Annotated in this window: 56 protein-coding genes (1 of these 56 cut by a window edge); 27 read left to right on the forward strand and 29 right to left on the reverse strand. The window is 74.7% G+C overall.

Annotated features, from left to right (window positions below; genetic code table 11):
• Positions 1-224: 224 nt before the first annotated feature.
• Positions 225-554 (reverse strand): biopolymer transporter Tol, encoded by a 330-nt coding sequence (locus GMA12_RS12335; protein ID WP_156269815.1) that lies wholly within the window; start codon positions 552-554, stop codon positions 225-227.
• A 63-nt stretch (positions 555-617) separates the two neighbouring features.
• Between GMA12_RS12335 and GMA12_RS12340 the strand changes: the two genes are divergently transcribed.
• Complete coding sequence (locus tag GMA12_RS12340; RefSeq protein ID WP_156269816.1) at positions 618-1,847, forward strand: molybdopterin molybdotransferase MoeA; 1,230 nt, start codon at positions 618-620, stop codon at positions 1,845-1,847.
• Between the two features lie 82 nt (positions 1,848-1,929).
• Entirely contained in the window at positions 1,930-2,370 is a 441-nt protein-coding gene (locus tag GMA12_RS12345) for a hypothetical protein (RefSeq protein ID WP_370831457.1), read from the forward strand.
• A gap of 4 nt (positions 2,371-2,374) precedes the next feature.
• Here the strand turns inward: GMA12_RS12345 and GMA12_RS12350 are convergent, their stop codons facing one another.
• Both GMA12_RS12350 and GMA12_RS12355 read right to left on the reverse strand, forming a co-directional pair.
• Positions 2,375-3,241 carry an alpha/beta fold hydrolase gene (locus tag GMA12_RS12350; protein WP_156269817.1) on the reverse strand — a complete coding sequence of 289 codons (867 nt, stop codon included), beginning with the start codon at positions 3,239-3,241 and terminating at the stop codon, positions 2,375-2,377.
• Entirely contained in the window at positions 3,234-3,701 is a 468-nt protein-coding gene (locus GMA12_RS12355; RefSeq protein ID WP_156269818.1) for a pyridoxamine 5'-phosphate oxidase family protein, read from the reverse strand. Before GMA12_RS12355 ends, GMA12_RS12350 begins: the two co-directional genes overlap by 8 nt.
• 156 nt (positions 3,702-3,857) lie before the next feature.
• Here GMA12_RS12355 and moaC point away from each other — a divergent pair, with 156 nt between their 5' ends.
• The 5 genes from moaC to GMA12_RS12380 all read left to right on the forward strand — a co-directional run bounded on the left by moaC (position 3,858) and on the right by GMA12_RS12380 (position 7,177).
• The gene (moaC, locus tag GMA12_RS12360; RefSeq protein ID WP_156269819.1) at positions 3,858-4,355 is read left to right on the forward strand and encodes a cyclic pyranopterin monophosphate synthase MoaC; all 498 of its coding nucleotides are present in this window, start codon (positions 3,858-3,860) and stop codon (positions 4,353-4,355) included.
• The gene (locus GMA12_RS12365; RefSeq protein ID WP_370831462.1) at positions 4,352-4,960 is read left to right on the forward strand and encodes a MogA/MoaB family molybdenum cofactor biosynthesis protein; all 609 of its coding nucleotides are present in this window, start codon (positions 4,352-4,354) and stop codon (positions 4,958-4,960) included. Before moaC ends, GMA12_RS12365 begins: the two co-directional genes overlap by 4 nt.
• On the forward strand, positions 4,957-5,409 hold the full coding sequence (locus tag GMA12_RS12370) for a molybdenum cofactor biosynthesis protein MoaE (RefSeq protein ID WP_156269820.1): 453 nt from the start codon (positions 4,957-4,959) through the stop codon (positions 5,407-5,409). Before GMA12_RS12365 ends, GMA12_RS12370 begins: the two co-directional genes overlap by 4 nt.
• Positions 5,410-5,414: 5 nt before the next feature.
• On the forward strand, positions 5,415-6,605 hold the full coding sequence (moeB, locus tag GMA12_RS12375; protein WP_162459789.1) for a molybdopterin-synthase adenylyltransferase MoeB: 1,191 nt from the start codon (positions 5,415-5,417) through the stop codon (positions 6,603-6,605).
• Between the two features lie 113 nt (positions 6,606-6,718).
• A complete protein-coding gene (locus tag GMA12_RS12380) occupies positions 6,719-7,177 on the forward strand; it encodes an SRPBCC family protein (protein WP_156269821.1) in 459 nt (152 codons plus the stop codon).
• A gap of 58 nt (positions 7,178-7,235) precedes the next feature.
• Here GMA12_RS12380 and GMA12_RS12385 read toward each other — a convergent pair whose 3' ends face one another.
• Both GMA12_RS12385 and GMA12_RS12390 read right to left on the reverse strand, forming a co-directional pair.
• Entirely contained in the window at positions 7,236-7,688 is a 453-nt protein-coding gene (locus tag GMA12_RS12385; protein WP_156269822.1) for a VOC family protein, read from the reverse strand.
• Positions 7,670-8,116 carry a VOC family protein gene (locus tag GMA12_RS12390; protein ID WP_162459790.1) on the reverse strand — a complete coding sequence of 149 codons (447 nt, stop codon included), beginning with the start codon at positions 8,114-8,116 and terminating at the stop codon, positions 7,670-7,672. The genes GMA12_RS12385 and GMA12_RS12390 overlap by 19 nt, the downstream gene beginning before the upstream one ends.
• A 184-nt stretch (positions 8,117-8,300) precedes the next feature.
• Here GMA12_RS12390 and GMA12_RS12395 point away from each other — a divergent pair, with 184 nt between their 5' ends.
• Complete coding sequence (locus GMA12_RS12395; protein WP_156269824.1) at positions 8,301-9,230, forward strand: NADP-dependent oxidoreductase; 930 nt, start codon at positions 8,301-8,303, stop codon at positions 9,228-9,230.
• 82 nt (positions 9,231-9,312) lie between these two features.
• On the opposite strand, the gene GMA12_RS12400 is transcribed toward GMA12_RS12395, so the two are convergent.
• A complete protein-coding gene (locus GMA12_RS12400) occupies positions 9,313-9,984 on the reverse strand; it encodes a hypothetical protein (protein WP_370831468.1) in 672 nt (223 codons plus the stop codon).
• A gap of 181 nt (positions 9,985-10,165) precedes the next feature.
• Between GMA12_RS12400 and GMA12_RS12405 the strand changes: the two genes are divergently transcribed.
• From GMA12_RS12405 to GMA12_RS12415, 3 genes are all read left to right on the forward strand, one after another.
• Complete coding sequence (locus GMA12_RS12405; RefSeq protein WP_156269826.1) at positions 10,166-10,963, forward strand: SDR family oxidoreductase; 798 nt, start codon at positions 10,166-10,168, stop codon at positions 10,961-10,963.
• 277 nt (positions 10,964-11,240) lie between these two features.
• On the forward strand, positions 11,241-12,527 hold the full coding sequence (locus GMA12_RS12410) for a glycosyltransferase 87 family protein (protein WP_156269827.1): 1,287 nt from the start codon (positions 11,241-11,243) through the stop codon (positions 12,525-12,527).
• Positions 12,520-13,743 (forward strand): MFS transporter, encoded by a 1,224-nt coding sequence (locus GMA12_RS12415; protein ID WP_162459791.1) that lies wholly within the window; start codon positions 12,520-12,522, stop codon positions 13,741-13,743. The genes GMA12_RS12410 and GMA12_RS12415 overlap by 8 nt, the downstream gene beginning before the upstream one ends.
• A 25-nt stretch (positions 13,744-13,768) precedes the next feature.
• Here the strand turns inward: GMA12_RS12415 and GMA12_RS12420 are convergent, their stop codons facing one another.
• The 5 genes from GMA12_RS12420 to GMA12_RS12440 form a co-directional block, all read right to left on the reverse strand.
• Positions 13,769-14,521: a PIG-L deacetylase family protein gene (locus tag GMA12_RS12420; RefSeq protein WP_156269828.1), complete on the reverse strand. Its 753-nt coding sequence runs from the start codon at positions 14,519-14,521 to the stop codon at positions 13,769-13,771.
• 59 nt (positions 14,522-14,580) lie between these two features.
• A complete protein-coding gene (locus GMA12_RS12425) occupies positions 14,581-15,198 on the reverse strand; it encodes a signal peptidase I (protein ID WP_156269829.1) in 618 nt (205 codons plus the stop codon).
• The gene (locus GMA12_RS12430; RefSeq protein WP_156269830.1) at positions 15,195-16,160 is read right to left on the reverse strand and encodes a hypothetical protein; all 966 of its coding nucleotides are present in this window, start codon (positions 16,158-16,160) and stop codon (positions 15,195-15,197) included. Before GMA12_RS12430 ends, GMA12_RS12425 begins: the two co-directional genes overlap by 4 nt.
• A 14-nt stretch (positions 16,161-16,174) precedes the next feature.
• Positions 16,175-16,771, reverse strand: coding sequence for a hypothetical protein (locus GMA12_RS12435; RefSeq protein ID WP_156269831.1), 597 nt, complete (start codon positions 16,769-16,771; stop codon positions 16,175-16,177).
• An 87-nt stretch (positions 16,772-16,858) separates the two neighbouring features.
• Positions 16,859-17,446, reverse strand: coding sequence for an alternate-type signal peptide domain-containing protein (locus tag GMA12_RS12440; RefSeq protein ID WP_162459792.1), 588 nt, complete (start codon positions 17,444-17,446; stop codon positions 16,859-16,861).
• A gap of 386 nt (positions 17,447-17,832) precedes the next feature.
• On the opposite strand from GMA12_RS12440, the gene fdhD reads away from it, so the two are divergent.
• From fdhD to GMA12_RS12460, 4 genes are all read left to right on the forward strand, one after another.
• Positions 17,833-18,705: a formate dehydrogenase accessory sulfurtransferase FdhD gene (gene fdhD / locus GMA12_RS12445; protein WP_156269833.1), complete on the forward strand. Its 873-nt coding sequence runs from the start codon at positions 17,833-17,835 to the stop codon at positions 18,703-18,705.
• A 41-nt stretch (positions 18,706-18,746) separates the two neighbouring features.
• Positions 18,747-19,481, forward strand: coding sequence for a glutamine amidotransferase (locus GMA12_RS12450; protein WP_156269834.1), 735 nt, complete (start codon positions 18,747-18,749; stop codon positions 19,479-19,481).
• A gap of 64 nt (positions 19,482-19,545) precedes the next feature.
• Positions 19,546-20,643 (forward strand): CPBP family intramembrane glutamic endopeptidase, encoded by a 1,098-nt coding sequence (locus GMA12_RS12455; protein WP_156269835.1) that lies wholly within the window; start codon positions 19,546-19,548, stop codon positions 20,641-20,643.
• Positions 20,644-20,652: 9 nt separating this feature from the next.
• Positions 20,653-21,978 carry a M18 family aminopeptidase gene (locus GMA12_RS12460; protein ID WP_156269836.1) on the forward strand — a complete coding sequence of 442 codons (1,326 nt, stop codon included), beginning with the start codon at positions 20,653-20,655 and terminating at the stop codon, positions 21,976-21,978.
• 124 nt (positions 21,979-22,102) lie between these two features.
• Here the strand turns inward: GMA12_RS12460 and GMA12_RS12465 are convergent, their stop codons facing one another.
• Positions 22,103-23,554 carry a glyceraldehyde-3-phosphate dehydrogenase gene (locus tag GMA12_RS12465; RefSeq protein ID WP_156269837.1) on the reverse strand — a complete coding sequence of 484 codons (1,452 nt, stop codon included), beginning with the start codon at positions 23,552-23,554 and terminating at the stop codon, positions 22,103-22,105.
• A gap of 205 nt (positions 23,555-23,759) precedes the next feature.
• Between GMA12_RS12465 and GMA12_RS12470 the strand changes: the two genes are divergently transcribed.
• The 4 genes from GMA12_RS12470 to GMA12_RS12485 all read left to right on the forward strand — a co-directional run bounded on the left by GMA12_RS12470 (position 23,760) and on the right by GMA12_RS12485 (position 27,619).
• Positions 23,760-24,689: a carbohydrate kinase family protein gene (locus tag GMA12_RS12470; RefSeq protein WP_156269838.1), complete on the forward strand. Its 930-nt coding sequence runs from the start codon at positions 23,760-23,762 to the stop codon at positions 24,687-24,689.
• A 120-nt stretch (positions 24,690-24,809) separates the two neighbouring features.
• Entirely contained in the window at positions 24,810-25,691 is an 882-nt protein-coding gene (locus GMA12_RS12475; protein WP_370831478.1) for an HAD family hydrolase, read from the forward strand.
• A 10-nt stretch (positions 25,692-25,701) separates the two neighbouring features.
• On the forward strand, positions 25,702-26,526 hold the full coding sequence (locus GMA12_RS19570) for a glycerophosphodiester phosphodiesterase family protein (protein ID WP_162459793.1): 825 nt from the start codon (positions 25,702-25,704) through the stop codon (positions 26,524-26,526).
• A 40-nt stretch (positions 26,527-26,566) separates the two neighbouring features.
• Positions 26,567-27,619 carry an enoyl-CoA hydratase/isomerase family protein gene (locus GMA12_RS12485; RefSeq protein WP_156269839.1) on the forward strand — a complete coding sequence of 351 codons (1,053 nt, stop codon included), beginning with the start codon at positions 26,567-26,569 and terminating at the stop codon, positions 27,617-27,619.
• A gap of 19 nt (positions 27,620-27,638) precedes the next feature.
• Here the strand turns inward: GMA12_RS12485 and GMA12_RS12490 are convergent, their stop codons facing one another.
• Positions 27,639-28,193, reverse strand: a complete 555-nt coding sequence (locus GMA12_RS12490; RefSeq protein ID WP_156269840.1) for a hypothetical protein — start codon at positions 28,191-28,193, stop codon at positions 27,639-27,641.
• Between the two features lie 268 nt (positions 28,194-28,461).
• On the opposite strand from GMA12_RS12490, the gene GMA12_RS12495 reads away from it, so the two are divergent.
• The gene (locus GMA12_RS12495) at positions 28,462-29,811 is read left to right on the forward strand and encodes a phosphoribosyltransferase (protein WP_156269841.1); all 1,350 of its coding nucleotides are present in this window, start codon (positions 28,462-28,464) and stop codon (positions 29,809-29,811) included.
• The gene (locus tag GMA12_RS12500; protein WP_162459794.1) at positions 29,808-31,133 is read left to right on the forward strand and encodes an erythromycin esterase family protein; all 1,326 of its coding nucleotides are present in this window, start codon (positions 29,808-29,810) and stop codon (positions 31,131-31,133) included. The genes GMA12_RS12495 and GMA12_RS12500 overlap by 4 nt, the downstream gene beginning before the upstream one ends.
• Before the next feature lie 22 nt (positions 31,134-31,155).
• On the opposite strand, the gene GMA12_RS12505 is transcribed toward GMA12_RS12500, so the two are convergent.
• The 6 genes from GMA12_RS12505 to GMA12_RS12530 all read right to left on the reverse strand — a co-directional run bounded on the left by GMA12_RS12505 (position 31,156) and on the right by GMA12_RS12530 (position 38,313).
• Positions 31,156-31,479, reverse strand: a complete 324-nt coding sequence (locus tag GMA12_RS12505; RefSeq protein ID WP_156269842.1) for a hypothetical protein — start codon at positions 31,477-31,479, stop codon at positions 31,156-31,158.
• Positions 31,480-31,608: 129 nt separating this feature from the next.
• On the reverse strand, positions 31,609-33,513 hold the full coding sequence (locus GMA12_RS12510; protein ID WP_156269843.1) for a heavy metal translocating P-type ATPase: 1,905 nt from the start codon (positions 33,511-33,513) through the stop codon (positions 31,609-31,611).
• Positions 33,510-35,930 (reverse strand): phosphoenolpyruvate synthase, encoded by a 2,421-nt coding sequence (ppsA, locus tag GMA12_RS12515; RefSeq protein WP_162459795.1) that lies wholly within the window; start codon positions 35,928-35,930, stop codon positions 33,510-33,512. The genes GMA12_RS12510 and ppsA overlap by 4 nt, the downstream gene beginning before the upstream one ends.
• Before the next feature lies 1 nt (position 35,931).
• Positions 35,932-36,357, reverse strand: a complete 426-nt coding sequence (locus GMA12_RS12520; protein ID WP_162459796.1) for a four-helix bundle copper-binding protein — start codon at positions 36,355-36,357, stop codon at positions 35,932-35,934.
• A gap of 45 nt (positions 36,358-36,402) precedes the next feature.
• Positions 36,403-36,810 carry a hypothetical protein gene (locus tag GMA12_RS12525; protein WP_156269844.1) on the reverse strand — a complete coding sequence of 136 codons (408 nt, stop codon included), beginning with the start codon at positions 36,808-36,810 and terminating at the stop codon, positions 36,403-36,405.
• Positions 36,811-36,951: 141 nt separating this feature from the next.
• The gene (locus GMA12_RS12530) at positions 36,952-38,313 is read right to left on the reverse strand and encodes a uracil-xanthine permease family protein (RefSeq protein ID WP_156269845.1); all 1,362 of its coding nucleotides are present in this window, start codon (positions 38,311-38,313) and stop codon (positions 36,952-36,954) included.
• Between the two features lie 189 nt (positions 38,314-38,502).
• On the opposite strand from GMA12_RS12530, the gene GMA12_RS12535 reads away from it, so the two are divergent.
• Positions 38,503-39,564: an iron-containing redox enzyme family protein gene (locus GMA12_RS12535; protein WP_156269846.1), complete on the forward strand. Its 1,062-nt coding sequence runs from the start codon at positions 38,503-38,505 to the stop codon at positions 39,562-39,564.
• The gene (locus GMA12_RS19575) at positions 39,561-39,875 is read left to right on the forward strand and encodes a CDGSH iron-sulfur domain-containing protein (RefSeq protein WP_370831493.1); all 315 of its coding nucleotides are present in this window, start codon (positions 39,561-39,563) and stop codon (positions 39,873-39,875) included. The genes GMA12_RS12535 and GMA12_RS19575 overlap by 4 nt, the downstream gene beginning before the upstream one ends.
• A 3-nt stretch (positions 39,876-39,878) precedes the next feature.
• Here the strand turns inward: GMA12_RS19575 and GMA12_RS12545 are convergent, their stop codons facing one another.
• From GMA12_RS12545 to GMA12_RS12565, 5 genes are all read right to left on the reverse strand, one after another.
• Entirely contained in the window at positions 39,879-40,748 is an 870-nt protein-coding gene (locus tag GMA12_RS12545; RefSeq protein ID WP_240898819.1) for an ABC transporter permease, read from the reverse strand.
• Positions 40,745-41,926, reverse strand: a complete 1,182-nt coding sequence (locus tag GMA12_RS12550) for an ABC transporter substrate-binding protein (RefSeq protein ID WP_156269847.1) — start codon at positions 41,924-41,926, stop codon at positions 40,745-40,747. The genes GMA12_RS12545 and GMA12_RS12550 overlap by 4 nt, the downstream gene beginning before the upstream one ends.
• Positions 41,923-42,687: an ABC transporter ATP-binding protein gene (locus GMA12_RS12555; RefSeq protein ID WP_370831496.1), complete on the reverse strand. Its 765-nt coding sequence runs from the start codon at positions 42,685-42,687 to the stop codon at positions 41,923-41,925. Before GMA12_RS12555 ends, GMA12_RS12550 begins: the two co-directional genes overlap by 4 nt.
• Entirely contained in the window at positions 42,663-43,754 is a 1,092-nt protein-coding gene (locus tag GMA12_RS12560) for an acyl-CoA dehydrogenase family protein (protein WP_156269848.1), read from the reverse strand. Before GMA12_RS12560 ends, GMA12_RS12555 begins: the two co-directional genes overlap by 25 nt.
• 122 nt (positions 43,755-43,876) lie before the next feature.
• A complete protein-coding gene (locus tag GMA12_RS12565) occupies positions 43,877-44,425 on the reverse strand; it encodes a DUF4242 domain-containing protein (protein WP_156269849.1) in 549 nt (182 codons plus the stop codon).
• A gap of 223 nt (positions 44,426-44,648) precedes the next feature.
• On the opposite strand from GMA12_RS12565, the gene GMA12_RS12570 reads away from it, so the two are divergent.
• A complete protein-coding gene (locus GMA12_RS12570; protein WP_156269850.1) occupies positions 44,649-45,314 on the forward strand; it encodes a metal-dependent transcriptional regulator in 666 nt (221 codons plus the stop codon).
• Between the two features lie 16 nt (positions 45,315-45,330).
• On the opposite strand, the gene pgm is transcribed toward GMA12_RS12570, so the two are convergent.
• Positions 45,331-46,965, reverse strand: coding sequence for a phosphoglucomutase (alpha-D-glucose-1,6-bisphosphate-dependent) (gene pgm, locus GMA12_RS12575; protein ID WP_156269851.1), 1,635 nt, complete (start codon positions 46,963-46,965; stop codon positions 45,331-45,333).
• 174 nt (positions 46,966-47,139) lie between these two features.
• Here pgm and GMA12_RS12580 point away from each other — a divergent pair, with 174 nt between their 5' ends.
• Positions 47,140-47,334 (forward strand): hypothetical protein, encoded by a 195-nt coding sequence (locus GMA12_RS12580; protein ID WP_156269852.1) that lies wholly within the window; start codon positions 47,140-47,142, stop codon positions 47,332-47,334.
• Here the strand turns inward: GMA12_RS12580 and GMA12_RS12585 are convergent.
• A complete protein-coding gene (locus GMA12_RS12585) occupies positions 47,331-48,920 on the reverse strand; it encodes an amidase (protein ID WP_370831501.1) in 1,590 nt (529 codons plus the stop codon). The genes GMA12_RS12580 and GMA12_RS12585 overlap by 4 nt on opposite strands.
• Before the next feature lie 113 nt (positions 48,921-49,033).
• On the opposite strand from GMA12_RS12585, the gene GMA12_RS12590 reads away from it, so the two are divergent.
• Entirely contained in the window at positions 49,034-49,459 is a 426-nt protein-coding gene (locus GMA12_RS12590; RefSeq protein ID WP_156269853.1) for a hypothetical protein, read from the forward strand.
• A gap of 105 nt (positions 49,460-49,564) precedes the next feature.
• On the opposite strand, the gene gabT is transcribed toward GMA12_RS12590, so the two are convergent.
• The 3 genes from gabT to GMA12_RS12605 all read right to left on the reverse strand — a co-directional run bounded on the left by gabT (position 49,565) and on the right by GMA12_RS12605 (position 54,369).
• Complete coding sequence (gene gabT, locus GMA12_RS12595) at positions 49,565-50,920, reverse strand: 4-aminobutyrate--2-oxoglutarate transaminase (RefSeq protein WP_170301052.1); 1,356 nt, start codon at positions 50,918-50,920, stop codon at positions 49,565-49,567.
• Positions 50,921-51,008: 88 nt separating this feature from the next.
• Positions 51,009-52,547 (reverse strand): NAD-dependent succinate-semialdehyde dehydrogenase, encoded by a 1,539-nt coding sequence (locus GMA12_RS12600; protein ID WP_156269854.1) that lies wholly within the window; start codon positions 52,545-52,547, stop codon positions 51,009-51,011.
• Positions 52,548-52,893: 346 nt separating this feature from the next.
• Complete coding sequence (locus GMA12_RS12605) at positions 52,894-54,369, reverse strand: APC family permease (protein WP_156269855.1); 1,476 nt, start codon at positions 54,367-54,369, stop codon at positions 52,894-52,896.
• A gap of 207 nt (positions 54,370-54,576) precedes the next feature.
• Here GMA12_RS12605 and GMA12_RS12610 point away from each other — a divergent pair, with 207 nt between their 5' ends.
• Positions 54,577-55,252 carry the beginning of an NAD-dependent succinate-semialdehyde dehydrogenase gene (locus GMA12_RS12610; RefSeq protein WP_156269856.1) on the forward strand. The gene runs 743 nt beyond the window's last position, so only the first 676 of its 1,419 coding nucleotides appear in the window; its start codon is at positions 54,577-54,579; the stop codon falls past the right edge of the window.

The following is a 55,252-nucleotide window of genomic DNA, read 5'->3' on the forward strand; positions in this document are numbered from 1 at the left end:
GCCGGGGCGGGACTGGGCGCCGGTCCCGCACTGCGGATCTGCGGGATGCCCAGGGAAACGCTCATGTCACCGCCTCGGTGGTCGCGCCCGGCCCGCACGGTGCTCGGCGTGCCGGGATGGTTCGCCCAGTGTAATCAGTCCCCAGCATGCCGAGAACGGCCCGTGCGCCGGACGGGCCTTCCGCCGGTGGTCCCCGTCGTGTCCGTGCCGGGCCCTGGCCGGGGTCAGGCCGGCTCCGGCGGGGCCTGCTCGTCCAGCCGGGCGAGGGCCTCCGTCCAGCGGGCCTCCCGTTCGGCCGGGCTCTGCTCCCACCAGGGCGTGCCCCGTTCGCCCAGACCGCGCTTCGCCAGTCCGACCCGGTCCCGCGCGGCCCGCAGCCGTTCCTCCGTGCCCTCCCGCCGCGCGGCGCGCACCGCCGCGCGGGCGCGCCCCAGGTGGGAGGTGAGCCGGGCCGCGACGTCGTCGGGCAGCGCGGGGTCCTGCCGCCGCCAGCGCCGCCCGTCCACCACGATCCACCGCCCGTCCGGCGTGTGCTCCACCTCCCGCTGTGCCATGCCACCGATCCTGCCAGGTCCGGCCACCCCGGGTGCTGCGCGGCGGGCCCCTACGCTGGGGGCATGAGCAGGCACGCCCAGCACCCGGTCCGCAGCGTCGACGAGCACCGCCGTGCGGTCACCGAGGCACTGCGCGGAATCCGCCCGCGCGGGGAGACCGTCCCCCTGCGGGAGGCACTGGGCCGGGTCCTGGCCGAGGACCTCGTGGCGCCCCTGAGCCTGCAGCCCTTCGACAACTCGCAGATGGACGGCTTCGCGGTGCGCGCCGCCGACACCCGCCGGGCGCCGGGGGAGGAGGACGCGCGGCTCGTCGTCGTCGCCCCCGTCCCGGCGGGCCACGTCCCGGGGCCCCTGGCGACCGGGGAGGCGGCCCCCGTCATGACCGGTGCGCCGCTGCCGCCCGGGGCGGACGCCGTGGTCCCGGTCGAGGAGACGCTCCCGGGCGGCTTCCCGACTCCCGGGAGCGTGCTCCGCGTCCCGGCCGACCAGCCGGCGGGACGGTTCGTGCGCCGGGCGGGCGAGGACCTGGCCGAGGGTGCGACCGCCCTGTCGGCCGGGCAGCGGCTCACGCCCGCCCGGATCGGCCTCGCCGCCGCCCTCGGGTGCGCCGCGCTGCGCGTGCGGGCCCGGCCCCGGGCCGTGGTCTACACGACGGGGGACGAGGTGGTGGCCCCCGGGGCCGCGCGCGGGCCCGCCCAGATCTTCGACGCCAACGCGGCGATCCTCGGCGCCCAGCTGACGGAGGCGGGCGTGGAGGTGCTCGCCGCCCACCTCGTCCCCGACGACCCCGAGGCCTTCGCCGCGCGGCTGGCCGCTGACGCGGCCCAGGGGCCCGACCTCTTCGTCTCCTCCGGCGGCGTCAGCGAGGGCGCCTACGAGGTCGTCCGCCAGGTGCTGGGGCCCCACGGCGAGTTCGTGCACGTGGCGATGCAGCCGGGCGGGCCACAGGGTCTCGCCCACCGGCACGGGGTGCCCTTCGTGTGCCTGCCCGGCAACCCAGTGAGCACGCTCGTGTCCTTCGAGATGTTCCTGCGGCCGGCCCTGACCGAGACCGTCGGCGCCCCCGTCCCCCGCCCGCTCCGCACGGCGCGGCTCGCGGAGGCCGTCCGCCCGCTGCCCGGCAGGACCCAGGTCCGCCGGGGCGTGTGGGACGGCGCGGAGGTGCGGATGGCGGGCGGGCCCGGCTCCCACCTGCTGGCCGCCGCGGCCCGGGCCAACGCCCTCGTCCTGCTGCCGCCGGGGGACGCGGAGCTGCCGGCGGGCGCTCCCGTGGAGCTGCTCGCGCTCGACTGACGGTGGCGGGAACCGTCCGCCCCGCTGACTAGACTGGCCTGCGCCCCTCGCCCGGACCCCCGGTCCCGGACCGAGGACCGCCGTGACGACCGCTCCGACGGTGACCGCACCCGTGACGACCGCTACAGAACAGGCCCTCATGAAGTTCCTGCCCGCGCCCCTGCTGCTCGCCGCCACCGCCGTGATCCAGGCGCTCGGCCGCTACGAGTACCACCAGAACGCGATCACCGTGGTGGGCCAGATGCTGTTCCCCATCTTCTTCGCCGTCCTGGCGATCTTCCTCGCCCGGCGGGGGACGGAGGGCGCCTTCGGCACCACGCACCTCGTGCTGCTCGTGGCCGGCGCGCTCCTGTTCGTGCTCAGTCTGGTGGGCCGCAACGGCACCGTCCCGCAGCTGTACCCCTCGGTGTGGGTCTACTACACCGCGTTCGCGCTCGTGGCGGTCGAGGCCGCGCTGCGGATCGCCGGGACTCCCCGCCGGGGGCACGGCGCCCCCACGGACGAAGGGCCCGCCCGGCGCTGAGCGGCTACCCGGCGCCGCCGGCCCGCGCGACGACGAGCGCCGCCAGCTGCTCCGGATGGGTCTCGGGCAGCCAGTGCCCGGCGTCCAGCTCCACGAACCGGTACGGGCCGCGCACGTGCTCCGCCGTCAGCTCCGCGGCCCGGCGGCCCAGGGCGGGATCCCGGTTGCCCCACGCGTAGGTGGTCGGGACGTCGACCGGCCCCGTGCGCAGCCGCGACAGCGGCACGGCGCGGTACCAGTCCAGGGCCGCGGTCAGCGCGCCCAGCTGCTGCATCCGGGCGGCGTAGCGGGCGGCCTCCGCGGCGGGCAGGCCGGAGCGGCGCAGCAGGTCCCCGAGCCGCGGGCCCAGCACCGTCTCCGGGAGCCGGGGCAGCTGGAAGGCGGCCACGTAGGCGGAGCGCAGCCCCTGCCCCGAGCGGACCAGGGACCGGGACAGCGCCCGCGGATGGGGCACCGAGGCCACCGTGAGGGACGCCGTCCGCTCCGGCCGGTGCGCCGCCAGGGCCCACGCCACGATCCCGCCCCAGTCGTGACCGAGCACATGCGCCCGCCCCACCCCGGCGGCGTCGAGCACCGCCACGGCGTCCTCGACGAGCAGCTCCAGCCGGTAGGCGCCGCGGCCGCGGGGCCGGGCCCCGGGGGAGTAGCCGCGCTGGTCGGGGGCGAGGGTGCGCAGGCCCGCGGCGTGCAGCGCGGGCGCGAGACGGTCCCAGCTCGTGCGGTCCTGAGGGAAGCCGTGCAGCAGCAGCACCGGGGGGCCGTCGGCGGGCCCCTCGTCGCGGACGTCGAGCAGCAGGCCGGCCGACGGGCACCGGGTGAGCCGCTGGGCCCCGGCCGGCCCGCCGGTCCCGTCGTCGACCCGCTCACTCATCCGGGGCCCGCCGCGCCTCCGACACCGGAGTGCGCCACTCTCCCGGGTCCGCGACCGGGAACCGGCGGCCGGTCACGAGGCCCGGCACGACGCGGACGAAGACGCCCTTCCGGCCCGACTGCCACGGGAACAGTGGCAGGTCCAGGGTGTCCGTCAGCTCCTGGATCTGCTGGATGCGCTCGGCCCGGCCCTTGAGCACCACGCTCCACCCCTGGGCGGAGGGCGCGTCGTACCCGTCGATCTCCACCGCCACCGGGACGTCGGTCAGGGCGGCCGCGAGCTTCGTCCCCTCGGCCGAGCGGAAGACGAGCGTCCCGTGGTCCACCACGAAGTTGATCGGGAAGATGTCCGGGTGGTCCTCCACCCACACGGCGAGGCGGCCGACACCGGCGTCCCGCAGCAGCTCCCAGCAGGTGTGCAACGGCAGATCCTCGACGTGGGTGGCGTGCTCGTCCGTCATCGTGTGCTCCTTCGCAGGTCGGCGGCATCGGCGGCGCGGGAGGGCGTGCGGCCAAGCTAGCACCGCGCCCGGGCCGGAACCAGGCCCGGCCCCGGACGGCACGTGGGCCAGAATAGGAGGACGCACCGACCGGAGATCCGAAGGGACCGCACCGACATGACCGATCAGCAGCAGGGCCTCACGCATGTCCGGGCGGACGGCTCCGCGCACATGGTGGACGTCTCGCACAAGGACGTCACCACCCGCGAGGCCACCGCGACGGCCACGCTGCGCACCCGGCCCGACGTCGTCGAGCAGGTCTTCGCCGCGGACCTCCCCAAGGGCGATGCCCTCCCGGTGGCCCGGATCGCGGGGATCATGGCGGCCAAGCGGACCCCGGAGCTCGTCCCGCTGTGCCACCCCCTGCCGATCAGCAAGGTGGTGGTGGACTTCGAGCGCCTGGCGGACGGGGTGCGGATCACCGCCACCGTGCGCACCCGCGGGGTGACCGGCGTGGAGATGGAGGCGCTGACCGCGGCGTCGGTGGCCGCGCTGACGCTCTACGACATGATCAAGGCCGTGGACAAGCTCGCCGAGATCGACCGGGTCAGGGTGCTCGCCAAGTCCGGCGGGAAGTCGGGGGACTGGTCGCGGGACGGCGGTGACCCCGCGTGAGGAGCGCCGCCGTCATCGTCGCCTCCACCCGCGCGGCCGCCGGGGTCTACCAGGACCGGAGCGGGCGGATCGCCGCGGACTGGTTCGGCTCCCACGGCTTCACCGTGGAGGGCCCGTTCGTGGTGGCCGACGGCGAGGACGTCCGCGCCCAGCTCGAGCGCCTGCTCGTGGCGCGGGCGCCGGAGGACCGGCCCAGTGTCGTGGTGACCAGCGGCGGCACCGGCCTGGCCCCCGACGACCTGACCCCGGAGGTCACCCGCCCCTTCCTCGACCGGGAGCTGCCGGGGATCATGGAGGCACTGTGGGCGGAGGGGCGGAGGACCACGCCCCTGGCGGTGCTCAGCCGCGGGCACGCCGGCGTCAGCGGGCACACCTTCGTCGTCAACCTCCCCGGCTCCACCGGCGGGGTGTGGGACGGGCTGAAGGTGCTCGAGCCCCTGCTGGACCACGTCTGCGACCAGCTCGAGGGCCACCGCGACCGCGGGCACGCCGACCCCGGGACCCGGCACCACGCCTCCGCCCCGCAGGCCCCCGGGCACCAGGCCTCCGATCAGCAGACGCCGCCACCGCAGGACCCCGAGCCGCACGAGGAGAACGACCGATGAGCACTCCCGGACCCATCCAGGCCGACACCGCCGTCGTCGCCGCGTTCGTGACGGACGAGCCGCTGGACCACGGGCAGGCGGTCTCGGCCGTGCAGGACGAGCGCACCGGTGCCGTGGTCTCCTTCAGCGGCGTGATCCGGGACCACGACGGCGGACGCTCCGTCACGAGCCTGGACTACACCTGCCACCCCGGCGCCGACCGGGCGGTCAAGGACGTGGCCCGGGCGGTCGCCGAGGAGTTCCCGGGCACCCGGATCTGGGCGGCCCACCGGATCGGCCACCTGGAGATCGGGGACTCCGCCCTGGAGGCCGCCGTCGGCGCCGCCCACCGCAAACTCGCGTTCGCCGCCTGTGACGCGCTCGTCGACCGGATCAAGGCCGAGGTGCCCATCTGGAAGGAGCAGTCCTTCGCCGACGGCTCCACCGAGTGGGTCGGGCTGGACGCCTGAGCGCCGTGGACCTGCCCCCGCTCGTCGACCCCGCCCCCGAGCTCACCGACGCCGAGCTGCGCCGCTACGCCCGGCACCTCACCGTCCCCGAGATCGGGGAGGAGGGCCAGCGGCGGCTGAAGAACGCCCGGGTGCTGTGCGTGGGCGCGGGCGGACTGGGCTCCCCGGCGCTGCTCTACCTCGCGGCCGCCGGGGTGGGGACCCTCGGGATCGTCGACGACGACGTGGTGGACTCCTCCAACCTCCAGCGCCAGGTGATCCACGGGGAGGCCGCCCTGGGCGCGTCCAAGACGACCTCGGCCGCCGCGCGCATCGCCGACCTGAACCCGCTGGTGCGCGTGGTCGGGCACCGCGAGCGGCTCACCGCGGCGAACGCGCGGAGGATCCTGGCCGGCTACGACCTCGTGCTGGACGGCTCGGACAACTTCGGGACCCGCTACCTCGTCTCGGACGCGTGCGAGCTCGGCGGCGTCCCGCACGTGTGGGGCTCGATCCTGCGCTTCGACGGCCAGTACTCGGTCTTCTGGGGCGCGCACGGGCCGACCTACCGGGACCTCTACCCGGTGCCGCCGGCGCCGGGCACCGTGCCCAACTGCGCCGAGGCCGGGGTGCTCGGTGTCCTGCCGGGTCTGCTGGGCACCGCCATGGCGGTCGAGGCCGTCAAGCTGGTCACCGGGATCGGCACCACCATGCTGGGCCGGGTGGCCACCTACGACGCCCTGTCCGCGCGCTGGTGGGAGATCCCGCTGGCGCCCACGCCGGGACGCCCGCCCGTGCGCACCCTGCAGGACGACACCGGGGCCCCCTCCTGCGCGGCGCCCGCCCCGGCGCGGCCGGCGGGGGAGGAGACGGACGAGGAGCTGCCCACGGTCACGGCGCCGCAGCTCGCGGAGCTGCTCGCCGCCCGGGAGCGCGGCGAGGCGCAGTTCGAGCTCCTCGACGTGCGCGAGCCCTACGAGGCCCGCCTCGCGGCCGTCCCCGGCGCGCGGCTGGTCCCCCTGGCCCGGTTCGAGTCCGGCGAGGCCCTCGCGGAGATCGACCCGGGGCACCGGGTGCTGCTGCACTGCAAGGCCGGGGGGCGCTCGGAGCGGGCGCTGCGGCTGCTGCGGGCGGCCGGGCACGCCGACGCAGCCCACCTGGAGGGCGGGGTGCTGGCCTGGATCGAGCAGGTGGATCCCGCCCAGCGGCCCTACTGACCGTCCGGGGCGCCCCGCCGGCCCGGGTACGCGCGGAGCGGAATCCGCTGGCGGGTCCGCCCCCGCACCTGCATACGGTGGGGTCGTACCGTCCCGACGAAAGGATTTCCCGCATGTCCGAGAACAGCATCTCCGCCAGCCGCCTCATCGACGCCCCCGCCGACGCCATCTTCGACGTCCTCAGCCTCCCCTCCCGGCACCAGCAGATCGACGGCTCCGGCACGGTGGTCTCCGGCGACGACCAGCGCATCCAGCAGGTCGGCCAGGTGTTCGTGATGAACATGAACGGTGAGCACATGGGCGGCGACTACGTCATGGAGAACACCGTCTCGGGCTTCGACGAGAACAAGCTCCTGGCCTGGCGGCCGAAGCCGCAGGGCGCCGAGCTCGAGGGCTGGGAGTGGATCTGGGAGCTCGAGCCGCAGGGCCCCGGCGCCACCCTGGTCACCGAGACCTACTCCTGGGAGCACGCGAGCCCCGAGGCCAAGAAGGCCGTGTCCTTCCCGCTCTTCGAGGAGGGCGCACTGGAGGACTCCCTCGAGCGGCTCGCGGCGGCCGTCTCGGAGAAGTGACCGGCGGCCGCACCCCGCCCGGTCGCTCCGCGGCCGGGCGGGGTGCGGCCGCCGCCGCTCAGGCGTGTCCGGAGCCCTCCAGCGGATACTTCTGCTGCACCGCCGTCCAGTCCCCGGAGCTGGCCAGCGGGTCCATCCACACGATCTCCCAGAGGTGGCCGTCCGGGTCCTGGAAGCTGCGCGAGCGCAGGAAGTCCCGGTCCTGGGGGCGGCCCTCCAGGGCGCCGGCGGCCACCGCACGGTCGACGAGCGCGTCGACCTCCTCCGGGGTCGCGACGGACAGGGAGGTGATGACCGCGGCGCAGCGCCTGGTGTCCGTGATGTCCTTGTCCGCGCGGCCGCGGAACGTCAGGTGGTCGAGGAGCACGACCCACAGGTCCTCGCCGGCCACGACGGTCACGGCGTGTCGGTCCGAGAACCCGGGCTCGGGGGTCCAGCCCAGCGCGGTGTAGAAGCTGCGGGACGCCGCGAGGTCGACCACGGGCAGGTGGATCAGGACGGACGGCGCCACGGCTGCTCACCCGCCCCGCCGGCCCGGGCCGGCACCGGCGCCGGATCCACCCACAGGACCTCCCAGTGGTGCCCGTCCGGGGCCTGGAAGCTGCGCGAGCGCAGGAAACCGTAGTCCATGGTGTCGCCCTCCGTCGCGCCGGCGCGGACGGCCCGCTCGACGACGGCGTCGACCTCCCCGGGAGAGCCCACGTCGATCGCGGTGACGACGGAGGAGTCGGCCGCGGTGCCGGGTGCCTCCGGGCCCACCGGGCGCCGGTGGCGGTCCTCGCTGAGGACCATGACGTGCGCCGCGCCCCGCACCAGCATCGTGGCGCCCTCCGGGACGTTCCGGCTCGGGGGACCCAGCTCCCAGCCGAGACGGGTGTAGAACCGCCTCGCCCGGTCCAGGTCTGCGACGGGAAGGGCGACGAAGTCGGCCGTGATCATGACGTCTCCTCCAGAGTGCGGCAGAGCTCGGCTCCAGGATGGTCCCGAGGTGTGTGCCGCTGCAACCGTGTGACGGGAGATCGGCGCGCATGTCGCAATGGCAACGGCACGGCATCGGCACGGCGTCGGCGCGTCATCGGCGGGACTCCGGAATGGGCGCCGGACCAGCGCCGTTGAAACGGTCATGCTGGTCATCGGAGTCGCGTCGTTCGGAGGGCCGGAGGCCCTCGCCGTCCATGAGGTGCCGGATCCGCACCCGGGCCCCGGCGAGGTGCGGATCCGGGTGCGGGCCGCGGCCGTCAGCCCCACGGACACGATGCTGCGCGCCGGCGGACTGCCGCTGGGCGAGCGGCGCCCGCCGTACGTGCCGGGCATGGACGCGGCCGGGACCGTCGACGAGGTCGGCGAGGGCAGCGCCTGGCGGGTGGGGGACGCCGTGATGGCGATCGCCCTGCCCCGCGGCGAGCACGGGGGAGCCTACGCGGAGCTGCTGGTCGCCCCGGACGACTCGGTCGCCCGGATCCCGGCCAGCACGGACTTCGCCACGGCCTCGACCCTGCCGATGAACGGTCTGACGGCCCTGCAGATCCTTGAGGAGCTCGACCTCCAGCCCGAGCAGACCCTCGCCGTCACCGGGGCCGCCGGCACCCTGGGCAACTACGTGGTGGAGCTGGCCAAGCATCAGGGGCTCACCGTGGTGGCGGACGCCGCGGACCGGGATCTGGAGCTGGTGGAGAGCCTGGGCGCCGACCACGTGGTGGCCCGCGGCGACGACGTGGCGGAGCGGATCCGCGAGTTCTTCCCGGAGGGGGTGGACGCGCTGGTGGACGCCGCCGTGCTGAACGAGAAGGCCGCCCCGGCGGTGCGGGACGGCGGCCGCTTCGCGACCGTCCGGCACTGGGACGGGAACCCGGGCCGCGGCATCACCGTGCACCGGATCAGCGTGCCGCGCGAGTACCGTTCCGGGCACAAGCTGGAGCTCCTGCGCCGCTGGGTGGAGGAGGGAGTGCTGACCCTGCGCGTGGCCGACGTCCTGCCCGCCGCGGAGGCCACCGAGGCCCACCGCCGGCTCGAGGCCGGCGGTGTCCGGGGACGGCTGGTCCTGCGCTTCTGACCGCGGGACCGCGCCACCCGGGACCTGAGCTCCGGTCCCGCAGCGCCCGGTCCCGGAGAGGCCGCTGCTCGGAGGCCGCTGCTCAGAGGCCGGAGCGGTACTGGTGGTCGATCCCGGCCTGGTCGACCCTGCGGTGGAAGCGCATCCCCGCCAGTCCGCCGAGGACCGCGGCGATCAGCGGGATGACCACGGCGAGGACCAGGGCGATGATGCCCCCGGCGGTCAGGGCCCCCTCGTCGATGGGGATGCGCGGGAAGCCGTTGAGGTCGCGCAGGACGTTGAACTGCTCGCCCGCCACGGCGCCCAGGACCGCCAGCACGATCGCGATGACGACGGCCCAGACCCACACGGCCACACCCTGCTTGGCGCCGTCGAACCGCGCCATCCGGCCGGCCACGTAGCCGCCGGCGAAGTAGGCGACGAACAGGATGACGGCCAGGACGATGCCGCTGACGATCCCCACGGTGCCGACGTTCTGCCCGACCTGGTCCGCGATCTCGGCCGGGTCGGTGCTGGTCGCCACGCCGACGCCCGCCCCGATCGCGGTGAGCAGGGCGGTGAGCAGCACGGCGATGCCGGTGGCGGTCATCCAGCCGAAGAACGCGCAGCCGAACTTCACGCCCCCGTACTCCTGCTTCTCCGCGGCGACCACCTCCTGGCGGCGCCCCCGGGGCGTCGTGGCGCCCGCACCGTTCGGGACGCTCCTCCCGGCGCCCTCGGGAACGGACGCTCCTGCCGGTTCCTGGTGCACCACGGCGCTCTCCTCACATCGAACCATCAGCTTGCTGAACAGTTTCCTCCGAACGCCCGGAACCCGCAACCGCCCGCCACGGACCGGGCGGGGACCGGTGCCGCCGCCCGGAACCGGTAGTAGCCTGATGGTTCCGGCAGCACCTCGAGAGCGGCCCGCCGGCGGCGGGCGGAGAGGCACGACCATGGACTTCACCCCTCGCACCGCCATCGTGACCGGCTCGGACTCCGGGATCGGCCGCGCGACGGCCGTCGCCCTGGCAGCGGCCGGGATGGACGTCGGCATCACCTGGCACCAGGACGAGGCCGGTGCCGAGAGCACCGCGGAGGAGGTCCGCTCCTACGACCGCCGCGCCGTGGTCGCCCGGCTGGACACCACGGACCTCGACGGCTGCGGCGGTGTCGTGGACGACCTGGTCGAGCAGCTCGGCGGACTCGACGTGTTCGTGAACAACTCCGGCACGGGGGCGAACGTCCCGTTCCTGGAGACCTCGCTGGGCACCTGGCGCAAGGTCGTGGCCACCGACCTGGACGGCGCGTTCGTCTGCCTCCAGGCGGCCGCCCGGCACATGGTCGCCGCCGGGCGCGGTGGGCGGCTGATCGCCGTGACCAGCGTGCACGAGCACCTGCCGCGGGTCGGCTCCAGTGCCTACGACGCCGCCAAGCACGGGCTGGGCGGGCTCGTGAAGACCATCGCCCTGGAACTGGGGGAGCACGCGATCACGGCGAACGCGGTGGCCCCGGGGGAGATCGCGACCCCCATGACGGGCCAGGAGGACGAGAACCCCCGGCGCACCCACCGTCCCGGCGTTCCGCTGGGCCGGCCCGGGGACGCCCGGGAGATCGCCTCGGTCATCGCCTTCCTCGCCTCCCCGGCCTCCGCCTACGTCACCGGCGCCTCCTGGGTGGTCGACGGCGGCATGGTGCAGATGGGGCCGCAGGCCGGCTCCCACCTGACGAGCGACGACTGGCGCAAGGGCTAGGCCGGCCGGTCCCGGCCCGGGCCCTCGACCCGCCCGATGACGCAGGCCGGGCTGCCACCCTCGCGGAGCCGCGCCCAGGCCGTCCGGGGCCCGCCCCGGACGGCCCGGGCCCCGCGAGCGGCGGGCTTTAGAGTAGGGACCGCCCCGCCCGCCGCACGAGGAGTCCTGCCATGCGCGCCAGCACGACCGGTCCCGACCACCCCAGGATCGTGGCCGCGGTCAGCCGGGAGTCCTCCCGATCGCGGGCCGGCGTCCCGGCCCGGGAGCCGAGGCCCTCGTGACCGTTCCCTCCGCCTCCACTGCCGTGGCGTCCCGCGCCCGGCGCTCCGCGCCGCTGACCGGGCTCGTGTGGCTGCTGCTGGCGGGTGCGCTGGTGCGGTCCGTCTGGCTGGTTTTCGACGGCAGCATCGACCTGGACGTCTACCGGCTCGGCGGCATGGCCGTGGTGGACCGCCACGGGTTCGACGACGAGCTCTACGGGCCGGGCCTGAGCCTGGACGGCGACGGGGGGCTGCCCTTCACCTATCCGCCGTTCGCCGCCCTGCTGTTCGTGCCGCTGGCCTACCTGCCCGAGTGGCTCACCGAGCTCGCCCTCGCGCTGTTCACGATCGGCTTCGCGGCCGGGCTCTCGCGGATCCTCCTGCGCTACGCGACGGACCGCGGGCGGCCGCTGCCGCTGCAGACCCGCCTGGACCCGGCCACGGCGGTGGCGGCGGGCACCGCCGTGCTGCTGTGGTCCGGGCCGTGGATGCGCAACGTCGGGCTGGGGCAGATCAACGCGCTGATCATCGCCCTCGTGCTCTACGACCTCCTGCGCACCCGCGACGACACCCCGCTCGGCCGGGTGCCGCGCGGGTTCTGGATCGGGCTGGCCGCCGGGATCAAGCTGACACCGCTGGCCTTCGGACTGGTGTTCCTGATGCGCGGGCAGCTGCGGCCGCTCCTCGTCATGGGCCTCACCTTCGCCGCGACCGTGCTCGCCGGGTTCCTCCTGCTGCCGCGGGACGCGGTCGTGTTCTGGACCGAGGCCGTGGTCAGTGACGAGCGCGTGGGCAGCCCCGCCTACGTGGACAACACCTCGCTGCAGGGCGTGCTGCTCCACCTCGGCGTTCCCGGCGGCCCCGAGCCCCTGCTGCGCGGGGGGCTGCTCCTCGTGCTGCTGGTCGGCGCCGCCCTGCTGATCCGGGTGCTCGCCACGCGCGGGATGGTGCTCTCGGTGGTGGCTGTCAACGCCCTCGTCATGCTCTACATGTCGCCCGTCACCTGGTCCCACCACCACCTGTGGTGGGGGCTCGTGCTCATCGCGCTGTGGGCGGAGGCCTGGCCCGCGTTCTTCCGGGACGGCCCCCGCCGGCTGGTCGCGGCGCTGGGCGGGGTCGCCCTGGTGGGTCTGTACGTGGGCCCGATCCGCTGGGACGCCTGGCTGCGCCCGCTCGGCGTCTCCGGGCCGGTGATCGACGTGGTGGCCACCCTGCCCTACCTCGCGCTGCTCCTGCTCCTGGCCCTCTGGGTGGTCACCGGGCTCCGGGCCGGGACCCCGGCGGCCGGCGCCGGTCGTGGCTGAGCGTCTCCCGCCGGGGGCGTGGACCGGCTACGACCGCGGCAGCCGGGGCTACCGCCGGGTCCTGCTCGCCCTGCTGTGCGCCGGGGTCGCCACGTTCGCCCAGCTCTACTCGGTGCAGGGCGTGCTGCCGCTCATGGCGGCCGACCTGGGGATCGATGCCGCCCGCGCGTCCCTGGGCGTCTCGGCCGCGACCTTCGGGCTGGCCGTGGGCGTCCTGCCCTGGTCCGTGGTCTCCGACCGCTGGGGGCGGCTGCGGACCATGGTGGTGGCGGTCGTGGCCGCCACGGCCTTCGGGCTCGTGATGCCCTTCGCCCCGACCTTCGAGACCGTGGTGGCGCTGCGCTTCGTGGAGGGCATGGCCCTCGGCGGCATCCCCGCCGTGGCCATGGCCTATCTCGCGGAGGAGCTCGACCGCCGGCACGCGGCCGTCGCGGCCGGCACCTATGTGGCGGGCACGAGCCTGGGCGGGCTGGCCGGGCGCATCATCGCCGCCCCCGTGGGGGACGCGTTCGGCTGGCGGACCGGCACGGTCACCGTGAGCGTGCTCGCCGCGCTCGCCGCCGGGGTGTTCGTCCTGATCGCCCCGCGCCAGCGCGGCTTCGTCCGCCAGACCGTCCGGCTCGCCGGGCCGTCCGGGCTGTTGCGCCGGCTGGGCGCCAACCTGGCGGACCGGGGCCTGCTGGTGCTGTACCTGCAGGGCTTCCTGCTCATGGGCGGGTTCGTGGCGATCTACAACTACCTGGGCTTCCACCTGGGGGAGGAGCCGTTCGGCGTCTCCCAGACCGTGGTGAGCCTCCTGTTCCTGGCCTACCTCTCCGGCACGTGGTCCTCCGGCACGGCCGGGCGGCTCGCGGCCGCCCACGGCCGGAGGGTGGTGCTCGTGAGCAGCGGACTGATCATGCTGGCCGGGCTGCTGGCCACCCTCGTCCCCTCGATCCCCGTGATCGTGGCGGGGCTGCTGCTGTTCACCGCGGGCTTCTTCGCGGCCCACGCGGTGGCCTCGGGCTGGGTGCCGGTGCGCTCGCGCACCGGCAAGGCCCAGGCGTCGTCCCTCTACACGCTCTTCTACTACGGGGGCTCCTCCGTGCTCGGCACGGCCGGCGGGGTCTTCTACACCGCCACCGGCTGGTCCGGGGCGGTCGCGTTCGTGGCGGCGCTCGTCGTCGTCGCCGTCCTGCTCGTGCTGGTGGTGCTCCGGGACCCGGAGCGCACCTGACCCGGTGCCGGGCCGGGGGCAGGCGTCAGTCGTCCGCGCCGCCCCACTGCAGGGGGAACACCTCGAAGGAGCTCGCGAGCGGCACCCCGGCCCGTTCGCCCACGGCCTGCGCGTTGCCGCGCAGGAAGGCGTCCGGGTCGAAGTCGGCCCAGCCCAGCCCGTCCAGGTACGCCTGGTGGGCGCGCAGGGACGCCACGCCGGTGTCGAAGTCGTCCGTGACGTCCACGGCGTGCCGGGCCTCCGGGGAGCCCGCGGCCCACACGGCCAGCACCCCCGGCCACGGCGCCAGCCCGGACTCGACCTGCTCCGGGTAGATCCACCGGTTGCCGGCGTCCCGGGCGGCGTCCAGGGTGGCGCGGCCGACCGCGATGTGGTCGGCCTGGTTGAGGTTCGTGGCGCCGTCCCAGGTGTCGCGGAAGTTGTTGGTGACCACCACGTCCGGCCGGTGCCGGCGGACCACCTCGGCGATCCGGCGGCGCAGCGCCACCCCGTACTCCAGGACCCCGTCCGGCAGGCGCAGGAACTCCACCTCGTGCACGCCCACCACCCGGCAGGACTCCCGCTGCTCGTCCTCCCGCAGCGGGCCCGCCTCCGGCGGGGCCATCCCGTCGATCCCGGCCTCCCCGCTGGTCACCAGGCAGTAGATCACGTCCTTGCCCTGGCCGGTCCACCGGGCCACGGCGGCCGCGGCGCCGAACTCCATGTCGTCCGGGTGGGCGACCACCACGAGCGCGCGGGTCCAGTTCTCGGGCAGGGCGGTGAGCGGCGTCTCGGTCATGGTGCCCATCATGGCCCGCGACGCGGGGACCGGCAACGGCCGCCGGGCCGCCGCGGCGCTCAGCCGGCGGCGGACCCGCCGGACACCACGGACAGCCGCTCCGTCCGGGCGTCCTGCGGCGGCACCGGTGCCGCGGCCCCGGCCGGGCGCCCGCCCCGGTCCCGGACCGCGCCGACGAGCTGCCACAGGGCGTAGCCGAACAGGGCCGCGGCGACCAGCACGACCCCGCCGCGCTTCTGCTCCGCGTCCAGCAGCGTGGCGGCGTGGCCGGCCCAGGGCACGTGGTACTTCACCAGTCCGCGCAGCTGGGTGGCGGTGACCGGCTCCGCGTCCGGGGCGGCGTTGGCGTCGCCCTGGGTCGTGAAGCTGCGTCGGCCCTCGCCGTCCACCGCGACGGCCACGATCCGGTGGGTGACCAGGGTGTCGTCGTCGGGCCGGGGCATGAACGTCACGACGTCCCCGGTGCTCAGCCGCGCGGCGTCGGCCTCGCCCTCGAGGGGCTCGACGACGACCTGGCTGCCGGTCGGGACCGTCGGCTCCATCGAGCCGGAGAGCACCGTCAGCGGCACCCAGCCCAGGACCAGGGGCAGGACGACGACGGCCAGCAGCAGCGCGGACACCGCGGCCAGGAGCACGACGAGCAGCGGGTGGAGAGCCTTGCGGACCATGGCGGTCATGACGGGAGTCCTTCGCAGATGATGTTGCCGCTGTTGCCGGGGGTCTTGATCCTCCACGCGTAGGCGCTGTCCGCGTGGGTGGTGCCTCCGGCGGCGAACACGGCCCGGACGAGCACCTCGTAGTCCTCGCTGGACCGGAGGTCCGGCACTCGCAGCAGATCCGCGGCGCCCAACTGAGCCGTTCGCGCCGCGCCGTCCGGCACGGTCTTCACCCGTATGGGCGTCCCGGTGCTGCCCATGGGCCGTGCCAGGACCTGCCACTCCGTGACTGCCGGGCCGCCGGGCCGGTCGCTCCACGCCCACCGCAGCACCGCCGTGCTGTTGTCCGCCCGGCACTGCGCCGCATCCGCCGGTACCGGGGCGGAGGGTGCGGTCACGGGCGGGAGGTCCACCGTGAACGGCGCCGTCCACGAGCGGGTGGCCGACCAGGTGCCGCCGTCGAGGGAGGAGGCCTCCACCTGGGTGACCACCTGCAGGGGGCGTCCGGCCAGGCGACGCAGGGCGTCCTCGGTGACGCCATCGGTGGACACCGTCAGGCACATTCCGGCGGGCCGGTCCCGCTCCAGGGGCGCCCAGGTGCTCCCCGGGACGACCACCGGGGTGGACCCGCCGGGTGCGGCAGCGGTCCACTGGGCCGATGCCTTCGCGTCGCTGCAGGCCGCGCCGGAGCGGTAGGCGAAGCGCAGGCCCGCCGGCGGTGTCACGGCCGCCCCGGCGTCGAGGAGGGAGACCTGCGCCGGCCGGTACCGGACCCCGAACCCGGAGGTGTTGGTCAGGGTCGCCGAGCTCCCGGCGCCGGCGACGTCGAACCCGATCACCCCCATGGTCAGGGCGGGCACCTCCGCCTGCTCGGCTGCGGACCATCGCGCCCGGGTGCCGCCGTTCGGGGTCGTGAGCACGATGACGGCCAGCAGGAGGAGGACGGCGAGCGCACAGGTCGCGGGGGTGCGGTACTTGCTCATGAGGGCTCCCGGGGTCAGTTCTGGGTGAGGGCGACCGTGAGCGGGCCCGGTGCGAGGGGGGTGCCCTGCGCCGACGGGTCGGCAGGGACGTCGTAGAAGACGGTGATGTCGTAGGCGGCGCCGTCCTGGGCCGCGGTCACGGTCCAGGCGGACGGCCCGGGACCGAAGGGCAGGGGCGCCGTGCCGGGGGCCGGGGCCAGCTCCACGCGCGGGACGACCGCGCTGCCGGGCGACACGCCGGGGTCGACCGTGAGCGTCGCGGTGAGGTTGGAGCCCGCGAGGTCGAGGTGCGCGCGGGTCGTGACGACGACCGTGTCGCCGGGAGCCAGCGACGCAACGGCGTCCGCCGACCCGGTGAGGTCGGTGGTCCCGCGCTGGACGGCGCCGGTCGCCGGGTCGAAGTCGGTGTGCTGGAGGGTCGTCCGCGCCGGCTCGAGCACCAGGTCGAGGGTCCCGGTGCTGACGGCCTGCGTCTCGAGCGGGACGGCGTCGGACCACCGGGCGGCCGTGCCCGTGCCGTTGCCAAGCAGCGTCAGGGCGAGCAGGGAGGCCGCGGTGGCCGCGAAGGCGCGACCGGCGGCCGAGGGGCGGGGACGGACGGGATGTGTCACGGGAGCCTCTGGGGGTGAGACGGAGTCTGTGAGGAGTGGAGCGCCCCGGTGCGGCGGTTCCGCCGCACCGGGGACTGCCGAGATCGGTCAGAGGCTCTGGTCGAGCACCAGGTTGAAGCCCTTCAGGGACTGGGCCGGGACGTTCTGTCCCTGATCGCCCGTGACGCTGTCGGCCTTCCAGGTGAAGGTCGCGGTCACGTTGACCGGCTTGCCGTCGTTGGCCTGGGTGACCTCGTAGACCTTGTCGTTGTTCGTGTCGGGGAGACCGTCGATCTGCAGGGTGTAGTCGACGTACGTCCCGATCACGGACTGGAGATTCGCCGGCAGCTGCAGGGCCAGGGTGGCCTTGAGGTTGTCGCCCTCGGCCTGGATGGTCGGCGAGACCTTGAGCTTGACGGTGTCGCCGGGAACGACCTGGTACGTGTTGATGTCGATGACCTTGCCGTTGCCGTCGGTCCAGGTGACGTCCTGGTCCAGAGCGAGGCTCAGCTCGCCGGTGGCGATCGTGTCGTCGGAGGCGATGGCCTGCGAGTCGGACCACTTGGAGAAGGTGCCGCCGCCGGCGGCGAGGAGGCCGACGGCCACGGCGCCGGCCAGGACGGCCTTGCCGGTGCGGCGGTTCTTGGCGCCCCGCGCGGGGGACTCGGACGGGAGGTGCTGTGCTGCAGAGGACATGGTTCCGCCTTCGTGCGAGAGGTGTGGGAGGAGAGCTGCGCGGGATCGGTGCGCAGCGCGCGGCATCCGGTGCGGGGCCCGGTGGAGCAGGGGGGACGCCGGCCCCGGGATCAGGGAGGCCGGCGTCCCCGGTGCGACGGCCGCGCCCGAGGGCGCGGGTCCGCGGGACCGCCGTGGATCGCCGGGCGGTCCGCCGGTAGCCCTACCGCCGGATCGCCTTGACACGTCAACTCTAGACAAAAGTCTATGAATTCGAACAGATCTTGATTGTCCCCACTTCACCCGACGTTACTGCTGGGTAACGGCGGCGTTCGGGCCGGTCCGGGCCCGGGCCTAGGATGCCGGGGGAGGGCTCCCACCCGGAGGGCCCCGGAGCGGAGGACCCCATGACCCGAGCATCCCAGCGGCGCCGGGTGCACCGGTACACGGCCGAGGGCGACGAGGGCGGCCGCGCGGACACCCTCGCCGGGGAGGAGCCCCTGGAGATCCGGCTCCACGGCAGCTCCTTCACCGTCACCATGCGCACCCCGGGCCACGACTTCGACCTCGTGGCCGGGTTCCTCGTCTCCGAGGGCGTCGTCCGGGCGCCGTCCGAGCTCGTGCAGATGGACTACCGCAGCGGCGTCGACCCCGACGGGCAGCGCACCTACAACGTGGTCGACGTCCGCCTCGCATCGGGGGTCGCCCTGCCGGACACCTCCATGCAGCGGCACGTCTACACGTCGTCGTCGTGCGGGGTCTGCGGCACGGCGTCCATCGAGGCCGTCACCAAGGTCTCCTCGTTCGACCCCGCGGCGGACCCGGTGCGGCTCTCCGTGCCCGGGCTGCTCGCCCTGCCGGACCGGCTGCGCACCGGGCAGAAGCTGTTCGCCACGACCGGCGGCGTCCACGCCGCCGGGCTCTTCCGCTGGCCCGCGGCCTCCGCGGACTCCGCGGAGGCCGGCGGCGGTCCCGCCGAGCCGGAGCTGCTGTGCGTGCGCGAGGACGTCGGACGGCACAACGCCGTGGACAAGGTCGTGGGCTGGGCGCTGCGGGAGGGCCTGCTGCCCCTGCGCGGCACCGTCCTGCAGGTCTCCGGCCGTGCGTCCTTCGAGCTCGTGCAGAAGGCGTCCATGGCCGGCGTGCCCGCGCTCGCGGCCGTCTCGGCGCCCTCCGCCCTCGCGGTCGACCTCGCGGACGAGGTGGGCATCACGCTGCTCGGGTTCAGCCGGGGGACCTCGTTCAACGCCTACGCCCACCGGGAGCGCCTCGTCCCCTGAGCGGGCGGGGGAGCACCCCCGGCGCTGGCTACGATGGGGTCATGAAGCCCTTCCTGCTGCTCGCCACCCGCGCCGAGGACGACGTCGCGGACGAGGAGTACGAGACCATCTGCCGCTTCAGCGGCCTGCAGGAGAGCTCGCTCCACCGGGTCCGCCTGGAGGCCGGGCCGATGCCGCCGATCGACCTCGAGCGCTACTCCGGGGTCGTCATCGGCGGGTCCCCGTTCAACTCCTCCGACCCTCCCGAGCTGAAGTCGGAGACGCAGCGGCGCGCCGAGGCGGAGATGCGGGACCTGCTCGACGAGGTCGTCGCCCGGGACTTCCCCTTCCTGGGCGCCTGCTACGGCGTCGGCACCCTGGGCACCCACCAGGGCGGGATCGTGGACCGCACCCGTGGCGAGGAGATCGGCGTCATCGAGGTGAGCCTCACGGAGGAGGGGCGGCGGGATCCGCTGCTGCGGGAGTTCCCGGACGTCTTCCACGGGTTCGTGGGGCACAAGGAGGGCACGCGCACCCTCGCGCCCTCCGCCGTCCTGCTGGCCACCGGCACGGGGTGCCCCGTCCAGATGTTCCGGATCAAGCAGAACCTCTACGCCACCCAGTTCCACCCCGAGCTCGACGCCCCCGCCCTGCTGAACCGGATCGAGGCGTACAAGGAGCACGGCTACTTCCCGGCCGACGGGGCCGAGGAGGTCAAGGACAGGATCCGCCGGGGCCCGCCCGTGACGGAGCCGGCGAAGCTCCTCGCGGCGTTCGTGGACCGCTACGCGCGCTGAGCCCGGCGCGGCCGCCCCCGGACTGCCGCGTGCCCGCGGGGTGCCGGGCCGATAGCGTAGGGACATGACCATGCGCGCCGCCCCGTGGAGCCCGGGCCACCTCGACGACCACCGCCCGGAGCCCGCACCCCGGGTCCTGCCGTACCACCGCCTGGCCCACGCCGATCCCGAGCACCGGTGGTGGAAGCCCCTCGTGGAGCTGCTGCTCTTCGGCGCGTTCTACCTGGTGCTGACGGTCGTCTTCGGCATCGTGTGGGCGGTCGGCCTGATGGCCGCGCGCGGGGAGGAGGCCCTGGACGACCTCGTCCTCGACGCCACGGCCCTGGACATCATGGACCCGGCGATCTTCTTCATGCTCTTCTTCTCCCTGGTCCTCATGATCCCAGCGCTGCTGGGGGCCCGGGCGATCATGGGCCCCCGCCCGATCGGGCTGCTGCTGTCGGTCACCGGGCGGCTGCGCTGGGGTTACCTGGCCCGCTGCCTGCTCGTGGCGCTGGCGGTCTACGCGCTCGGCCACGCGGCCGCGCTGCTGCTGGAGCTGGCGACGCTCGGCGCCCCGCCCCCGCCCCGGCCGGTCGAGGGCTTCTGGTGGCTGATCGCGATGATCGTGCTCGTGGTGCCGCTGCAGTGCGCGGCCGAGGAGCTCGTCTTCCGCGGCTACCTGCTCCAGACCGTCGGCCGCTGGTTGCGCCGACCCGTCTTCGCCATCCTCCTGCCGGTGCCCCTGTTCACCTTCGGGCACCTCTACGACGCCTGGGGCCTGCTGGCCGTGGCCGTCATGGCGGTCGTCGCCGGGTGGCTGACCTGGCGCACGGGCGGGCTCGAGGCCGCGATCGCGCTGCACGTGGTCAACAACGTGGTGGCGACCCTCTTCGGGGCCTTCGGCCTGGGGGATCCGGACGCCCAGGAGTCCACGGGGCTGGCCCTCGCGCTCTCGGCGGCCATGCAGGTGCTCTTCGCGTGGCTCGCGGTGCGGTCCGCGCGCACGCACGGGGTGGAGGTCACCCGGACCGTGCCTCCGCCGCGCCCGGCCGTGCTCGGTCCCGGGGCGCCGGCGTGGGGCGGGCCCGGGGGCGGCGCCTGGGTGTGCCCCGGTCCTCCCTCCTGCCCCGGCCACTGGGCCGGCCAGGTTCCCGGGTCCGTGCCGCAGCGCCTTCCGTAGACTGGCGCCATGGACCCCCGCCCCGCCCCCACCGCCGACCCGCTGTCCACCGCCGAGGACCTCGGCCGCTATGTGCTGGACTCGCCGAGCTCCTTCCACGCGGCCCACGCCGCGGCCGCCCGGCTGGAGGAGGCCGGCTTCACCCGGCTCGACGAGACCGTGGACTGGTCCGGGACCGGCGTGCGCGGGCGCCGCTACGTGCTCCGCGACGGGGCCCTCATCGCGTGGGCCACTCCCGCGGACGTCACCCCGGCGGCCGGCTTCCGGATCCTCGGCGCGCACACCGACTCGCCGGGCTTCAAGCTCAAGCCCCGGCCCACCACCACCGCCCACGCCTGGTACCAGGCGGGCGTGGAGGTCTACGGCGGGCCGCTGCTGAACTCGTGGCTGGACCGCGAGCTGCGCCTGGCCGGGCGGCTGGTGCTGCGCGGCGAGGACGGCGCACCGGTCGAGCGGCTCACCGCGACGGGTCCCGTGGCGCGGATCCCGCAGCTGGCCATCCACCTGGACCGGGAGGCCAACAAGGGGCTGCAGCTGGACCGGCAGCAGCACGTGCAGCCGATCTGGGGCGTGGGGCAGCCGGAGGACGCCGACGTCCTGGCGCTGCTGGCCGAGCACGCCGCAGGCGGGGCCGTGGACCCGGCGCGGATCCTCGGCTACGACGTGGTGCTGGCGGACGCCCAGCGGCCCGCCGTGTTCGGGCACGGTGGGACCCTGCTCGCCTCCGGGCGGCTGGACAACCTCTCCTCCGTGCACGCCGGGCTCAGCGCCCTGGTCCGCGAGGCCCAGGCCGTCGAGGGGGGACGGCACATCGCGGTGCTCGCCGCGTTCGACCACGAGGAGATCGGCTCCGGGACCCGCTCCGGGGCCGCCGGGCCGTTCCTGGAGGACGTGCTGGTGCGCGTCGCCGACGGGCTGGGGCGCACCGCGGCCGAGCATCGCCGTGCCCTGGCCGGGTCCGTGTGCCTGTCCGCCGACGCCGGGCACCTCGTGCACCCCAACTACCAGGGCCACCACGACCCGGTGAACCGGCCCGTCCCGGGCGCGGGACCGCTGCTGAAGATCAACGCCGACCAGCGCTACGCCACGGACGCCGTGGGCGCCGGGATCTGGGCCGAGGCCTGCGGGCGCGCCGGGGTCGGCTACCAGGAGTTCGTGTCCAACAACCGGGTGCCCTGCGGCTCCACGATCGGGCCCATCACGGCCGCCCGGCTGGGCATCCGCACGATCGACGTCGGGATCGGCCTGCTGTCCATGCACTCGGCCCGGGAGCTGTGCCACGTGGACGACGTCGCGGCCCTCGGCGCCGTCGCCGGGGCCTTCTTCACCGCCTGAGACGGGCCCTGCCCCCGCCAGGGACAGGGCCCCTGTCACCGCCGCGGCCAGGGCCCGGAGGCGCGAGGAGGGGCCGCGCCCGAGCGGCACGGCCCCTCCTCGCCGGGCACCGCCCGGGAACGGATCAGCCCGACAGCGCGCCCACCGCGACCCGCTCGGCAGGGAACTGCGGCATCGCGATGTCGGCCATCCGGGCGAGCACCCGCACCACCTGGCAGGAGTAGCCGAACTCGTTGTCGTACCAGACGTAGAGCACCAGCGAGCTGCCGTTGACGATCGTGGCCAGGCCGTCCACGACGCCCGCCCGGCGGGAGCCGACGAAGTCGGTGGAGACGACCTCCGGGGAGTCGGTGTAGTCGATCTGCTTGCGCAGGGACGAGTTCAGCGAGATGTCCCGCAGGTACCGGTTGACGGCGGCCTCCGACTCCGGGGCCTCCTCGAGCTGGAGGTTCAGGATGGCCATGGAGACGTCCGGGGTGGGCACGCGGATCGCGTTGCCGGTCAGCTTCCCGGCCATCTCCGGCAGGGCCTTGGCCACGGCCTTGGCGGCGCCGGTCTCGGTGATGACCATGTTCAGGGCGGCGGAGCGGCCGCGGCGGTCGCCCTTGTGCCAGTTGTCGATGAGGTTCTGGTCGTTCGTGTAGGAGTGCACCGTCTCGACGTGGCCCTGGGCGATGCCGTACCTGTCGTTGACGACCTTCACCACCGGGGTGATGGCGTTGGTGGTGCAGGACGCGGCGGAGAGGATGGTGTCCTCCGGGGTGATGATGTCGTCGTTGACGCCGCACACGATGTTCTTCAGCTCGCCCTTGCCCGGCGCCGTGAGCAGGACCTTGGCCACGCCCTTGGACTGCAGGTGCTTGGACAGGCCCGCCTCGTCGCGCCACACGCCTGTGTTGTCGACGACGATCGCGTTGTCGATGCCGTAGGCGGTGTAGTCGATCTCGGACGGGTCGCTCGCGTAGATGAACTTGATCGCCACGCCGTTGGCGGTGATGACGTTGTTCTCCTCGTCGACGTGGATCGTCCCGTCGAACTTCCCGTGCACCGAGTCCCGGCGCAGCAGCGAGGCGCGCTTGACCAGGTCGTTGCCGGGCTTCTTGCGCACCACGACGGCGCGCAGGTTCAGGCCGGTGCCGTCGTTGCGGTTCACCAGGATGCGGGCGAGCAGGCGGCCGATGCGGCCGAACCCGTAGAGGACCACGTCCTGGGACTCGGGGAGGTTCTGCGCCTTGCGGTCCACGACCGGGGCGAGCTCCTCGCGCAGGAACGCCTCGAGGTCCTGGTCCGACTCCTGGGCCAGCCGGTTGAGCTTGCCGAGGTCCACCGCGCAGGTGCCGAGGTTGAGCCCGGACATCACCTCGAGCAGGCGGGTGGTGTCCTCCAGCGGCAGCTCCTGGCCGTCGATGCGGCGGGCGAAGCGGTGCGCCTTGAGGATCTGGGTGACGGACTTGTGCACCAGGGAACGGCCGTAGACGGTCGGCACGACCTTGTTCTCGCGGTGCAGGCGGCCGACCAGGGGAACCATGAGCTCGGCGAGGGCCTCGCGGTCGGACCAGCTTTCGGGAGTGCTCAAGAATGACTCTCTTCCTCGGCCGGGGACGTCATCGTGTCCGGCCGTGACGGGCCGCGCCTCGTTGCGCGGTCTCGGGTGCGCGCGCCGCTGCGGGTCGCGCAGGGTGCCACCCTCCATTCTAAGGGCACCGCGACGCCGGGACGGGGCCGCGTTACGCCCCCGGGACGCCCGTGCGGCGGGAGCGGCGGGTGCTACCGTGAGGACCATGCTGACGGTGATCGGTGAGGCGCTCGTGGACGTGGTCTCCAAGCGCGGACAGGAGCCCCGCGCGCACGCCGGGGGGAGCCCCATGAACGTGGCCGTGGGCCTGGCGCGCCTCGGGCACCGGGTGCAGTTCCTGGGCCGCTACGGCGAGGACGAGTACGGCGCCCAGGTCGAGGCGCACCTGCGGGACAACGGCGTGCTCCTGCCGTTCGAGGCCGACGCGCGGCCGACCTCCGTGGCCGAGGCCGTCATCGGGGACGACGGCGCCGCGACCTACGACTTCCAGCTGGACTGGTCCCTGGACCTCGGCGACGAGCAACTGGGCGAGCTGCTCCGGGACACCACCCTCCTGCACGTCGGGTCGATCGGCGCGATGCTCGAGCCCGGCGCCTCGAAGGTGCGCCACGCGGTGGAGCTGGCCCAGCACACCGCGCTCGTGTCCTACGACCCGAACTGCCGGCCGTCCATCATCCCCGACTCCTCCCGGGCCCGGGCGCGCGCGGAGCAGCTGGTGGCCCTCGCCGACGTCGTGAAGGCCTCGGACGAGGACCTCCTGTGGCTCTACCCCCACCGCAGCGTCGAGGAGAGCGCCGCGGCCTGGCTCCGGGCCGGCGCGGAGCTCGTCGTCGTCACCCGCGGCCCGCTGGGGCCCTGGGCCCTCACCCGCGCCACCGGCCCGCGCGGGGTACAGGTGCCCGCCGCCCGTGCCGAGGTGGTGGACACCGTGGGCGCCGGCGACTCGTTCATGGCCGCGCTGCTGGCCTGGCTCACCGACCACGGCTTCACCGGGGCACCGGCCCGCGAGCGGCTCGACGACCTCGACGCGGAGCAGGTGGGCGCGCTGCTGCGCTACGCCGCCTCGGCGGCGGGCGTCACGGTCTCGCGCGCCGGTGCCGACCTGCCCCGCGCGGACGAGCTGCCCTCCTCCTGAGCAGAGCCGAACCGACCCGTCCGTGCCCGACCGACAGGAGGACCCCGTGCCCGACCGCGCACCGTCCGCCGGCCCGCGTGCGGCCGGGCCGGCGCCGCGAGGAGCCGTGAGCCCGCTCCCGTGACCCTGCCCCTGGAGGTGCCCGGCGGCGCGGCACCCGTCAAGCTGATCGCCAGCGACCTGGACGGCACCGTCCTGGGGGACGACTTCCGGTTCCGCCCTCGCACCGTCGAGGCGATCCGGGCCGCCCAGGACGAGGGCCTGCACGTGGTGTTCGTGACGGGCCGGCCCATGCGCTGGCTCGACCCGCTGCGCGACCAGCTGGCGCACCAGGGCGTGGTGATCTGCTCCAACGGCGCGGTGGTCTACGACCTCGCCGCCGACGTCGTGGTGGAGTCCAGCCTGTTCCCGGTCTCCGAGGCCTTCGCGATCATCGAGGAGGTGGCCGCGCGCCACCCCGGCACCCTGTTCGCCGCCGAGACCCTGGACGGCGTCTACACCGACCACGGCTGGGCCCGCACCGACCGCATGGAGATCGGCGCCCCGCGGGTCGGCCCGCTGCGGGAGCGACTGCCCGCCGGCACGGGTCTCGTGAAGCTCCTCGCCAAGCTCGACTCCGCCGACCCGCAGGAGTACTACCGGGCGCTCACCGACCTGGTGGCCGGACGGCTGTCCGTCACGCACTCGGTCGCCGCCGCCCCGCTCGTGGAGATGGGCCAGCGGGGGCTGACGAAGGCCCGCACCCTGGAGCAGTACGCGGCCGAGCGCGGGATCCTGCCGCAGGAGGTCATGGCCTTCGGGGACATGCCCAACGACCTCGAGATGCTCACCTGGGCCGGCCACGGCTACGCGATGGCGAGCGGGCACCCCGCCGTCGCCCGGGCCGTGGGTCGCACGGCCCCGCCCTTCGCGGAGGACGGGGTGGCCCAGGTGATCGAGGCCCTGCTGCACGGACGCCGACCCGGCGCGTCACGGGCGGGACATTCCGCTACCACGGGGTAACAATGGGGGTGTGACCCCTCCAGCGCGCCGGCGCGACACCCCCGCCGCCCTCGCCCACCGCGGCTTCTCGCGCGAGGGCGCCGAGAACACCATCGACGCCTTCCGCGCGGCCCGCGACCTCGGCTACGAGTGGATCGAGACCGACGTCAACACGACCGCCGACGGCGTGGTCCTGTCCTTCCACGACGGCACGCTCGACCGCGTGACCGGCGACGCCGGCGAGGTCTCCCGCCTGACGTGGGAGCAGATCCGGTCCCGGCGGGTGGCCGGGGCCGGGGGCATCCCGCGGCTCGCCGACCTGCTGACCGAGCTCCCGGAGCTCAAGCTCAACATCGACGTCAAGGACGAGGCGTCGGTGACCGCCCTGCCCCCGCTGCTCCACGCGCTGGGGGCCGTGGACCGGGTGCGGGTGACGTCCTTCTCCGAGAGCCGGCGCCGGCGCACGCTGCGCCGGCTCCACGAGCTCTCCGGGCGGCCCGTGCCCACCTCGTCCGGCCAGGGCGGGATGCGCCTGCTGCTCGTGTGCTCCTGGCTGGGCGGGCCGAGCTGGCGTCTGGCCCGGCGGGCCGCGGCCCGGTGGATCGAGCCCTTCGACACCGTCCAGATCCCGCGGCGCCACCGGCTCCGCGGCGGGGCCGAGCTCGAGCTCGTCACCCCGCGCTTCCTGGACTTCGCCCACCGGCACGGCATCGACGTGCACGTGTGGACGATCAACGACACCGCGGAGATGGCCGAGCTGCTGGAGCTGGGCGTGGACGGGATCGTCACCGACCGCGCCGACCTCCTCGCCGGGCTGCTGGCCGAGCGGGGGCAGTGGCCGCCGTCGGGCGTGTGAGCCATGACACGCCCGGGTCCCGCGTGGCAGGGTGGGGGCCATGACCCACACCGCCGCCCCGCCCGCGGACACCGACCAGCACGTCCTCGCCGAGGTCCGCAACGGGACCGGGCACCTCGTGCTCAACCGCCCCCGCCAGCTCAACGCGCTCACCGCGCAGATGTACCGCGACCTGAAGGCCGCCCTGGACGCGTGGAAGGACGACGACGCGGTGCGCCACGTCCTGGTCACCTCGGCCTCCGCCAAGGCCTGGTGCGCCGGCGGTGACATCCGGCAGGTGCGCGACGCCGTCCGTGACGGGCAGGTGGAGGCGGCGACGCAGGTCTTCGCCGTCGAGTACGCCCTCGACTGCCTGATCGCGGACTACCCCAAGCCTTACGTGGCGCTCATGAACGGCATCTGCATGGGCGGCGGCATGGGCATCTCCGTGCACGGGTCCCACCGCGTGGTCGGCGGATCGACCCTCATGGCGATGCCGGAGACGAAGATCGGCTTCTTCACCGACATCGGGGCCTCCTGGTTCCTGCCGCGCGTCTCCCGCCCGGACCGCCGGGGAGAGCCGAGCCTGGCCGTGGGTCGGTGGCTGGCCCTCGGCGGGCAGCGGATCAGCGGCGCGGACGCCGTGGCCCTGGGGCTGGCCGACGTCCTCGTGGCCGACGAGGACTTCCCCGACCTCGCGGCGGCCGTGGTGGAGGAGGGGCCCGCCGAGGCCCTCGCCCGCTTCGCGCGCGAGCCGGAGCCCTCGCCCGTCGTGGCCCGGTGGGAGCAGATCGAGGACCGCTACGGGGCCCCGACCCTGCAGGAGATCGTCGCCGCCGCCCCCGAGGACCTCACGGGCATGAGCCCGTCCTCGCTGGTGCGCACCTTCGAGCTGCTCGAGCGCGGCGCGGCCGACGACAGCGTGCGCTCGTGCCTGGAGCGGGAGCTGCGCCTGGCCGCGGACACGATCGCCCGGCCCGACTTCGCGGAGGGCGTGCGCGCGGTCCTCGTGGACAAGGACAACGCCCCGGTGTGGGAGCACGCCTCCGTCGCGGACGTCGACGCCGACGCCGTCCGGGCCGTGCTCGACGAGAAGCTCCCGCTGCCGCTGTGACCGGGGCCGCCCGGCGCGCTCAGCGGTGGGAGGCGTCCTTGCCGTTGCGGCTGACCACCACGCGCGCCGGGCCGGCCGTCTCCCCGGAGCCGGTGGGCCGGTCCACGAAGCGGCGGTAGCCGAGGAACAGGACCACCACGAGGGACGCCGTGACCACCGCGAAGGTGACGAGGGTGTCCTGGGAGATCAGGCTGCGCACCACGCTGTGGAGCAGGGTGAACAGCCCGCCGAGCAGGATGCCGTTGGCCGGCACCGGCCCGCGCCGCTCGACCAGCAGCCCGAGCACGAGCAGCACCACGGCGACGACCAGGGTGGCCAGGCCCACGTCCCGGCTGTGCCGCATGGACTGCTCCTCCCAGGCCTCCCGGTCCCGCAGGTGCTCGGCCCACTGCTGCTGCTCCTCCGCGGACAGCTCCCGCACCTCCTGCGCGGCGACGAGCTCCGGGGACGCCTCCGGCTCCCGCGGCCCGGGGTGCACCGTGCTGACGCCGAGACCCACGAAGAGGGCGATCAGCGCTCCCAGGAAGAGCGCGTAGACCGTTCCCATGGTCCGGGTCTGCGTGCGGTCGCCCATGCGGCGTGCTCCGTCCTCCCGCCGTGCGGGCTCGTGCGTGCGGGGTCGTGCGGGCCGGCCGGTCCGTCGTCGGCCCCGGGTGCTCGCATTATCGGCCTGACCCGCTGCGATGTCCACGTCCGTCACCTGGCGGGCGGGTCTTCCGCCGCGTTCCGCCCCTGCCTACGCTGGGAGCGTCCGCTCCGGCGTCCGGTCCGCGGTGCCGGTGGCCCGGGACGGGGCGGCGCCGGGACGGCGGGACGCACCCGCCGGAGGGGTGGTGGGAGACATGGTGGTCTTCGAGAACAGGGCCGACGCCGGACGCCGGCTCGGCAGGCGGCTGATGCCCCTGCGCGGCCGGGACGTGGTGGTGCTGGGCCTGCCCCGCGGCGGAGTGCCCGTGGCCTCCGAGGTGGCCCAGATGCTCGACGCCCCGCTCGACGTCATCGTGGTCCGCAAACTGGGGGTCCCCTCCCAGCCGGAGCTGGCGATGGGCGCCATCGGCGAGGAGGGCGCCCGGGTGCTCGACGAGCGCACCCTGCAGTACTTCGGGGTGACGGACGCGCAGCTGGAGCGGATCGAGGAGCGCGAACGCGCCGTGCTCGAGGCCCGGACCGCCCGCTTCCGGGAGGGCCGGGAGCGGATCGACCTCACGGGCCGGACCGCCCTCGTCGTCGACGACGGCATCGCCACCGGCTCCACCGCGCGGGTGGCCTGCCGGATCGCCCGTCAGCTGGGCGCCGGGCGGGTGGTGCTCGCGGTGCCGGTGGCCCCGGAGGAGGCCCTCGGCCGGGTGACCGAGGCCGACGAGGTGATCTGCCTGGCCACCCCGCCCTACTTCGCGGCCGTGGGCCACCACTACCGCGACTTCTCCGCGACGGAGGACGACGAGGTGGTCGCCCTGCTGGACGCCGCCCGCCGCCGGCACGAGGCGCAGCTGCCCCCCGCACGCAGCGCCGCCGCGCCCGCGGGTCCCGTGGACGCCGACGTGCGCATCCCGGCCGGGGCGATGCGGCTCGAGGCCCATCTGCACCTGCCGGCCCCCGGCGCCGGGGTGGTGGTCTTCGCCCACGGCAGCGGCAGCGGCCGGCACAGCCCGCGGAACCAGTACGTGGCCTCCGTGCTGCAGCGGGCCGGGCTGGGGACCCTGCTGCTCGACCTGCTCTCGGACGAGGAGGAGGCCGAGCGCGCCAACGTCTTGGACATCGAGCTGCTCGCCCGCCGGCTGCTGCTGGCAACCGCCTGGCTGCGGGAGCAGCCGGGCTCCGCCGCGTCACCGGTCGGCTGGTTCGGGGCGAGCACCGGGGCCGGCGCGGCCCTGTGGGCGGCGGCCGAGCCCGGGGCGCCGGTGGCGGCCGTGGTCTCCCGCGGCGGCAGGCCCGATCTCGCGGGGGAGCGGCTGCGTCTCGTGCAGGCGCCCACCCTGCTGATCGTCGGCAGCCGGGACGTGGAGGTGCTCGGTCTCAACCGCTGGGCGCAGGAGTCGATGCAGTGCCCCACCCGGCTGGCCGTCGTGGAGGGCGCCGGGCACCTGTTCGAGGAGCCCGGCACGCTCGACGAGGCCGCCGGGCTGGCCCGGGACTGGTTCCTCCGGCACCTGGCTCCGGTCCGGGAGCACAGCGGCGGAGACCTCCGGTGACCCCCACCGCGCACGAGCGGTCCCGGGCCGCCGGGGTGCTCGCCGAGATCCGCTCCCTGGCCGCTCCGCTGACGGGCGCCCCGGACCTCGACCTGCTCGTCGAGCGCTGCGCCGGGGCCCGGTTCGTGGCCGTGGGGGAGGCCTCGCACGGCACCCACGAGTACTACCGGTGGCGGGCGCTGCTCAGCCGCCGGCTCATCGAGGAGCACGGCTTCACCTGGATCGGGGTGGAGGGCGACTGGCCCGACTGCTGGCGGCTGAACCGGTGGGTGCGCGGACAGGCCGAGCAGGACCGGGACGCCCGCGGGGTCCTGGCCGGGTTCGGCCGCTGGCCCCGCTGGATGTGGGCGAACCAGGAGGTCGCCGAGTTCCTCGACTGGCTCCGGGAGGAGAACGCGCGCCGGCCGCAGGCGGAGCAGGTGGGCTTCTACGGGCTGGACGTCTACTCGCTGTGGGACTCGCTGCGGGAGATCATCGCCTGGCTCGAGGCCAACGCGCCCGAGGCCCTGCCGGCCGCGCTGCAGGCGTGGCAGTGCTTCGTCCCGTACCACGAGGACCCGCACGAGTACGCGTGGAGCACCCGGATCGTGCCCGAGAGCTGCGAGGCCGACGTCGTCGCCCTCCTGGCGGAGGTCCGCCGGCGCACGCTCGGCCGGCTGGAGGAGGACCCCGCCGCGTTCGACGTCGCGCTCAACGCCATGGTCGCCACCGACGCCGAGCGCTACTACCGCACCATGGTCCGCGGCGACCGGCAGTCCTGGAACGTGCGCGACGAGCACATGGCGGACACGGCGGAGCTGCTCTCCCGGCACCACGGCCCCCGCGCCAAGGGGCTCGTCTGGGAGCACAACTCGCACGTGGGGGACGCCCGGGCCACCGACATGTTCGACGCCGGACTGGTCAACGTGGGACAGCTGCTGCGCGAGCGGCACAGCGCCCCCGAGGTGGTGCTCGTCGGCATGGCGGGCTGGCGCGGGACCGTGATCGCGGCGGAGTCCTGGGGAGCGGCCGAGGAGGTCGTGGCCGTGCCCGAGGCCCGGTCCGGCTCCTCCGAGGACCTCCTGCACCGGGCCCTCGGCGAGCCGGCGGCCCTCGTGTTCGGCCGGGACCGCTCCGGGGCCTGGCTGTCGGGGCGGCTCGGCCACCGGGCCGTCGGGGTGGTGTACCACCCGTGGCGCGAGGCCGGCAACTACGTCCCCACCCGCATGGGGGAGCGCTACGACGCCCTGCTCTGGTTCGAGGAGACCTCCGCGCTGCGCCCGCTGGGCCACGAGCCGCCGCCGGAGGAGCCCGAGCTGGAGACCGAGCCCTCCGGCTTCTGAGACCCGCGGCCCCGGGCGCGGATCAGACGCCGCTGCTCTCGCGCCGCGCCGGGTCCGCGGCGGACGGCGCGGGGCGCTCCTGGAAGAACCGGCGGTGGCCCAGGACCAGCACCACGGCCAGGCCCACGCCCACGGCGACGAACGTCGTGGTCGTCTCGCTGGAGGCGAAGCTGCGGCCGATGGCGTAGAACAGCGTGAAGAGCCCGCCCAGCATCACCCCGTTGGTCAGCACCCGGTTGCGCTTCTCGAGCGCGAGACTGAGCACGAGCAGCAGGACGGCCGCGCCCAGGGCCACGACGCCGACGTCGCGGTGGTACGCCTGCTGCTCCTCCTGCCACTGCTCCATCCGCTGGTTGAACTCCCGCTCCTGCGCCCGCTGCTCCTCGGTGAGCTCGCCGGGCCCCGCGGGGATGCCCCGATGATCGTCCCGCCGTGCCCGGCACGACCAGGCCCGGCCCGCACCGGGGGACGGCCGTCACCGGGTGGGGAGCCCGCGCTCACGGCGCGGTCCGCCCAGGGCGCGCAGGGCGTTGAGGATGGCCAGGAGGTCCACGACCTCCTGGCTGAGGGCCCCGACGATCGCCGGGATCGCCCCCGTGGCGGCCACGAGCATGAGCACCACGGACAGGGCGATGCCCAGCCAGATGCTCTGCAGCGCCACCTGCACGGTGCGCCGGCCGATCCGCACGGCGCCGGCCGTCCGGGCGAGGTCCTCGGTGAGGACGACCACGTCGGCGGACTCGCTGGCGGCCGTGGCGCCCCGGGCGCCCATCGCGACGCCGACGTCGGCGGCGGCGAGCACGGGGGCGTCGTTGACGCCGTCGCCGACCATGAGCACCGGCCGGTCCGGGGCGTCCCGGACGGCGCGGACCTTGTCCTCGGGCAGGCACTCGGGCAGCACCCGGGAGATGCCCAGCGCCGTGGCGACGTGCTCCACGGTGGCGCGGGCGTCGCCGCTGAGCACGAGGATCTCCCGCACCCCGAGCCGGGCGAGGTCGGCCATCGTGGCGGCGGCGTCCGCGCGCACCCGGTCGCTCATCACCAGGGTGCCGGCGAAGCGGCCCTCCACGGCCACGTAGACGGCCAGCTCACCGGGGCCCAGCGCCTGCTCCACCACGTCCGGGGCGCAGCGGGCCACGTGGGCGCGCTTGCCGACCACCACCCGGCGCCCGCCCACGGTGGCGGTGACCCCGTGGGTGGCCTCCTCGTGGGCGTCCTCGGCCGGGACCGGGGCCAGTCCCCGGGCCTGCGCGGCCTCCCGGACCGAGGCCGCGAGCACGTGGGAGGAGTACTGCTCGGCCGAGGCGGCCAGGAGCAGCAGCTCGTCCGGGCGGAACGGGGGGCGGGCGTGCACGGCCAGTAGCTCGGGGCGGCCGTAGGTGATGGTGCCGGTCTTGTCGAAGGCGGCGGTGCGCACCGTCGCGAGCCGTTCCAGGGTGCCGGCGTTCTTGATGATGACGCCGTTGCGGGCGGCGCGGCTCATGCCGCCCAGGAACGCCACGGGCGCCGCGATCAGCAGCGGGCAGGGGGTGGCCACCACGAGGACCTCGGCGAAGACCACCGGGTCCCCGTGGTGCCACCACGCCAGACCGGCCACCAGGAAGGCGAACGCGGTGAAGGGCACGGCGTAGCGGTCGGCCAGGCGCACCACCGGCGCGCGGGACGCCGCGGCCTCGCGCACCATCGCCACGATCTGGGAGTACTGGCTGTCCGCCACGGTCGCGGTGGCGCGCAGCACCACGGCCCGCTGCTCGTTGAGGGCGCCGGAGAGCACCGGCTCCCCGGCGCGGCGGGTCACCGGCAGGCTCTCCCCGGTGATGGAGGACTCGTCGAAGTCGGCGTCCGCGCCGACCAGCTCCCCGTCCACGGGCACCACCTCGGCGGGGCGGACCATCAGCTCGTCCCCGGGACGGACCTCCTCGACCGGGACGTCCTGGACCGACCCGTCCGGGTGCAGCCGGTGGGCCAGGACCGGGGCGCGCTCGAGCAGCGCGTTGAGCTCCTTGCGGGCCCGGTTCGCGGCGTAGTCCTCCAGGGCCTGCCCGCCGGTGAGCATGAGGACGACCACGAGGGACGCCAGGTACTCCCCGACCGCCACGGTGGAGCCGATCGCGGTGACGGCCAGCAGGTCCACGCCCCAGTGCCCGGCGAGCACGTCCCCGACCATGCCCCACGCCACCCGGACGGCCACGGCCAGCGCCCAGCCCGAGCCGAGCCACTGGGCCGGCACCGACTGCCCGGCGGCCAGCAGCCCCAGGACCACGGCGAGCACGGCCAGGGTCACGGCCACCAGCGGATAGCGCCGGGGGAACGCCAGCAGCCGGCCGGCGCGGCCCGGGTGGACGCCGGTGTCCGGGCGGGAGCCGACGGAGAGCGTCATGACTCCATGGTCGCCCGGCGCCTCCCCGCGGGGTCGTGGCCGATCCGCTGCTCCGTCTCGGCGATGCGCCGGACGGTCCGGAGGAAGCTGTCCGGGTTCAGGGAGATCGAGTCGATGCCCTCCCGCACGAGGAACTCCGCGAAGTCCGGGTGGTTGCTGGGCCCCTGACCGCAGATGCCGATCGGGATGCCCGCGGCGTGGGCCTTGCGGATCGCCTCGCTGATCATCCGGGTCACCGCCTCGTCGCGCTCGTCGAACAGCGCGCGGAGGGCCTCGGCGTCCCGGTCCACCCCCAGGACGAGCTGCGTGAGGTCGTTGGAGCCGATGGAGAAGCCGTCGAACCGCGTGGCGAACTGCTCGGCCAGGACCACGTTGGAGGGGATCTCGCACATCATGTAGACCTTCAGCCCGTGCCGCCCGCGCTCGAGCCCGTGCTCGGCCATCGTGGCCAGAACCCGGTCCGCCTCCGCCACGGTGCGGCAGAACGGGACCATGACCACCACGTTGTCGAAGCCGATCCGCTCGCGCACCCTGCGCAGGGCCCGGCACTCGAGGGCGAAGCCCTCGCGGTACCGGGGGTCGTAGTAGCGGGACGCCCCGCGGAAGCCGAGCATCGGGTTCTCCTCGGCCTCCTCGAACGCGGCCCCGCCGACCAGGTGGGCGTACTCGTTGGTCTTGAAGTCGCTCAGCCGCACGACCACGGGGCGCGGGTGGTAGGGGGCGGCGAGCTTGGCCAGGCCCAGCGCCAGCGTCTGCACGAAGTACTCCGGGCCGTCGGGGAAGCCCGCGGTGAGCTCGGCGATCCGGCGCCGGTCCTCCGCGTCCGCGACCCGCTCCGGGTGGACCAAGGCCATGGGGTGGACCCGCACGATGTTGTTCACCACGAACTCCATCCGGGCCAGGCCCACGCCGTCGGCCGGCAGCCGCCACCAGCGGAAGGCCGCGGCGGGGCTGGCCACGTTGACCATCACGGCGGTGCGCGTCCCGGGCAGCGCCCCGAGGTCGACCTCCTCCACGGTGAACGGGAGCAGGCCCTCGTAGACCGTGCCCCGGTCGCCCTCCGCGCAGGAGACGGTCAGCTCCTGGCCGTCCGTGACCCGGCGGGAGGCGTCGCCGGTGCCGACGACGGCCGGCAGGCCCAGCTCCCGGCTCACGATCGCGGCGTGGCTGGTGGGTCCGCCGTGGTCGGTGACGATCCCGGCGGCGCGCTTCATCACCGGCACCCAGTCCGGGTCCGTCATCTCGGTGACGAGGACCGCGCCGTCGCGGAAGGACTCGATGTCCGCGGCGGTCCGGACCACGCAGGCCGGGCCGCCGGCCACGGCGTCGCCGACGGCCGAGCCCACGGCGAGCACCCGTCCCTTCCGCCGCAGGTGGTGGATCGTGAAGCGGGTCGCGCTGCGCCCGACCTGGACGGTCTCCGGGCGGGCCTGCAGCAGGAACAGCTCGCCCGTGGGACCGTCCTTCGCCCACTCCATGTCCATCGGACGGCCGTAGTGCTCCTCGACGAGCGCGGCCCAGCGGCCCAGCCGCAGGACGTCGGCGTCGTCGAGCACCCACGCCGCCCGTTCGGCCGGGGAGGTCTCCTCGAGCCGGGTGCCGGCGGGGGCGTGGGGGTCGTGGACGAGCTTGTGCAGCTTGGCGCCGCGGGTCCGCTCCACGACCGGGGCCTCGGCCACGTCGAGGAGGGGTTTGAAGACCAGGTACTTGTCCGGGTCCACGGTCCCCTGCACCACGGTCTCCCCGAGGCCCCACGCGGCGCTGATCACCGCCACGTGCGGGAAGCCGGTCTCGGTGTCGATGGAGAACATCACCCCGGATGCGCCCAGGTCCGCCCGCACCATCTCCTGGACCCCGACGGACAGGGCGATCGTGAGGTGGTCGAAGCCCTTGAGCTCCCGGTAGCTGATGGCGCGGTCCGTGAAGAGGGACGCGTAGCACCGCCGGCAGGCCGCCAGCAGCTGCTCCTCGCCGACCACGTGCAGGTACGTCTCCTGCTGGCCGGCGAAGCTCGCGTCCGGCAGGTCCTCCGCCGTGGCGCTGCTGCGCACCGCCACGGACAGGTCCGCGCGGCCGGTGCGCGCGGAGAGCTCCCGGTAGGCCCGGCGGATCTGCCGGGCCGTGTCCTCGGGGAACTCGCCGCGCAGGAACAGCGCGCGGATCGCGGCGCCGGTCTCGCGCAGCGTCGCACGACCCGCCCGGTGCTCCTCGAGCCGCTCCCGCAGGGCCGGGCCGATCGCGTTGGCCGCCACGTAGGCCCGGTAGGCGTCCGCGGAGGTCGCGAAGCCTCCCGGCACGCGGACCCCCCGGGCCGTCAGCTCCCGCACCATCTCCCCGAGGGAGGCGTTCTTGCCGCCCACCCGGGCGACGTCCGCCATCCCGAGCTCCTCGAACCGGAACACCTGGGGCGTGTCCACGTCAGCTCCTCCGCGCCAGCAGCTCCGTGCAGGCCTGCACGCACCGTGCGCAGGCCTCGGCCGCGAGCGCGCAGTGCTCGTAGACCTCGGCCCGGCGCAGACAGACCTCCCGGCAGTCCCGGGCGGCGGCCCGGCAGGACTCCAGCAGCGGCACCAGCACGGCCCGGCCGTCCCCGGGCTCCGGGAAGCCGCGGCGGGCCAGCACCTGCGCGGTGGCCGTGCAGATCGACGCGCAGTCCTGCTCGGCGCGCAGGCACTCGCGCAGCTCCGCGACGGCGTCCTCCTCCACGCAGGCGTCGGCGGCGATCAGGCACACCTGGGCGGTCTCGACGCACGCCTCGAGGCACTCGGACTCGGCCGAGCGCTCCTGGCGGGGGAGCTCCGGGGCGGCGGGGTGGGCCGTCAGGACGCGGCGGATCGTGCTCACGGGCTTCTCCTCCGACGGGCGGGACCGGGGCGGGACGGATCCGGGTCAGCCGGCGAGCCGGGCCCGGGGCGCGGTGCGGCGCCGTGCGGGGTGCCGGGTGCCCACGGGCTCGGGGGCGCCCGGGCCTCGGCGGGCGGACGTCCACGCGGCGAGCCGGGTGACGGTGTCGTGGGCGGGCAGCTCGTGGGGCAGCACGAACTCCACGGGCGGGGTGCCCCGCACGGCGTCGTCGTGCTCCGCGGCCCAGCGCAGCAGGTCCACGGCGGCGGGCTCGACGTGGTGGGCGGCGGTGGCGTCCACGATCACGGCGATCCCCGGCACCAGGGTGCGGGCACGGCGGACCAGCGGGCACAGCGCCCGGTGGTTGACCTCGGTGACGCACCCGGTGACGACGAGCCGGACGTGCTTGCCGTCCAGGTCGACCTGGACGAGAACGGACAGTTTGTGGTGCATGTGGTCTCTCCCCGCAGCGCGTCGAACGTGGCCGGCTGCTCGGCCCCCGCACTCCACGCTAGGGGACGGGTGACGGCCGTCACCAAGAAATGCGGCCGCCCCGGCGCACATTTCTTCTACCGACGGGTATGGGGAGGCGGCTCAGCCGAGCGGGGAGGGCATGCGCGTGGTGTCCGGGGCGAGCGGGTCGCTGCCCACCGTGCCCCGCCCGCGTGCCAGCGCCGCCATGAGGTGGTAGACCACGAGCGTGGCGGCGGTGCCCAGGGCGATGCCCGCGAACTGCAGGCCGAAGGCCTCCCACGTGTAGTCGGCGATGCCGATGATCATGGCGACCGCGGCGGTGGTGAGGTTGACCGGGTTGGAGAAGTCCACGCGGTTCTGCACCCAGATCCGCACGCCCAGCATGCCGATCATCCCGTACAGCACCGTGGCGGCCCCGCCGAGGACGCCGGCGGGGACCGTGGCCACGGCGGCGCCGAACACGGGGAAGACGCTGAGCAGGACCGCCACGAGGGCGGCCACCCAGTAGGCCGCCGTCGAGTAGACGCGCGTGGCGGCCATGACGCCGATGTTCTCGGCGTAGGTGGTGGTCCCGGAGCCGCCGCCCGAGCCGGCGACCACGGTGGCCAGCCCGTCGGACATGATGGCCCGCCCGATCCAGGGATCGAGGTCGTCGCCGGTCATGAGGGCCACCGACTTCACGTGGCCGATGTTCTCGGCCACCAGGACGAGGATCACCGGGATGAACAGGCCCATGAGGGGCAGGTGGAACTCGGGGGCCTGGAACGGGGGCAGCCCGAAGAGGCCCTGCTCCCGCCACACGGTGCCGAGCACGGAGAAGTCCACCTCCCCGCGCAGCACCGCGGTGACGTAGCCGATGCACACGCCGAGCAGGATCGACAGGCGCCCGGGCAGGCCGCGGAAGAGCACCGAGATCAGGATGATGGAGGCCAGCGTCACGAGCGCGGTGACCGGAGCCTGCATGAAGTTGTCCTTGGCGGACGGGGCCAGGTTGAAGCCGATCAGCGCCACGATGGTGCCCGTGACCAGGGGCGGCATGAGCCGCTGGAGCCAGGACGTGCCCGCGAACTGCACCACGAGACCGATCAGGAACAGCGCCGCGCCGGCCATGAGGACGCCGCCGAGGGCCCCGCCCGGGCCGTACTGGTTCGTCGAGGCGCTGATCGGGGCGATGAACGCGAAGGAGGACCCCAGGTAGGAGGGCACCCGTCCCGCCGTGATCACCAGGAACAGGATCGTGCCCACCCCGGAGAAGAAGAGCGTCGTGGAGGGCGGGAACCCGGTGATCAGCGGCACCAGGAAGGTGGCGCCGAACATGGCCACCACGTGCTGCGCGCCGATGGTGACGGTCCGCGGCCAGGTGAGCCGTTCGCGGGGGGTGACGACCTCCCCGGGGGTGACGGTGCGCCCGTCGCCATGCAGGCGCCAGCCCAGTCCGAGGCGGGCGGCGGCGGTGGTCTGTCCGGGCACGGGGGAACTCATGCGGGTCTCCTCGACGGCGGGGTGCAGCCCGGAGCCGGGCCCCCACCACTGTACTCGGTGCCCCGCGCGGACGGAGAGGGGCCCGGAGCCGGGACACGGCAGGTGTCGGACGCCCTCCATATGATCAGCACGGTGATGGAAACTATGATGGTGGCCGGTTCACCCCACCGGACGGACAGGAGTCGACACATGCGTCAGCCACAGCCACGGGGCCCGCTGGGCGAGGACCTCCTCGCGGCGCTCCGGGAGGTCCCCGGCACCCCGGCGGCGGAGTCCCGGGCGGCGGCGCTGCCGGACGCCGCCCGCGCCGCCGTGTCCCGCGCGGACGGGGTCCTCACCGACGACGACGTCCAGCTCAGCCTCCTTCTGCTGCACGCCCTGCACTACCAGGGCGTCGACGGCGTCGAGGACCGCTGGGAGAGCGACCCGGAGCTGCTGCGCACGCGCGAGATCCTCTCGGACGCGCTCGAGGCCCAGCTGCGCGCGGAGCTGCCTACCGACACCGTGCCGGGCACCCCGCAGTCGGTCGCGGACGCACTGTTCGCCATGGCCGCCGCCGACGACGGCCCGAGCCTGGCGCGCCACCTCTCCGGCCGGGCGGACGCCGGGCAGGCACGGGAGTTCCTGCAGCTGAAGTCCGTCTACCAGCTCATGGAGGGCGACCCGCACACCTGGGGGATCCCGCGGCTCGCCGGGCGGGCGAAGGCCGGCCTGATCGAGATCCAGATCGACGAGTACGGGGGCGGCAACGCCGCCCGGATGCACGCGACCCTGTTCGCGGCCGGGATGCGCGAGGCCGGCCTCGACGACGCCTACGGCAGCGCCGTGGACCGGGTGCCCGCGGAGTGGCTCGCCGGCGTGAACACCGTGAGCATGTTCGGCCTGCACCGCCGGCTGCGCGGGGCGGTGGTCGGCCACCTGGCGATGTACGAGATGACGTCGTCGGTGCCCTCCAAGTTCCTGGCACGCGGCTTCCACCGCCTGGGCCTGCCGGCCGCGGCCGCGTTCTACGACGAGCACGTGGAGGCCGACGCCGCCCACGAGCAGATCGCCGCGCGGGACATGGCCGGGGGGCTGGTGGTCGAGGACCCCGCCGTCGCGGCGGACGTCTTCTTCGGCGCGCGCTGCGTGCTGCACCTGGACGCGCTCGCCGCCCGCCACGCGCTGGCCCGCTGGGAGGCGGGGGAGTCCGCGCTGCGCCCGGTCCCGGCGGGGTCCTCCCGGCCCGGTGCGGCGGAGCTGGTGCGGTGAGCGCGCAGCGCCCCGCCGCGGACCGGGACCGGGACCAGGACCAGGACCAGGAGTCGGTCCGGGGGCAGGAGCCGGTCCGGGGGCAGGAGCCGGTCCGGGACCCCGGGCCCGGCGGGTCCGCCGAGCCGGTGTCGATCACCGTGTGCCCCGACGGCCCGCTGCTCGTGCGGGGCGGCTACCAGCTGCTGGACGGCGACGACCGCCCCATCGACCCCGGGCGGGCCACCGTGGCGCTGTGCCGGTGCGGGGCCTCGTCCATCAAGCCCTTCTGCGACGGCTCGCACAAGCGGGCCCGCTTCCGGGCCCGCTGAGCCTCAGCGGCGCGGAGCCGGCTCGCGCAGCAGCCACTGGGCGAGCCCGTCCAGGACCATGCCCAGCAGGCCGATGACGAGGATCACCACGAGCATCTCGTCGTAGGCCAGCCGGTCCCGGGCGTTGAGGATCTCGTAGCCCAGCCCGCTGCTGACCCCAAGCATCTCGGCCGGGACGATGACCACCCAGGAGATTCCCAGGGCGAGCCGCACCCCGGTCATGACGAAGGGCCGGATGCTGGGGAGCACCACGGTGCGCAGCCGCTCGACCGGGGTGGCCCCGAGCGTCTCGGCGACGCGCAGGTGCAGCGGATCCAGCGCCTTCACGCCCGCGGCCGTGTTCATGGTGATCGGCCAGACGGCGGCGGCGGCCACGAGGAAGATGACGGGCGCGTCGCCCACCCCCAGCAGGGCCACGGCCACCGGCGCCCAGGACAGCGGGGAGACCATGCGCAGGAACTGCACCACCGGGGCGCTGGTCCACCGGAAGCGGCGGTAGGACCCGATGAGCAGGCCCAGCGGCACGCCGAGCCCCGTCGCGACGGCCAGCCCGCACAGCAGCCGCCACAGGCTGGTCAGACCGTCCTGGAGCACCACGCCGCGCTCGGCCAGCGAGGCCACGGCCCCGGGCATGCGCTCGGGCTGGAACGCGGCGATCATCGTGCTGGCGCCGGCCGCGGCGTGCGTGAACGCCCACCACACGGCGACCGTGACCAGCACCCCGAAGACCCCCCACACCGGGCCGGTCCAGCGGGCGCCGGTGCGCCGGGTCGTCCCCGCGGGAGCGGGACGGCCCCGGCCGGTGCGGGCGACGTCGTCGAGGTCGGTGGGGGGCCCCGAGGCGTCCTGCGGGGTCCGGTGCGGGGCGCTCATGGGGCGATCTCCTCGGTGCGGGTCGTGCCGGTCAGGCCGAAGACGCCCAGCCCGCCGGCCTTCTCGATGCTGCGGGTCACGAGCGTGTCGTCGACGAGCTCGCGGTGGGCGGCGGCCGGGTCGAGGCCGTCGAGGAACCCGGCCGGCGCGTCGACCACGGTCTCCTGCATGGCCCGCACCAGCTCCTCGGTGAAGCTCGGGTACGGGTACGGGCGGAAGTCCAGGCGCTCGCCGTGCCACGCGGGGTGGTGCAGGGCGCCCTGGTGCTCGGCGGCGTGGTAGGTCAGGGCCTGCTGGATCACGGGCCGGGGCTGGGGCAGGTAGTCGGCGGAGAGCAGCGCCGCGGTCTCGGGACGGTTCTGCCGGGCCCAGGCCTGCGCCCGGACGAGGGCGTCCATGAACCCCTGGGCGTGCGCGGGGCGGTTGCGGATGAGCTCCCCGCGCAGCAGCGTCACGCAGCACGCGTGGTCGTGCCACACGTCGCCGAGGAACCGGTGGATGGTCCCGACGTCCTTCGCCTCCGCGGCCGCGTTGAACGGGTCGGCGACCACGTAGCCCCCGATCACCCCGTTGTTCAGCGCCGGGAGCATGTCGGAGGGGGCCATGGGCAGCAGGGCGACGGTGCGGCGCCGCCGGGACGGAGCCTCCCGCATCACCGGGGTGAGACCGGCACCGCGCAGCATCCGCTGCACGATCACGTTGTGCACGGACCACCACGCCGGGATCGCCACGGACTCCCCGGACAGGTCCTCGAGCCGCTGCACGTCCGGGCGGACCGTGAGCGCGGAGCCGTTGATGTGGTTCCAGGCCGTGATGCGGACGTCGGCGCGCAGCCCGTAGCGCATGTACAGGGCCATGGGCATGAGCATGTGGATCGCGTCCACCTTGCCCGCCACGAACGCCTCGGACAGGGACGCCCAGCTGCGGAAGAGCACCGGGTCCGCGACCGGGACGGCGGCGTCGTCGTAGTAGCCGTTGGCGTGGGCGACCAGCAGGGGGGAGGCGTCCGTGATGGGGAGGTACCCGATCCGCACGGGCCGTGCCGGACCGGCCGCGCCCCGGGTGTCCTGCCGGCCGCCCGCGTAGAGGCTCCCGGCGCCCCAGCCGAGCCCGGTGAGGGCCGCGGCCCCGGCGCCGGCCTGCAGCAGGGTCCGCCGGCTCGGTCCACCGGGGCTCATATGACCCAGTTCCCGGAGCCGTCGCCGGCCCCGCGGTAGTGGGCGAGGATCTGCTCGGCCGTGGTGCCGTCCTGCGCCGGCACCCACTGCTGCCGGAAGCCGCGCGGACCGGCGAAGAAGCCGATCCGGTCGCCGAGGGTGATGGCCTCGTCGACGTCGTGGGTGACGAGGAAGACCGTCAGCTCGAGCTCGGCCGCGAGCCCGCGCAGCCACAGCTGCAGGTCCTTGCGGGTCGCGGGGTCCAGCGCGCTGAAGGGCTCGTCGAGCAGGAGCACGTCGGGGCGCACCGCGAGCGCACGGCCCACGGACACGCGCTGGGCCTGCCCGCCGGAGAGCTCCTGGACGGGAGTGTGCGCGAGCGCGGCCAGGCCGAGGATCCCGAGCAGGTCGTCCACGCGGGAGTCCTCGAAGCGGTCGCGGTTGCGCCGGTACCGGCCGCCGAGGGCGATGTTCTGGCGCACCGACAGCCAGGGGAACAGCCCGGGGTCCTGGAAGACGACGGCGAAGCGCTCGTCGGCGTCGCCGAACTCGACGCTGCCCCCGTCCAGGGGCTCGAGCCCGGCGATGGCCCGCAGCAGGGTCGACTTCCCGGAGCCGCTGGGGCCCAGCACCGCGAGGGTCTCGCCGCTGCGCAGGGTCAGGTCCACCCCGTCGAGGGCGGGCGCGGAGGCCCCCGGGTAGCTCTTGCGCAGCCCGCGGACGGTGAGCGCGGGCCGCGCGGCGGGGGCGGCGCGGCTCAGGCCAGGTTCTGCAGCACCCACCGCAGGTGACCTTCCGTGGGGGACTGCACGGGCAGGAACGCGGCCTCGCGGGCCCGGCGCGCCGTGGGGGAGGACATGGCGTAGCCGCGCCCGCCCACCAGCTTGCCCTCGATCCGGGTGGCCCGGCCCGTGAGCAGCGCGGCGTCCAGGCGGAGGGAGAACAGCTCCCGGGGGCCGGTCTCGCGGGGCGTGTCCGCCAGGCGCAGCAGGTCGGCGCGCAGGCGCCGGTACTCGGTGGTCGCCTCCTCCAGCTCTGCCCGGAAGACCTCGGCGACGCCCTGGAGGGCCTCGTGCGCGGCGGTCAGGGCGGCGGCCGAGAGGCCGAGGCAGAAGGCGGTCTGCAGCAGCAGGAACGGGCCGCGCACGGCGGCGAGGAAGGCCGGGACGTCCTCGCTCAGCAGGTCCTCGGCGAGGTCGACGGGCACGGACTCGAGCACCAGCACGCCCGAGGCCGTGGCGTTGAGCGCCATCAGGTTCTCGAGCGGCCGCACCGTCACGCCGGGCGCCGAGACCCGGGTCCGGAGCACCGCCCGCGAGCCGTCCTCCCGCACGGCGGGCAGCACCACGACGCCCTCGGGGTGCAGGTTGGAGGCCCACGGCACGGTGCCGTCGAGGACGGGTCCCGAAGGGCCCTCGCCGAGGGTCACGGGGATCCCGCCGATGCCGGCGGCGTCCTTGAACGCCGGCGCCATCGCCGAGCACCCGGGCACGGCCCCGGAGCGCACGTCAGGGGGGATCTGCGTGCCGGTGGCGGCGAGGTACTCGACGGTCGACCGGTGCGCCCACAGGGAGAAGGCCGTGGCGGTGCACTCTGTGGCCAGGTCGAACACGACGGCGGCCTGCGGGGCCAGCGAGCCGGTCAGGCCGAGGTCCAGCAGCCCCCGGGCCCCCAGCTCACGCAGGGTCTCCCACGGGGACACGGCGGCCGTGTCGACGTCGCGTGCCCGCGCCGCGGCCGTGCGGCGGACCACGTCGTGGTCCGGGTAGTCGACCAGCGGTGCGAGCAGGGGCCGGCTCCCGGGGACCGGTGCGCCGGCCGTGGACGGGGATCGGGTGGACTGGGTCATGGTCTTCCGTTCTGCCGGGGAGTGCGGGCGGGACCGGTCCGCACGACGGGCGGGCCCGGGGGCGGGACGCACGGCGGCCTCGGCCCGTGGGGCCGCCGCCGAGTGCTGCGGTCCGCCCGGGCTCAGACGTTGAGCTTGAACAGCCGGTCGAACGGGGTGCCCACGGCCTGGCGGGCCCGCTCCACGGACGCCTCGTCGGGGGCGTTGTAGAAGCACAGGCACTTGGCGGTGTCCTCGCGCACGTACGTGCGCAGGAAGGAGACCTCGGGCACCTCGGCGTACTTCGGGGAGTTCGCCTTCTTGCGCGCCAGGTACTGCTCCATGGTGATCTCGGCGGGGATGTCCCACTCCACCAGGTACTGGGCGTCGCCCCGGAGCCGCTTGATGTCCTCGAGCTCGGCGCCCACGAGGCGCACGGCGTCGGGACCGGTGACCTCAGCGGCGGCGCTCCCGGCGGCGGAGCGCACCGTCCCGGCGAGGCCCTCGGCGGTGTTCTCGGCGGTGCTCCCGGTCTCGACGATCACGAACACGCGTCCGTGATCGGCCGTGACCTGGGACTCGATGACCTCGGCGCCCGCCGCGGGGACGGCCTCGGAGACCGTGGCGATGAGCTGGGTCACGGCGTCCTTGGACGCGGAGGCGGGCACGATCTCGAGCAGGTGGAGAGACATGGGGTTCCTTCCGGGGAACGGGGCCGCGGCGAAGGGCCGCTCGGGCACGGGTTCCAGGCTAGGCTCCGGCTCCCGGCGCGTCCGGAACGGCGTCACAGTGCGCAACACGGAGGATCTCGGGGGGATCCGCGTGACATGGGGACCTCCCGCGTGGAAAATGCGCCGCCTCGCCGGTCTCCCGGTCGCCGGGTGTGCTGGCTCCGCGGATCGCTACCCTGGTGGGATGCGCGCGGAGGAGCTGAACCGGTCCGTCCAGGACTGCCTGAAGACCGTCTGGCTGGCCCAGGAGTGGTCGGCCGACCCGGTGACCACCACCGGCCTGGCCCAGCGGCTGGGCCTGTCGCCGTCGACCGTCTCGGAGGCCGTCAAGAAGCTCACCGCGCAGAACCTGCTGGGCCGCACCGAGCACGCGGGGATCGTGCTGACCGACCGGGGCCGGGAGGTCGCGGTGCAGATGGTCCGGCGCCACCGGATCCTGGAGGCCTTCCTCGCCACCCGGCTCGGCTACGCGTGGGACGAGGTGCACGAGGAGGCCGAGGTGCTCGAGCACGCGGTGAGCGAGAAGTTCATCGCCCGGGTGGACGCCCTCCTGGGCCACCCGGAGCGGGACCCGCACGGGGACCCCATCCCGGGGCGGGACGGCACTGTGCCGCCGGCCACGGCCGTGCTGCTGGCCGACGTCCCGCCGGGCACGACCGCGGTGGTGGCGCGGGTCTCCGACGCCGACCCCCACCAGCTGCGCCGGCTCGGCGAGGCCGGGATCCGGCCCGGGACGGAGCTCGTGCTGGGCGAGCACCTGTCCCGGGCCGTGGCCGTGACGGTGGACGGGGCCGTCGTCGAGGTGGGCCTCCTGGCCGCCGAGGCGGTCTGGGTCCGGCCGCGGCCCTGAGCCGGCTGGGGCCGGCTCAGGAGATGACGGCGTCCACCAGGGCCTTCGCCTCCTGCTGCACCTGCGCCAGGTGCTCCTCGCCGAGGAAGGACTCCGCGTAGATCTTGTAGACGTCCTCGGTGCCGGACGGGCGGGCCGCGAACCAGGCGTTCTTGGTGGTGACCTTCAGCCCCCCGATCGCCGCGCCGTTGCCGGGGGCGTTGGTGAGCTTGGCGGTGATCTGCTCCCCGGCCAGGGTGTCGGCCTCCACCTGGGCGGGGGAGAGCTGCTTCAGCGCGGCCTTCTGCGCGCGGGTCGCGGGCGCGTCGATGCGCTGGTAGACGGGCGCGCCGAAGTCCGCCGTGAGCTCGGCGTAGCGCTGGGACGGGGTCTTCCCGGTCCGGGCCGTGATCTCCGAGGCCAGCAGCGCGAGGATGATCCCGTCCTTGTCGGTGGACCACACGGAGCCGTCCGTGCGCAGGAAGGAGGCGCCGGCGGACTCCTCGCCGCCGAAGCCGATCGAGCCGTCCATCAGGCCGGGCACGAACCACTTGAAGCCCACCGGCACCTCCACGAGGTCGCGGCCCAGGGAGGCCGCGACGCGGTCGATGATCGAGGAGGACACCAGGGTCTTGCCGACCCCGGCCTCCGGGGACCACCCGGTGCGGTGCCGGAAGAGGTAGTCGATCGCCACGGCGAGGTAGTGGTTCGGGTTCATCAGGCCCGCGTCCGGGGTCACGATGCCGTGGCGGTCCGTGTCGGCGTCGTTGCCGGTCGCGATGTCGTACCTGTCCCGGTTGCCGATGAGGGAGGCCATGGCCGAGGGGGAGGAGCAGTCCATCCGGATCTTCTCGTCCCAGTCCAGGGTCATGAACGCCCACTGCGGGTCCACCGACGGGTTGACCACCGTCATGTTCAGCCCGAAGCGCTGGGCGATCTCGCCCCAGTAGGCCACGGAGGCGGAGCCCATGGGATCGGCGCCGATGTGCAGCCCGGACGCTCGGATCACGTCGAGGTCGATGACCTCCGGCAGCGTCCGCACGTACTCCTCGAGGAAGTCGTAGCCGCCGGTGGTCCCCGCCGCGCGGGCCTGCGCCAGGGGGACCCTGCGGACCCCCGCCATGCCGTTCTCCAGGAACTGGTTGGCGCGCTGGGCGATCCACTCGGTGGCGTCGGTGTCCGCGGGGCCGCCGTTGGGCGGGTTGTACTTGAAGCCGCCGTCGGAGGGCGGGTTGTGCGACGGGGTGATGACGATGCCGTCGGCCATGCCCTCGGCCCGGCCGGCGTTGTGGGTGAGGATCGCGTGGGACAGCGCCGGGGTGGGCACGTATCCGTCGCGGGAGTCCAGCAGGACGGTCACGTCGTTGGCGGCCAGCACCTCGAGCGCGGTGTCCTGGGCGGGCCCGGAGAGCGCGTGGGTGTCCTTGCCCATGAACAGGGGCCCGGTGATCCGCTGGCCGGCGCGGTACTCCACGATGGCCTGCGTGATCGCGGCGATGTGCTGCTCGTTGAACGACCCGCGCAGGGACGACCCCCGGTGCCCGGAGGTGCCGAAGGCCACCCGCTGGTCCGGGTCGGAGGGGTCGGGCACGACGTCCGTGTAGGCGTCGAGGAGCTTGCCGAGGTCGACGAGGTCACTGGGTTGGGCGACGGTGCCCGCTCGATTTGTCATGCCGCCCAACCTACCGCCGGGCCATCGGCACGCCGAGGCGGGCACGCGATCGGGTCGCCAGGTTGCGGCGATTCCGCTCTGCGCGAGGCGCGGGCGCGGGGCTGGAGGAATCGGGACCGGTGGGTGAGGATGAGGGCACCAGCGAGCGCACGACCCAGCGAGGAGGCCGGCAGCATGAGCGAAGCACCCGACGAGACGAGCGAGAACTCGGGCAAGGGCCCGGAGGGCACCGTCCCGGACAACGAGCAGGGCATCGGGCTGACCACCGACGAGGACCGGACCGGCTTCGAGCCGGAGGAGGACCCCGAGGCGGCCACCGAGCCGGGCGACGACCCCGGAGCGGGCGACGTGGCCCTGGGCCACTCCTAGCCCACGGCGGTGCCGGGCGCCCGCCCGCCGACCGTTCCCGGTCGGCGGGCGGGCGCCTCGCTGTGCGCCTCGCGGTGCGGGGCCCGGTGCGCCGGGGCGTCCTCCAGCTGCGCGGCGACGGCGAGCAGGTGCGCCTCCGCGCTCGGGCGGCCGATGAGCTGGACCCCCATGGGCACGACCGCACCGGGCGGGCCGGTCCACAGCGTCGGGACGGTCACCGCGGGCAGGCCCGCCACGTTCACGATCGAGGTCCACGGCGTGTACTGGCACTGGCGCATGTAGTCCTGGTCCGCGCCGGCGGGGTCCTCCTGGTCGTGCCCTGCCCAGTACCAGCCCAGGGGCCGTGGCGTCATGGCCAGCGCCGGCGTGAGCACCATGTCCCAGGCCCCGTACGCCCGGATCACGTCCTGCTCGATCCGGCGCAGCGTGCCCACCGCCCGCGCGAGCTCGACGGCCGAGCGGCGCAGGGCGCGGGCGCGGAACGCCGCCGCCAGGCCGGTCAGCCGCTGCGCCTGCTCGTCGTCGAGGGGCGCGGTGCCCATCGAGGTGGTCCAGACGTCGAAGAAGGCCCCCGGGTACTCGGGGTCGTAGCCGATCGAGGCCTCGCCGACCTCGTGCCCGGCCGCCCGCAGCCGGGCGGTCCCCGCGTCGAGGGCGGCCCGCGCCTCGGGGGAGACCACGATGTCGTAGACGGTGTCGAACGGCGACGCGGTGCTCACCCCGATCCGCAGCGGCCGCCCGCCCCAGGGCAGGTCCCCCCGGCGGGCGGCCCGCACGCTCTCGAGGAAGGAGGGCTGCGGCGCGGCGGCCACCGCCCGGTGCACCACGTTGCCGTGGGCCGGGCCGCGGGCCGGGGCGCAGAGCACGTCCAGCAGCAGGGCCGCGTCCTCGGCGGTGCGGGCGATGGGGCCGTTGACCACGAGCTGCGCGGCGTCCGACTGCGCGTCGGCGGTGGGCACCCGCCCGCGGTTGGGCTTCAGGCCCACCAGCCCGCACGCCGCCGCCGGGATGCGCACGGAGCCCCCGCCGTCGGAGCCCGGGGCCAGGGGCAGCATCCCGGCCGCCACGGCCGCGGCCTGGCCGCCGGAGGATCCGCCGGCGCCGGTGCTGGGGTCGTGCGGGTTGCGCGCGGGCGGGGCCACGAGGTTCTCGGAATAGCAGTTGAGGCCGAACTCGGGAACCTGGGTCTTGCCCAGGCACACGGCGCCGGAGGCCGCGAGCACGGCCACGAGGTCGTCGTCCTCGGCGGCGGCCGACGCCCCGGTGCCGGGGTCCGCCACGGCCGCGGAGCCGTAGCCGGTGGGCATGCCGGCGACGTCGTGCAGGTCCTTCACCGCGAGCGGCACCCCGTGCAGCGGCCCGCGGGGCGCACCGGGGGGCAGGGCGTCGAGAGCGCGGGCCCGCGCGAGCGCCGGTCCGTGCGCCACGTGCACGAACGCGCCCAGCTGCGGATTGCGCTCCTCGATCCGGGCGAGGAAGAACGCCGTGGTCTCCGTCGCGCCCAGCTCGCCGCGCGCGAGCGCGTCCCGCAGCTGCACGGCGGTGAGGTCCCCGATCCCGGTCACGGCGGCTCCTGTCTCGGCCACGGCGGTCCGGGGACGGCGGTCCGGGACACACTGTGGGGCGTGGTGCCCAGGCTAGTAGGGTGAGGGCGCCCGGACCGCGACCCGCGGTCCCCGATCCGCACAGGAGGCCCCCCGTGCCGACCTCCCGCCCGTCCCGTTCCGCCGCGGCCCGCGCCGCGGCGGCGGCCGCCCTGCTCCTGGCCCTGACCGGCTGCTCCCTCTTCGACCGCGAGGACGGGGCCGGCGCCCCGTCGTCGTCGGCCTCCGGCAGCGCTTCGGACGGGGCCTCCGGCGGCGTCTCGGACGGGGCCTCGGTCAGCACCGTGGAGGAGACGTGCGCCCGGGTGCTGGAGGCGGCGCGCACCGCCCCGGAGCGGCTGCAGGAGGACCCGGCCGCGCTGCTCGCCGAGGTCGAGGACCTCGCCGCCACCGCCCCGCCCGAGCTCTCCGGGCAGATCACCTCGATCCGCGAGGCCGTCGACGACTACCGGCAGGGCGAACGGTCCATGCTCAGCGTCGCCCGGGAGGCCCGGGCCCTGCAGGAGCGCTGCTCCGGCTGACCGCACCCGGTGGCGTCCGGCGACGAGCACGAGGGGCCGTCGCCCCCCGGAGCGCGACGGCGTCTCCGGCGGGCAACGGCCCCTCGTGGCGGTGTGCGGCGGGAACTACTGCGCCGCGTGGCGGATGGCCTCGGCGAACACGCGCAGGCCGTCGCGCAGCAGGTCCTCGCCGATGACGAGCGGGGGCAGCAGGCGCACGATGTTGCCGAAGGTGCCGCAGGTCAGGATGATGACGCCCTGCGCCAGGCACTCCGCGGCAATGGCCTTGGCGGCGTCCGCATCCGGCTCCTTGCCGCCGGGCAGCACGAACTCGAGGGCCATCATGCCGCCGCGGCCGCGGATCTCCCCGACGATGCCGGTCTCCTCGGCCACCGGGGTCAGCTCCTCGCGGATGATCTCCTCGACCCGGCGGGCACGGGCGATGAGGTCCCACTCCTCGATGGTCTCCAGCGCCCCGAGGGCGGCGGCGCAGGCCACGGGGTTGCCGCCGTAGGTGCCGCCGAGGCCGCCGGCGTGCACGGAGTCCATGATCTCGGCGCGGCCGACGACGCCGGACAGCGGCATGCCGCCGGCCACGCCCTTGGCCACGGTGATCAGGTCGGGCACCACGCCCTCGTGGTCCACGGCGAACCACGCGCCCGTGCGGGCCACGCCGGCCTGGACCTCGTCGACGACGAACACGGCGCCGTTGTCGGTGCACCACTGGGACAGCGCCGGCAGGAACCCCTCGGCGGGCACGATGAAGCCGCCCTCACCCTGGATGGGCTCGATCACGACGGCGGCCACGTTGCCCGCGCCCACCTGCTTCTCCACCTGGAGCAGGGCGCGGCGGGCGGCCTCGGCGCCCGTCATGCCCTCCGGGTCGCGGAAGGGGTAGGAGACCGGCACGCGGTAGACCTCGCCGGCGAACGGCCCGAAGCCCTGCTTGTAGGGCATGACCTTGGCGGTCATCGCGAGGGTCATGTTGGTGCGGCCGTGGTAGGCGTGGTCGAAGACGACGACCGCCTGGCGGCCGGTGTGCACCCGGGCGATCTTCACGGCGTTCTCGACGGCCTCGGAGCCGGAGTTGAACAGCGCGGCTTTCTTGGGGAAGTCGCCGGGGGTGAGCTCGGCGAGCTTCTCCGCGACGGCCACGTAGCCCTCGTAGGGGGTGACCATGAAGCAGGTGTGCGTGAAGTGCTCCACGGCCTCCTTGACCCGGGCGACCACGGCGGGCGCGGAGGCGCCCACGGTGGTCACGGCGATGCCGGAGCCGAGGTCGACGAGCTGGTTGCCGTCGACGTCGAGCACGATCCCGCCGTCCACGTCCGCCGCGTAGGCGGGCACGCTGGAGGCCACGCCGGAGGCCACGGCCTCCTGCCGGCGGGCGGACAGCTCCCGGGAGCGGGGGCCGGGCAGTGTGCCCTCGATGCGGCGGACCTGCTCCAGCCGGTACTGGATGTCGGGCAGGGTCTCGGTCATGGGAGACGTCCTTTCGGGAACGGGGTGCGGCCGCCGCGGGAGCGCGACGACCGCACCGGGGGTGGGGCGGACCGTCCGGGGACGGGGATCAGGCAGGGGTGCCGGTGCCGGGGTTGGGGACGTTGGTCCAGGGGTTCTCCACGCCGATGTACTGGGTGGAGGTGTACTCGGCGATGCCCTCGGCCCCGCCCTCCCGGCCCAGGCCGGACTGCTTGACGCCGCCGAAGGGGGCGGCCGCGTTGGAGATCACCCCGACGTTGAGGCCCATCAGGCCGAACTCGATGCGGTCGCCGATGCGCAGGCCGCGGGAGATGTTCTCGGTGAACACGTAGGAGGCCAGCCCGTACTCGGTGGCGTTCGCCAGGGCCACCGCCTCGTCCTCGGTCGCGAAGGTGACCACCGGGGCGACGGGGCCGAAGATCTCCTCGGTCACCGCCCGCGCATCGGTGGGCACGTCGCGCAGCAGGGTGGGCTGGAAGAAGTAGCCCGGCCCGTCCACCCGCGACCCGCCCACCACGACCTTCGCCCCGCGCTCGACGGCGTCGGCGACGAAGGCCTCCACGGAGTCCCGCGCCTTGGCCTCCACCAGCGGGCCCACGCTCACGCCGTCCTCGGTGCCGGGCCCGACCTTCAGGGCGGCCATCTTCTCGGCCAGCTTGGCGATGAACTCCTCGGCCACGTCCTCGTGCACGAGCAGCCGGTTGGCCGCGGTGCAGGCCTCACCCATGTTGCGCATCTTCGCGGCCATCGCCCCGGTGACGGCCTTGTCGATGTCGGCGTCCTCGAAGACGATCAGCGGGCCGTTGCCGCCGAGCTCCATGGAGGTGCGCAGCACGTTGTCGGTGGCGGCCTTCATCAGCTGCTTGCCCACCGGGGTGGAGCCGGTGAAGGAGACCTTCCGCAGCCGCGGGTCGGCCATGATCGGCTCGGACACGTCCGCGGCGGAGGCGGAGGAGACCACGTTGAGCACCCCGGCCGGGATCCCGGCCTCGATCATGAGCTGGGCGAAGTACTGGGAGGTCAGCGGGGTCAGCCGCGCCGGCTTGAGCACCATGGTGCACCCGGCGGCCACGGCCGGGGCGACCTTGCGGGTGGCCATCGCCAGCGGGAAGTTCCACGGGGTGATCAGCAGGCACGGGCCCACCGGCTTGCGGGTCACCAGCATCCGCAGGTTCCCCTCCGGGGACTCCACGTAGCGGCCGTAGTCGCGCACGGCCTCCTCGGAGAACCAGCGCAGGAACTCACCCCCGTACTTCACCTCGCCCATCGCCTCGGCGACGGGCTTGCCCATCTCCAGGGTCATCAGCAGCGCCAGGTCCTCCGCGCGCTCCTGGACGAGGTCGAAGGCCCGGCGCAGGATCTCCGAGCGCTCCCGGGCGGGGGTGCGGGCCCAGGACTCCTGGGCGGCCGCGGCGGCGTCCATCGCGGCCTGGGCGTCCTCGCGGGTGGCCGAGGCCATCGTGGCGATGACCTGCCCGGTGGCCGGGTTCTCCACCTCGAAGGTGCCCCCGTCGGAGGCGGCCCGCCACTGGCCGCCGATCAGCAGCCCGGTGGGGGTCTTGGCCAGCAGCGCGGTCACGCGGTCCTGGAGGTCAGCGGCCGTGGCGGCCTGGTCCGTGATGCTCATGTATCAGCCTCTCTTGCTCGACGCACGCCCCGGGCACCGGGGCCGGTGCCTGCTCGGTGCGTCAACGGGGTGGTCGGACGGGCGGGCGACAGCACTGGGCCCGCTCGTCCATGGTACGAGTCCCGGGACGGCCGTCACGGGCTCGGCGTCCCGCAGGAACGCCGCACCGGGTGCCGGGCCGGTCGCCGGGTGCTGCCGGGGAGGCCCCGTGGCCCGTCGACGAGCTCAGACTAGCGCTCCGCCCGGAGGGCGGAGTGCTGAACTTTCCGTGCCTAGGCGGGCACGGTGCACAGCACCCCGGGCGGGTCGGGCGAGCCGCCCGGGGCACTGCGCCGGTCGGGCGGGATCAGGCCCCGGCGTTCCGGCGCCGGCGGTCGACCTCGGCGACGAGGCGGTGCTCGGCGTCGACGCCGGGTCGGATCCCGGTGGGGATGCGGAGCAGGAAGACCAGCCCCAGCAGCCACCACAGCCCGAAGATCGTCCAGGCGGGCGCGCTCAGGAACGCGGGCATCCCGGGCAGGTACAGGCTGATCAGGCCCACGCACAGGACGACCGAGAGCACACCGATGGCCGTGCCGCCGTGGTTGCGGCCGCCGATCCTGAAGGGACGGTCCATGTCCGGCTCGCGCCGGCGCAGGATCACGAAGACCACCGAGACCAGGGCGTAGGCGATCACGATCGACGGGGAGCCGGAGTCCACCAGCCAGCCCAGCATCTCCGCGCCGAAGAAGGGCGCCACGAACGAGATGGCGCCCACGAACAGCAGGGCGTTGGCGGGGGTGCCGTACTTGGGGTGCAGCCGTCCGAACCACTGCGGCACCATCCGGGAGTTGCCGAGCGCCCAGAGCAGGCGGGACGCGCCCATGAGCAGGGAGTTCCAGGAGGTGAGGATGCCCGCGAGGCCGCCGGCGATGAGCAGGTTGGCCACGGTGGTGCTGCTGAACATGGCACCCATGGCGTCGGCGACGGCGATGTCCGCGCCGGCGATGTCCGCGGCGGACATCGCCGAGGACGTGGTGATCACGACCATGACGTACCACGCCGCGGCGAGCAGGACGGAGGTGATGATGGTCCCGCCCAGCTGCTTGGCCGGCAGGTGCATCTCCTCGGAGACCTGCGGGATGACGTCGAAGCCGACGAAGAGGAACGGGACGGTGACGAGCACGAGGAAGAAGCCGGCGGTGCCGCTGGTGAAGAACGGCTCCATGGTGGCCACCGAGCCGCGGGTGAACGCCCCGAAGATCATCATCAGACCCACGATCAGCAGGAACAGGATCACGAAGATCTGCACCGTGGACGCGTGCTTGACGCCGCGGACGTTGATCGCGGTGATCAGGACGGCGGTCAGCGCCCCCACCAGGGCCCAGGTGAGGTTCACCTCGAAGCCGGCGACGGTCCACAGCGGGATCTGGCTCAGGCCGGGGAAGATGTACTGCACCGTGCGGGGCACGGCCACGGCCTCGAAGGCCACGATGGTGATGTAGCCGCCGGTGATGGCCCACGAGCCGATGAAGGCCCACCGGGCCCCCATGCCGCGCAGCAGGTAGTTGTGCTCCCCGCCCGCGTACGGCATGGCCGCCACGAGCTCGCCGTAGACGAGGCCGACCACGGCCATGATCAGCCCGCCGGTCACGAGGGCGAGCACGGCGCCCATGGTGCCGGCCTCCACCAGCCAGTCGCCGGTGAGGATGACCCAGCCGAAGCCGATCATCGCGCCGAAGCCGAGGCCGATCGCGTCGAGGCGCCCGAGGACCCTCTTGAAGCCGTGGTCCTCGCGGTCCGGGGCGAGCGGTGTCGCGCCCCGGGGTTCGTTGGTGCTCATGGCCGTGTTTCCTTCGTGTCGAGGACGCCGGGGTGGGGTGTCCGGTGGGGAGGGGCCGCGCGGGGGTCCGGCGGCCGGGGGACAGGGTACACAGCCATTGTTTCGTTTCTGTGAGTCGCCTGAAAGGCCGGCGCCGGTGCATGCCCGCGGCGAACACGGACACGCGCCCCCTGCGGTCGGGCGGAGCCCGCGTCTAGGGTCGGGGACATGACCTACGCAACAGTGAATCCCGCCACCGGGGAGACCGTCCAGGAGTTCCCGACCGCCACCGACGCCGAGGTCCGGGACGTCGTCGAGCGCTCGCACCGGGCCTTCGGCAGCTGGCGCGGCACGCCGGTGCCGGAGCGCGCCGCGCGCATGCGCGCGCTGGCGGAGCTCTACCGCGAGCGCAAGCGCGAGCTCGCCGCCCTGCTCACCGAGGAGATGGGCAAGCCGGCCCGTCAGGCGGTGGGCGAGGTGCTCCTCGTGGCGAGCATCTACGACTTCTACGCCGAGAACGCCGAGCGGTTCATGGCCGGGGAGAAGCTCGAGCCCTCCACGGGCGGGGACGCCGAGGTGGTGCTGGAGCCCACCGGCTCGATCCTCGGCATCATGCCGTGGAACTACCCGTACTACCAGGTCGCCCGGCTGGCGGCCCCGAACCTGATGCTCGGCAACACCGTCGTCCTCAAGCACGCGCCCAGCGTCCCGCAGGCCGCCCTGGTCCAGGAGCAGCTCTTCCGCGAGGCCGGGTTCCCGGAGGACGTCTACCGCAACGTCTTCGCCACGAACGAGCAGATCGCCGAGATCGTCATCCCCGCCCGGACCGTCCAGGGCGTCTCCCTCACGGGCTCCGAGCGCGCCGGGTCGGCCGTCGCCGAGCTCGCCGGCCGCCACCTCAAGA

Origin of the sequence: Kocuria sediminis, from assembly GCF_009735315.1 — a bacterium.
GTDB lineage: Bacteria > Actinomycetota > Actinomycetes > Actinomycetales > Micrococcaceae > Kocuria > Kocuria turfanensis.

Bases quoted from the DNA above. Each gene is read 5' to 3' on its own strand.
- GMA12_RS12335 (WP_156269815.1), bottom strand. From the start codon at position 554: ATGGCACAGCGGGAGGTGGAGCACACGCCGGACGGGCGGTGGATCGTG.
- GMA12_RS12545 (WP_240898819.1), bottom strand. From the start codon at position 40,748: ATGAGCGCCCCGCACCGGACCCCGCAGGACGCCTCGGGGCCCCCCACC.
- GMA12_RS12355 (WP_156269818.1), bottom strand. From the start codon at position 3,701: ATGACGGACGAGCACGCCACCCACGTCGAGGATCTGCCGTTGCACACC.
- GMA12_RS12495 (WP_156269841.1), top strand. From the start codon at position 28,462: ATGGTGGTCTTCGAGAACAGGGCCGACGCCGGACGCCGGCTCGGCAGG.
- GMA12_RS12490 (WP_156269840.1), bottom strand. From the start codon at position 28,193: ATGGGCGACCGCACGCAGACCCGGACCATGGGAACGGTCTACGCGCTC.
- GMA12_RS12505 (WP_156269842.1), bottom strand. From the start codon at position 31,479: ATGGAGCAGTGGCAGGAGGAGCAGCAGGCGTACCACCGCGACGTCGGC.
- GMA12_RS12550 (WP_156269847.1), bottom strand. From the start codon at position 41,926: ATGAGCCCCGGTGGACCGAGCCGGCGGACCCTGCTGCAGGCCGGCGCC.
- pgm (WP_156269851.1), bottom strand. From the start codon at position 46,965: ATGACAAATCGAGCGGGCACCGTCGCCCAACCCAGTGACCTCGTCGAC.
- GMA12_RS12605 (WP_156269855.1), bottom strand. From the start codon at position 54,369: ATGAGCACCAACGAACCCCGGGGCGCGACACCGCTCGCCCCGGACCGC.
- GMA12_RS12350 (WP_156269817.1), bottom strand. From the start codon at position 3,241: ATGAGTGAGCGGGTCGACGACGGGACCGGCGGGCCGGCCGGGGCCCAG.
- GMA12_RS12405 (WP_156269826.1), top strand. From the start codon at position 10,166: ATGGACTTCACCCCTCGCACCGCCATCGTGACCGGCTCGGACTCCGGG.
- GMA12_RS12580 (WP_156269852.1), top strand. From the start codon at position 47,140: ATGAGCGAAGCACCCGACGAGACGAGCGAGAACTCGGGCAAGGGCCCG.
- GMA12_RS12340 (WP_156269816.1), top strand. From the start codon at position 618: ATGAGCAGGCACGCCCAGCACCCGGTCCGCAGCGTCGACGAGCACCGC.
- GMA12_RS12380 (WP_156269821.1), top strand. From the start codon at position 6,719: ATGTCCGAGAACAGCATCTCCGCCAGCCGCCTCATCGACGCCCCCGCC.
- GMA12_RS12530 (WP_156269845.1), bottom strand. From the start codon at position 38,313: ATGAGTTCCCCCGTGCCCGGACAGACCACCGCCGCCGCCCGCCTCGGA.
- GMA12_RS12600 (WP_156269854.1), bottom strand. From the start codon at position 52,547: ATGAGCATCACGGACCAGGCCGCCACGGCCGCTGACCTCCAGGACCGC.
- GMA12_RS12460 (WP_156269836.1), top strand. From the start codon at position 20,653: ATGGACCCCCGCCCCGCCCCCACCGCCGACCCGCTGTCCACCGCCGAG.
- GMA12_RS12370 (WP_156269820.1), top strand. From the start codon at position 4,957: ATGAGCACTCCCGGACCCATCCAGGCCGACACCGCCGTCGTCGCCGCG.
- GMA12_RS12560 (WP_156269848.1), bottom strand. From the start codon at position 43,754: ATGACCCAGTCCACCCGATCCCCGTCCACGGCCGGCGCACCGGTCCCC.
- GMA12_RS12450 (WP_156269834.1), top strand. From the start codon at position 18,747: ATGAAGCCCTTCCTGCTGCTCGCCACCCGCGCCGAGGACGACGTCGCG.
- GMA12_RS12485 (WP_156269839.1), top strand. From the start codon at position 26,567: ATGACCCACACCGCCGCCCCGCCCGCGGACACCGACCAGCACGTCCTC.
- GMA12_RS12535 (WP_156269846.1), top strand. From the start codon at position 38,503: ATGCGTCAGCCACAGCCACGGGGCCCGCTGGGCGAGGACCTCCTCGCG.
- GMA12_RS12525 (WP_156269844.1), bottom strand. From the start codon at position 36,810: ATGCACCACAAACTGTCCGTTCTCGTCCAGGTCGACCTGGACGGCAAG.
- GMA12_RS12390 (WP_162459790.1), bottom strand. From the start codon at position 8,116: ATGATCACGGCCGACTTCGTCGCCCTTCCCGTCGCAGACCTGGACCGG.
- fdhD (WP_156269833.1), top strand. From the start codon at position 17,833: ATGACCCGAGCATCCCAGCGGCGCCGGGTGCACCGGTACACGGCCGAG.
- moaC (WP_156269819.1), top strand. From the start codon at position 3,858: ATGACCGATCAGCAGCAGGGCCTCACGCATGTCCGGGCGGACGGCTCC.
- GMA12_RS12420 (WP_156269828.1), bottom strand. From the start codon at position 14,521: ATGACCGAGACGCCGCTCACCGCCCTGCCCGAGAACTGGACCCGCGCG.
- GMA12_RS12510 (WP_156269843.1), bottom strand. From the start codon at position 33,513: ATGACGCTCTCCGTCGGCTCCCGCCCGGACACCGGCGTCCACCCGGGC.
- GMA12_RS12570 (WP_156269850.1), top strand. From the start codon at position 44,649: ATGCGCGCGGAGGAGCTGAACCGGTCCGTCCAGGACTGCCTGAAGACC.
- GMA12_RS12470 (WP_156269838.1), top strand. From the start codon at position 23,760: ATGCTGACGGTGATCGGTGAGGCGCTCGTGGACGTGGTCTCCAAGCGC.
- GMA12_RS12395 (WP_156269824.1), top strand. From the start codon at position 8,301: ATGCTGGTCATCGGAGTCGCGTCGTTCGGAGGGCCGGAGGCCCTCGCC.
- GMA12_RS12565 (WP_156269849.1), bottom strand. From the start codon at position 44,425: ATGTCTCTCCACCTGCTCGAGATCGTGCCCGCCTCCGCGTCCAAGGAC.
- GMA12_RS12430 (WP_156269830.1), bottom strand. From the start codon at position 16,160: ATGAGCAAGTACCGCACCCCCGCGACCTGTGCGCTCGCCGTCCTCCTC.
- GMA12_RS12440 (WP_162459792.1), bottom strand. From the start codon at position 17,446: ATGTCCTCTGCAGCACAGCACCTCCCGTCCGAGTCCCCCGCGCGGGGC.
- GMA12_RS12455 (WP_156269835.1), top strand. From the start codon at position 19,546: ATGACCATGCGCGCCGCCCCGTGGAGCCCGGGCCACCTCGACGACCAC.
- GMA12_RS12425 (WP_156269829.1), bottom strand. From the start codon at position 15,198: ATGACCGCCATGGTCCGCAAGGCTCTCCACCCGCTGCTCGTCGTGCTC.
- gabT (WP_170301052.1), bottom strand. From the start codon at position 50,920: ATGACCGAGACCCTGCCCGACATCCAGTACCGGCTGGAGCAGGTCCGC.